We start from the raw sequence: 57,671 nt of genomic DNA, 5'->3' as shown, positions 1-57,671 counted from the left end.
AAAAAAGGCCTTCCATTTTCACCGAAACTCCCGAGAGTAAAGGCTCCAAACAGAGAGATGAAAAAGATGCCTAATACATAATCCCAATAAAACAATTCGAATCTCCATTCTTTGCGCACGAGCTTCTGGGTATTAGCCCAGGATCCCCAGCAAAGCATCGTTACTACACAGAATACGACTGCTAAAAGGTAATTTTCTACAATGAACATAAGCTATAGCTTTAGGAATAAATTGGTCTTATCTAATCGAGGATATTCAGGAGAACTTCATTTCGAGACGGAATAGAAGATTGCGCACCCAGCTTCGTTACAGAAATGGCAGATGCCTGACAAGCAAACTTTACTGCTTCTATTAAGCTCTTCCCTTCTGCCAGGGCCACCGCAAGCGCTCCGTTAAAAACATCCCCGGCGGCAGTCGTATCAATCACTTTGACCTCAGGAGCCGGAATATGATAAAACTCACCAGCCTCCAACAGTACCGCTCCCATTTTTCCGAGGGTAATAATCACATTCGCTACGCCTTGCCGGTTTATCTCTTCCGCAGCAATCTTTGCATCAGCTATCGAATCGATCTTCAGATTGGTCAGCATTTCCGCTTCCGTCACATTAGGAGTAAGAATATCGATCATACCGAACATGGATGAAATTCTGGGATTTACAGGCGCAGGGTTTACAATCACCCGCATGGAATTTTCCTTTGCTTTTTTCGCAGCCAGCTCAACCGTCTCCATTGGTGTTTCCAACTGCATCAGCAAAATTTTGCTATCCTTATAATTGTCTAGTTGCGAACTGACATCCGCAGGAGTTAAATTGGAGTTTGCACCGGAGGCAACTACTATACTGTTTTCTCCTGATGCATCCACGGTAATTAAAGCTATTCCTGAGGGATTGTCATCATCCTCAATCAGACCTGAAGTATCAATACCTTCATCATCAAAAAGCTGAGCCGCTTGTTTACCGAATACGTCGCTGCCTATCTTACCAACGAATACAACATCTCCTCCTAATCTTGAAACGGCAACTGCCTGATTTGCACCTTTTCCTCCCGGATTCATGAAGAAGTTGCCACCGAGGACCGTCTCGCCCGGCCTTGGAATATGGTCTGTCCTGACGACCATGTCCATGTTCATACTGCCCACAACAATAATTCTGTTACTCATACGGTTTATAATTAATTGGTTAGTACTCAAATATAATTGAGAATAAAACCGTTAATAAGCCACTTATCAGACAAAAAAATAATTACAATAGACTATTATCTCACGTTATTTTTCTATATTCCACTTTCCATCAACCAATTAGCCAATTATATTCCCTAATGAAGTTTGAAGAATTACACAAACTTGTGCATTCGCTTTCCTCTGTTGAGAAAAAGATGTTTAGTTCATACACAAACGCTTATTCTGACGAGAAGGACTATCTCTGCCTCTATGACCTCATCTTAAATGGAAAAGAAAAAAACAGGGAAACCATTCAGCAACTCTTCAACAGTAGCTGTCCCAGAAGGTCTTTTCAAAACAACATATCTTATTTATTTAAGATCCTGTTAAAAGTCTTGGTCATGCTCCGCATAGAGCAGGATGATTGGTACAACCAATTGTACCGGCTAATGACAGCTAGGCTCTGCGTGGAAAGGTCCATTCCTGAATATGGCCTTAAGGAACTATCACATGCAAAACAATCAGCCAACAAACAGCAAAATCATATTGTTGCCTATCATGCTGAAAGAATGGAATCATCCCTCCTGGCAGACCTTGATTTTCCTGATATGGATGAAGATGCACTGATTATGACGCAGATGAGCCTTAAAACGAATCTGGCTAAAATCAAACAAATCCAGGAGCAGTTCTCGCTCTATGAACTATTGAAGTTACGCACCATTAATCAGGTTTTAATCTCAAAACCATCAAACAACAAAAACATTCAGGATCTTATATTCAGTGAATTAAGCCTAATATCCGGAAAGAATAAAAAAATATTTTCCGCACAAAAATTACATTTACTATTTCAGTCCTTCTTCTTCATACACATATCCGATTATAAATCGGCCTTGCGGGTGTTCAAAAGTCTAAATGAGGAGTTCGAGGCAAACGAGGAGATATGGGACTTTCCTCCTTATGACTACCTTTCTGCCTTAGATGGCATTCTGGATAGTCTAAGAACGATAGGAAGATATGACGAGATGTCGTTTTACAACGAAAAACTTGAGAATCTTCTCAGCAAAACCTATCCGGAACACTTCAAAAATGAAATCAAGAAAACCATTCAATTATATTCATTACATCGCCTCGTCGGACTTAAAAAATTTGAAGAAGCGGGAACCTTTCTACCACCAAACAATCTCACGCCCTTTCAGGCAATCAGCGATACCAAAGATCTGGAAATCATCCTGCTAAACTGCTCTCTTCATGCCCAAGTCAGAAAATGGACTATTGTCAGACGACTGGCATCGACTTTTCTGCATCATAAATCTAAAGACTCCTTACATAGAGCCGGAAAGCTTTTATACATTATATCTTGTTACGAAACAATTGATTCGAGCACCTTAAGCTACGAAATGAGATCTTATAAGAGAGCACTAAACAAAGGGGAAAAACTTTTAACCATTGAAAAGATAATTTTTTCGCTAATAGCTGCCGACATTAAAAGGAGAGGTAAACAATTCAAGACGAACACCTGGAAAAAAATACAACGAAAAATCCAATTGATTTACAGTGACAAGAGTGAGCTCTCTCTTCTGAAGCACTATAATTTTCTCGACTGGGCATCTCATATATCGTCAGCAGATCTGCAGAGCCAGGCTGTATCCTTTAGGCATCCTTTTGTTTACTCCGGGACAGCGAAAACCAGTCGAGTGGCGCAGGAATCACCGGTGCAAAATTTACCTTAATGGTGTCAGGGAACCTTTAAAAGCTATTTACAATAGCGATCCCATAAAAAGAATTACTGACATTAAACATTTTCTTCACCTCAATGTCGTAATACCCCCTAAGTTGTCGCTTATACAACACAATAAATTTCAAAGCCAACACCATATTTAATAAACAACAACGGCAAAACTGGTAAAAATCTACCTTCGATGCCGAAACAGAAAATGATCCCAAATTCCAGAAGGAAGGCTGCCAAGCCATATTGAACAATTTCGTAGAATATGTCGAATTAAAAATACGGAAACCCAGAGCTCATAACTGCGCTTTGAAATTAGTTGGCGAGCAGACCCGGTCGATTTGTCTTCGAAAGACCAACAATAGATCGCACCACCGCGTCTACCTCCCCGCCAACTGCCTCTCATTAGCGGCCAGAATAAATGCGCCCATCCCCTTCGGATCATCCTGGATAACCGGCTCACTGATATAATAATTAAAAGTTCCGTCCCTGTACGGAGTGCCACCTAAACCGGAAACCATAACCGTCCCATTAAGGTGGTAATGCCCGTCGTCGCCTTTTACAATGAACTTCTTAATCAATCCGTCATAGCCCTTTAGGCCAATAGCCTTATACTCAGCAGGAATATATCCTAATCTTGACCCTTTCAACATGGTGTATACAAACATAGAAGAAGCAGACGCTTCTGGATAGTTTCCTTCTCTGCCGGCCTGATCTAAAACCTGATACCATAAATTATTCTTCGGATGCTGCACCTTAGCAGCAGCTTCCACATATCGGTTAAGTATTGCAATCAATTCCGCTCTATTGGGATGATCCTTCGGAAAATAATCCAGAACATCAACCAGCGCTACACCATACCAACCCATTGCACGTCCCCAGAAATTCGGCGATTTACCGGTAACTTTGTCTGCCCATTTTTGCTCCTTCTTCTCATCCCAGGCATGATGAAGTAAACCCGTTTTGTTGTCCCTTCCATTTTTTTCCATCAGGATGAATTGCCTGGCGACATCATCAAAATTCCCTGGCTCATTAAACTGACTCGAATAATGCGCATAAAATGGCTGTCCCATATACAACCCATCTAACCACATCTGATGCGGATATACTTTTTTATGCCAGAAACCACCTTCGCTTGTTCGCGGATGCTTGTATAACTGTTGTCTCAGATACGTCGCTGCATCAGCATACTTCTGTTGACCTGTCTTTTCATACAGGTACAACATCATTTTACCGTTTCTTACATAATCGATATTGTAGGATTCCTGGCTATAATATCTGATTTTCCCGTCAGGCAACAGAAATCTATCCATTTGCCTCTGGATATAATCGAAATATTTCTGATCGCCGGTTCTCGCATAAACATTCGAGATCGCATCCAGATACAGACCGATATCGTAAGACCATCCTGCGGACTTGCCGTCCAGACGCGTCAACGAATCTGGCCATTTGTGCATAATGGTGTTGCTGATCTCCGTGGCATAATCCACATGCTGTACGCTTTTATTTTGGAATTTTTGCGACGCACATCCAGCTGATGCCAAAACACCTACGCAGATCACTAGAACTCTTGAATACTTCATTGGTTATTATTACAGGTCTATACAAAAACTTTGTTAGTCGAAACCGAAATTAGGTATTCTAATTTGAAATCAATGCTCTATAATAACAATGTTAGACAGCCTGCTTGCCTTCGGAAAGATCCACATTCGTTATCATCCTGTTCATCAATGAATTCGCTGCCCGCACCTCCATTTCGTAACCTATAATGACAAAATTTTAGTTCACGCCGATTTTCAAACTACGAGACTTTAGCCCTTTTGATCTAACCTTTAAAGATACACTCCCATTTTCATAACCCGATCTGAGTATAACGATCGCCCGGCCATTAAATAATTTCGGTTGTAAAGAATTGAAACTTTCCATGTCATTTGGTGCGGCGTTACCCGAAGCAACAATCTTACCCGCCTTTCCTGATAATGAGATATCAATCATTCTACCCGACTCCAAAACCACTCGACCATGCTGATCTACAAGTTCAATAAGCACGTGAGAAAGTGACTGCCCGTTCGCAGGCAATTTATTGAGGTCGGCCGATAATCTCAACATCCTTTTCTCTCCCGGAGTAGTCAGTGCAATAGAGTCACCTGCTACACCGTCGATATATTCCACTGCTTTAAGCGTTCCCGGATGATACGGGGTCTTGAAAGTGGCTTTATAAACGCTGTCTGTTTTTTGTTCGGCCAGAAACTTACCATTAAGAAACAGCTTGACTATCGGTGCCCTCGAATATACATTTACCGAAACCTCTTTACCGATTTGTTCCGGAAAATTCCATTCCAGACTTTCCTGTGGCCAACCCCAAAAGCTAACTTTTCTGATCTTTCCTGGCTGTGCGGGCAATTCTACTGCCATCGTAATGTTCCGCTGTTTCCAAACGATATCCCGATAGTACGACTGAGGCTTCTTAATACCCAACAAATCAATGTCTCCACACCAGGCATTATACCACGGCCAATCCTGAAAAAAGTGTGTATTTTCCGTCGGATCGACTTCAATGGAGCTGCCCAGTCCCGATTCACCCAGGTAGTCCATTGCAGTCCAGATAAAATCTCCTATTACGTAAGGTAACCTTTCCACCTTATCCCAGTTAGCTGCAGCTTCGGTGGCTACACTTTCAGTACCCAACATGATTCGGTCGGGGAATCTGACATGATCACGCTCATACACAGACCACATGTAATTGTATCCCGCCACATCCAGGGAACGAAACGCATTGTCAATCGGAACCCTGTTTTTACGCTCTTTATCCCACTGGTTGTTTACTCCGGCAGTAATGGCCCTGGTAGTATCGTATTTCAACACTTCCTTTCTCAGGTAGGCTGCTATTTCCATCCCTCTCTCAGTAAGCCTTTCATATATCTCGTTACCGATGCTCCACATGATAACTGACGGCTTATTGCGATCCCTTAATACCAGCGATCTGATATCTTTTGCACTCCATTCCTTGAAATACTGATGATAGTCATCCGGATTTTTCTTTCTCTCCCACTGATCAAAAGCCTCATTTATGACTAACATTCCCAGACGATCACAGGCTTGCATAAAACTTTCCGACATCGGATTGTGAGATCGGATAGCGATGAATCCATTCGCTTTCAACAACTCAATCTTCCTTTCCTCAGCCCGATCGTATGCAGCTGCACCAAGCAAACCATTGTCGTGATGAATACATCCCCCTTTAAGATTAAGCGTCTCTCCATTAATTTGGAACCCCTTGTCAACAGAAAAAGCGATAGTGCGAATGCCAAAAGGCAAGGTAACGATATCCTGAACGCCCTTTTTATTGCTCAATGTCAACTTCAAGCTGTAAAGAGAGGGAGTAGTCACATTCCATAGTTTTGGATTAGATACCATGAAATCAAAAGCCAATGCTGCAGTATCATTTGCCGCAGAAGGAACAGATCTTTGTTCCTTGCCAACAACTTTCCCCTCCGGGCTTGTCAGCACTGCATCAATCATCAGATCTTTATCGCCCTTAGATTGAATTACCGTTGTAGCTATGCTCAGCCTTGCTTCGTCTTTGAGTATGGAAGTAGTCTGAACAGAACTAAGCCAATCATCAATATGCGATTGACCTGTCTTGATAAGATAAACGTGCCTGTAAATACCCGATCCTGCGTACCATCTGGAATTTTTCCCTTTATTAACTACTTTTATTGCAATTACATTTTTTTCTCCGGGCGCATTACAATATGCCGTGATGTCAAAGCGGAAGGTACTGTAACCATACATGTTCTCCCCTGCCTTTTTCCCGTTTATCCATATTTCCGATTGATTGTATATACCCTCGAAATACAATTCATGTCTTTTCCCGGCGTCAGCTGAACCTATCGTGAATGTTTTGCGATACCAACCTTCCCCACCCAGCGTCTGGCCAGTGGCGGCGCCACCCGGACTTTCCTTGCTGAATGGACCTATCGTTTTACCAGGAACTTGATTTTTTATTGGCTCAATACTCCAATCGTGAGGAAGATCCACCGAGCGCCACTGATGGTCATCAAATTCAAACGATTTCGCCTCTTCTGCTGCACCGAGATAAAACTTCCAACCCCTATTAAAAAGTTGTTTCCTGTCATCCGCATAGGTAAATGCAGAGAGTGACAGCATCATGAGGGTTAAAAAGAACTTGAAATTAAGTGATGAATGAACAGTATGTTCGGAAAGCAGAGATTTAAACATGAACCTTTCTTTGTACTTTAAAACCCAAAAGTACGACTTAGCCGTTAAAATTTCCGTATCAGAGCCGTTACTATAGAAAGTACGCGTCTACGCATCCATCTACACCCCAAACGAACGACTCAGAATTATTGATACTTACCATGCTGGACGAGCTTTTTCTGTATTAACTTGTAATAATTATTCCCTTTCTTGAATTAAAAGCACTACCATGTCAAAGCAAGCACAGTATCTGAATAACAAAGTGACAGAATTTCTGGACACACTGGACCACCCACTAAGAAATGAAATTGAAGAATTGCGGAAATGTATTCTAACCGCGAATGCCGGCCTGACCGAAAATATCAAATGGAACGGACCGAATTTCTGCTTTAATGACGAGGACAGAATCACAATGAGGATTCAGCCGCCAAAGCAGATTCAATTAATTTTTCATAGGGGAGCAAAGAAGCTGGAACAACCTCCGAACAGATTGATCGATACAAAAAGTAAGTTATTAACTTGGAAAGAGAATGACAGGGCGATAGCAACGTTCAAGAACATTCGGGAAATAGAAGACGCACAATTAGACTTGGCTAAGATTGTTGATGAATGGATTTCCGAGGCTAAGTAAAGAAAAGTTTTTCATTCTTATAATTAATCGCAATATTGCAATATGGGACTAACAAAAACGGAAATGTTTACAGCTGAACAAAATCAGCTTGCACAGTTATTGAAGGCAATGGCTCATCCTGCCCGTATTGCTATTTTGCAAAGAATACTCATTTCCAATACTTGCATATGTGGCGATCTGGTAGCAAAAGCATCCGAACTGAGCAACAAGTCCAACAGCAGTTCAGAACTGTAAGGGATATGATCCGGAGTTACTCAGAGAAATTCATCAAAGAAAATATTTAGACTATGTCTGCAAATAACTGCGCGCCTGCTGCCGAAAGAAAAAAATTAGGCTTTTTGGATCGTTTCCTTACCCTCTGGATATTTCTTGCTATGGGTATCGGTGTTGCTACCGGCTACTTCCTACCTTCTTCCTCGGGATTTATCAACTCATTTTCGAGCGGAACCACGAATATCCCACTAGCGATTGGATTGATACTGATGATGTATCCACCACTGGCAAAAGTGAAGTATGAGAAAATGGGTGAAGTATTTAAAGACACCAGGGTTTTAAGTGTTTCGCTAGTCCTGAACTGGGTTATCGGGCCGATATTAATGTTCTTTTTGGCCATTACCTTTTTGAGAGATTACCCAGAATATATGGTGGGGTTAATCCTTATTGGTCTGGCCAGATGTATTGCCATGGTTGTGGTGTGGAATGAGCTTGCTGAGGGCAACAGGGAATATGCCGCCGGACTGATTGCGTTAAACAGTATATTTCAGGTGCTTCTATACAGTGTGTTTGCTTATGTTTTCATTACAGTATTACCCCCTTACTTCGGGCTGGACAGCCTTGAAGTGAACATCACTATCGCGGAGATTGCTAAAAGTGTTGGAATCTACCTGGGGATTCCGTTCGCAATGGGTGTTATCAGCAGATATAGCCTTATTAGACTTAAAGGCGAGGATTGGTTTCAAAACAAGTTTATTCCCCTTATTTCTCCGATTACTCTTATTGCACTGCTTTTCACTATCGTAATCATGTTTAGCCTCAAAGGGGAGTTGATCGTTCAGATACCAATGGATGTGGTCAGGATTGCTATACCTTTAGTTATCTATTTCTCCATCATGTTCGTAATCAGCTTTTTCGCTGGTAAATATTTTGGTGCTGATTATTCAAGAAGTACCTCTATTGCGTTTACAGCTACAGGAAATAACTTTGAACTTGCCATTGCAGTTGCCATCGGTGTTTTTGGGATCAACTCAGGCCAGGCATTTGCAGGTGTTATTGGGCCATTGGTTGAGGTTCCTGCATTAATTGCATTAGTCAATCTGGCCTTCTATTTCCGCAAAAAGTACTATCCCACAAAAGCCTTAGACATCATACAAAAATGAGAATTGCACTTTTTTCAGATATCCATGCGAATCTTGCTGCATTTTAAGCGATGCTAAAGGATATGGACGGTCAGAATCCGGATATCATTTATTGCCTTGGCGATCTGGTTGGATATCACATCTATCCGAATGAGATCATAGAAGAGATTCGAAGAAGAAAGATAGGGACATTAAAAGGAAACCATGATGAGAAGGTTGAGAAGATAAAGACGACCGCAGAAAGCCTTCAAGAGCCAGGCAAGAATTATGCTTACCATTTAATCAAGGAGGAAAACAGAACATACTTGAAGGCTCTTCCTGCACATATTAAATTAGAATACAAATTACGGGCAGGCTTGTTGAATCTTGTTTTTGCTCACGGCAGTACCCGGCGCATAGATGAATATATACTTGAAGACACAGACGAAAATTACGTATTGGAACTAATGGATGAAGCGGGTGCGCACTTGCTTTTTGTGGGGCATTCACATCAACCATATCATCGGATCTTAAAGACCAACGCTAGTTCGGTCAGGCAGGTTGTGAATATCGGCTCGGCAGGGAAGCCAAAAGACGGCGATCCGCGAGGTTGCTATGTGATGTTGACCCTTGAACCAGACGCTGAGATTCTGGAGAATTGTTTTCAAGTGGAATTTAGAAGGTTCAAATATGACGTTGAAACTTCAGCGCAAGACATCGAAAAAAGCTTGCTCCCGAATGAATTGCGGAGAATATACGAAACGCGTTTTGATTGTCCGAATAGTTAATCGATCATGATTGTCAGAGGGTCAAAAGCAGATATCCATTAAATCAAATATTATGAAAACTGAAGAACAACTGAAAGAACTGGCAAGGCAGAAGTACATTGAAATTATTACCGTTTATGCAGAGAAGCCGTCCGAGGCTTGCTGCCCTCCAGGATGCTGCAGCTAATATTCGATCTCGCAACCGTCTATCGATCTGGTATGATATCACTGGTGCTGTTATCGCTCTAATTGGAGCTTGTATTATTATCTATATGTCCTCGCAATAACTGAACTTAAATTCTCTCACAAAACGAACATTTTTCGTCGGTTCACCTTGATGTCTCTCTGATAGAAAAAAACGGTCTCATAATGCCCTCTCTCGGAGAATATAATAGTTACAATTTATCTTATGTTAATAGATTCATTCCTGCTAAAAACTGCTCTTATTCTGGCATAAAAACTAGCAATCTTGGCCCTAGCTTGTAGGAAGTTCTGAGCATCGTTAATGATTAAGGAAATATTTAAGTATCTAAGAGGAGAAGGAAAATTTAGTATATTGTATGCAAAGACGAATTCGCGAAATTGGCTATACGGCATCAGCAGTAAGGACAGGAGTCCAAAGGCATAAGCTACTATGGGATATGAAGTCGTGAAATCTGTTTTTGATAAAAAACAAGCCGTTGGTAATAATTAAACATTGAAGATTACAATACTTTTTTGAAGGCAAGTGTGTATTTGGACGAGTATTGACAATGGCCTGTCCTGACATTTTGAGTTCAACAGCTTATAGTAATATTAATAGCATTTTATGGGTAACTCACCAGATAGAATTAAGCCTTGTTTTAATCAACTTTCTTTTATTCTACAGGGCGTATTATTTCTTTTATTGATAAACAAACCGGTCTCTAGTACCGCGCAAGCTAGTATTGAAATTACAGACAGCTCGTCAAACAGGCGATTTACTAATTGGGCAAGGACTAATGCATTCCCAATACAAAACACTGATCGTGCAAAAGGCAGTGCCGATCTAGAACCGCTAAAGAAAATCATTCGTAACGCGCGGATTGTCGCTTTAGGTGAACCTGCACATGGGATCCATACACTGCTTGCCCTCCGAAATAGAATGTTTCGCTTTCTAGTTGAGAATTTGGGGTTTACGACAATCGTATTGGAAGCCGGTTTTGCCGAATCGTATGTAGCTGCTGATTTCATCGCAGGTGGTCCTGGTACAGCACAAGAAGCTGCGGCTAAACTAACCATCGGAAGTCCTTCGTTAGAAAACGTTGCACTTTTACAGTGGATGCGACATTACAACGCTAACCCAGCTCACAAGCATAGGTTAAAATTTTACGGAATGGATATGCAGCTGAGAGGTTTCCCCGGAGATACGACACCTTCACATGCTGCGATTGATGAAGCACTAAGGTATCTTAGACAGGTGTCCCCAGAGGATGCTGTAAAACTGGAATCTGCTATAGTAACCTACCTTCCACGTTTATCGGTTGCAAAATATCCATTACTTTCGTCAGAAGAACATAACAGCCTTAGTGCTACATTGGATGATCTAATCGCCTTGTTTGAACGTGAGCGAATTAATTTTATAAATAGTAGTTCAAAGAATAAATATGAGTGGGCGTATCGAAATGCAATACTTGCCAGACAAACGGACCGAATAGTGAGAGTCACATCTCGAGAGCAACCCGGAAAAATTTCACCAGATGCTTGGAAGGCTATGAATGCGCGTGATGCTGCTATGACCGATAATTTAATTTGGATCTTAAATTCTGAAACCGAAAGAGGCAAAGTGCTGGTTGTCGCTCATAATGCACATGTTAAAAATGAAGTCACCACTGGGGGAGTTTGGGATTCTTTTGCAAAGCCACCGAACAGCATGGGACAATATCTTAAGTCAATCTTTCCTAAGAATGACGTGTTTATAATTGGAAGTAGTTGCACACCTTCTCTAGTCGAAGCTCACTCTACTAGTTTGGATAGAGCCCTTCTTCAAGTTGGTAAACCTCGTTTTATACTAGATCTTAAGCCGGCCTCACGGAATCCCTACGTTTCAGCCTGGCTCAAGATGAGACGTCCTATGGAAGCAAATAAGGTAAGCTATTTAATGCTGTGCGCCAGCGATGCTTTTGACGGACTTCTATTTATTAACGAAATCCGGTGATGACTAATAGCATAAAGGTAGAGCGAGCTAAAAATAACTACACTCAGGCTGATTTAGCAGAAAAAGTAAGGGTTTCCCAGCAAACCATAAATTCCATCGAATTGGGGAAGTACGTGCCCTCGACTTTGCTAGCGTTGAAAATCGCGAAAGTTTTCGGGACGACTGTAAATGAAATCTTCAGCTTGGAAGACATCGATTTAGAATGAATTGTTAAATAAAATGCTATCCACAATGAATTAAGGAAAATCGATTGTCTTAAACTAGAATCTGCATTCGGAATTGAGCGTGACTGGAAAGAAGTAATTTGTATTGTAAGGTGGGGGCGAAACTGAAAAACGTTTCCCATTATTCCCTCCATTTCTGATCAAGGGTTTATTAAGACAATCTGCACGGATTTCACTTCAACATATCTTTTAGCAAATCTCCAGCTATATTTTCAATAGGTATCTATGATAGGGGTACTGAATGGCATTCAAATCGCCTGAGTTGAAAAACCACAGGAAACTGCAACCTGATAGTATGAAAAATCGTCTTATCGAAAAAAACTTTATGAAAAAGGGCGTGATGTTTTTATTTCTACTGGTTTGGGTTAGCTATAGCTACGGCCAAAAAACGGCGTTTCCTACGGATCCTCAGAATGCAAAATTTATATTGTCGGATATTCCCAACTTCTGGCGGGCATTTGATGCTATCGGAAAGACTAAGGAAAATCCATTTCACGAATACGTTAATCAAGGCTCGATAGGATTAAAAGGGTTTATTCCATATCGAATTATGGGGGCAGATTCTCTGTTGAAAATGGTTGAAAGGCGGAAGGCGGACTATCAGAAGGTGCGTAATATAGATAGCTTGATAAAGGCAAAGGAGAAATTAATTAAACCCTACTTCTACGCTCTAGAGTACTGGTATCCGGATGCGGTATACCCGCCAACGTATTTCGTTATGGGCAGATTTAATAGTGGGGGAACAGTTTCGAAAGACGGCTTGTTGATCGGTGCGGAGATGCTAATAAGCCTGGATCATTTGCCTGAGCTGATCATGCATGAGTCAATTCATTTCCAACAAACCTATCCAAAGGGCGAAACGACTCTTTTACAACAGTCAATAATTGAGGGTGCGGCCGACTTTGTTGCCGAACTCGTCACAGGCATAAAGGGGAATATGGAAGCCAATACCTATGGAGCTACAAATAGAATAGCATTGAGCAAAGAGTTCGTTGAGCGTATGCACAAGACGGATTCGCAGGATTGGTTGTATGGAACCAGCGGTAAGGACGAGCGACCCAACGATCTTGGCTATTGGATGGGTTATGAAATTGTAAAAGCCTATTTCGAGAGACAGGATGACAAAAGAAAAGCTGTAAGTGATATTTTGAATATTGAAGATTACGATGCTTTTCTGAATGCAACTGGGTACTTAGACGAGTATTTGCCAAAATAGGTTGTAACGTAATTCTCATTTTCAGATACTTAAATTACTTGAGTACTAGTCTGCATGAGATTTAACCATAGGGTTAGATTACCTCATGACTGCCGTTTTCATAATAAACATTGTCGGTCCGATACGGAGACCTGCATTTTTAATTTGTCTCAACGATCATTCTTTGAAACCAGGCCAATAAAATTTGTATATTGTTGAACTACGCCAATTTGATTTATACTCACTAAGGGAAAACCTGGAAAAACTTTAAGCCTTGCTATGAATTGCGCTATTGAAGCCTCGGGTGTACAGTTTGGTTATAATAAAAAAATAATTTTAACTGACGTTTGTATCCATGTTCCAGCCGGATCCATTTTTGGATTTCTGGGTCTAAACGGTGCGGGAAAAAGTACTTTTATTAAAGTTTTATTAGGCTTATTAACGACTCAAAGAGGGGATATCAAAATCTTCGGGATCGATATAAGGAAAGAGAAGTTAAAGGCTCTTGCCAAGATAGGCGCGTTTGTAGAAGGGCCGGCGCTATATCCAGACATAACAGTATATGATTATTTGAGGGTGAAGCAAGTTTTGTTAGGCCTGAAATCTTTAGAGATCGATAAGGTGTTAGATGACCTGGACTTAAAGGAGTTCAAAGATGTCCGATCAAAGAATTTGTCTTTTGGGATGAAACAAAGGCTTGGTATAGCTTTTTCGTTGTTGGGTGATCCTGACTTATTAATTTTAGACGAGCCCGCGAATGGTTTAGACCCTGATGGTATTCGAGACATGAGAAACCTCATACTCAGATTAAATCGAGACTTAAACAAGACAATCTTTATGTCTAGCCACATCTTGGACGAGGTGGAGAAAACCTGTACGGATATTGCTATCATTAGTAAAGGTAGAATTATCATCAGTGATCAACTTGACAAAATCATTTCTCGAAATCGGAATGTATTGCAATTAAAAGTTGATAACCATCTGGCAGCTGCTGAGGTTTTGCAGAAGAGTGGATATGAGTGTATTGGAAGTTCGAAAGATTTTTTACAAGTATATTTTCAGGACATCGATGATATACCCATGATCAACCGGATATTGGTCAACTCGGGTATTAATATCTTTATGTTAAGTGCGGTAAGTAAGTTGGAAGACACCTTTTTTAATTTTACAGATGCTAAGGAGTTTCGCAAAGCTTAGGAGAGCGATCAATGCTGAATTGATTAAGACAAGAACTACTGTTGCCTTCAAATTGGCAGTTATCTATCCTCTGATACCGGTATTGATCTACGGAGCGGTGATGTTTTATTATCAAGAGAGAATCGAAGCCAAGAAAATTGATTCCTGGATATTTTTCTCTAATGTCGTCTGGAACTTTTGGAGCAGTTTTGCACTCCTTCCGTTGGTGGCTTTGCAAACCATCATAAGCAATAATCTTGAAAGTAGTAATGGCGGATGGCGAAACATATTTAGTCTTTCCGTCTCAAGAACATCGATTTACATAGCCAAGATGCTAGTCGTTGCGCTTTTAATATTCATCAGTTTGTGCATGTTGTCAACGTATGTATACCTGTATGGGATGATAGCAACTACGTTCTTTAAGAGCTTGAATTTTCAAGACTACTATCCACCACTACTACTCTTGTATTTGCCATGTATTGTAATGGGAAGTTCATTAGGAATTATTTCCATCCATTATTTTTTTAGTGTCTTTCTAAAAAATGTCTATACCAGTTTTGGCTTCGGCATTTTTGTAACGATAATTGGCTTATTTCTTATTCAAAAGCAAAACCTCGCTATTTTCTTTCCTTGGGGTTGGCCGGCCTTGTCATCTACTTACTCGAATAACGGAGAGATTAACAGCGTCTGGTATATTGCTTTAATTAGCTCAATATTGACATGTATGGTTGTTACAACGCTTGGACTTCTGTCAGAAAGGAAACTTCATGTTGTTGATAGGTGATTTGAGAATGCTTGCCCACTTAATGGCGCTTCTTCATAGATATAAAGAGTCTAGTACGGTCATTTTCAGAAAACAACCGTTTCTTGATAATCAGCTTAATAACAAAGATAAGTTCATCACTTTTGCTTGTTCAATTTCGTACATAAATGCTCGTTAATGAACAGCCAAGTGTTTATTAATATTGAATATGTGGCTTTCTTGTAGACGTAAGGCTCATTTTCATGCTGGCACAACAAATGACCTTTTTTTTTTAATTTACATCTATGAAGAATTGTATACTTGTCGGTTTCCTTGCTTTTACATTTTTATTTTCGTGTTCATTGCCAAAAGAGCCAATTCATTCTAAGCCATTGTCGTTAATAGATAGCTTGAATATGGTATCCGATAGTGTTAAAGTTGAGGACATTATTGTACATAATTTATTTAAAAGCCAGATTTTAGCTCATCGTGAGGTTGGAAAATATGATAGCTTAATGATTATAAACGAGGTTTACATGGCACATAAGCAGTTATGGGATAACTGTTATGGGATGATCTTTGGATCAGATAACGCTTCCAAGTTTAACACTTCTACTGGAATGATTGCATGGAATAAAACTCTGTATCCAGAAAAAAAAGCTCTTTTTGACAATAAGGCCAGAGAACTGTTGGCCATGAATTTAGACTCTATCTTAACCGTAAATTTAAGGAAGTTCAATAAGATGGTTAGCTATAAACCTAAAGCCGTTATTAGTATATTGTTTACACCAATTCAGGGTATTGGTTTTGGTGGGTGTAATGCAGAGCAATTTGCACTTGAATTGAATTACGAAAATAATGATCTCGATTATACGATCAATAAGGGCATACCACATGAACTCAATCATTTGGCTTATGAACCAAATAGAATGAAAGACCCCAAGCACGAAACTGCATTGGCACAAACTATTGATGAGGGCTTTGCTTGTTATTTTACATGGGTGTTTTTTGATGGAACTATTTCAAAACATGAAGCGGTTGAGAATATGTCTGAAGCAGACTGGAAGTGGTATATTGCCCATGAAAAGGAAATATTTCAAAAGGTCAAGAGGTATTTTGACGAAACAGGTGAAAATCCATTATTGAGAAATAATAAATTCAAATTATTCCCGGATGCTCCTAAAACTCTCTTTTATTGGTTAGGATTTAGAATTATAGAAGCTTATGTGAAAAATCACGGGCCAAATTCTTGGAAAGACATATATAATTTATCAAGCGAAGAAATCTTTAAACGTAGCGGATACGGAAATCAATTCGGCCAGTAACAACTTTCAACGGTTTTTAGTGTAAACTTTATTAAACGATTATCCTAATTATCATTTTTCCCTCGTTTTCTGATCTAGGGGGAGAACTGGCTTAGAGCACTGTCCTCTCTAACCGGATCAATCAGGAGACGTCCTTTAATTATCAAGAACTCATTCCACTAATCAAACGATACTTCCTAGTTTTTGATAATGAGTAAATGATAATACTCTTTCATGGTTGTAGGCTCATAAAACGAACGTTTTACAAACACCCTAAACAAATCAATAGATGGACCTCAAAAAACCATTATCCAGTCTCAAAATCCCGTATCAAATATTTGTCTCTTCAATTTAAACATTCGTTGACTTTATGAGACAAATATCCCTTAGGGCGCTCGCGTTGTCACGCTGTACACGAACTATCAGCGGCGTGAATCTGCTGGTTTCATACTTTTGAGGACTCAAGACGAATCACCCCACAACCTCCCCATAACTCATCACCCTGATCCTACTCACCCCGCCCGGCTGCTTGCTCACCTGAATCTGCGTCCCAATCCGCTCTTTCAGCGCCTCCACATGCGAGATAATCCCGATTGTCTTACCGTTCGCCTGCAAGTTCTCCAATGCCGAGATCGCAACATCCAGCGTATCCGAATCCAGGGTACCAAAGCCTTCATCAATGAACAAAGAATTAATCTGCGTCTTCCGGCTGGCCAGGTCCGATAGACCCAGGGCCAGCGCCAAACTTACCAGAAAGCTCTCCCCTCCCGACAAGGTCGTCATGGGCCTGACCACATCAGCCTGATATCCGTCGATGATCTGGATCTCCAGGTCCTTCGAAGGGCTCTTTAGAATCCGGTAACGGTCCGTCAGCTTCTGCAAATGCAGATTGGCTAACTCCGTCAAACGAGCCAAGGTAAGTCCTTGAGCGAAGTTGCTGAACTTTTTGCCATTATCTGAACCAATGAGCGACGATATTTTCTGCCACCTCTGCAGCTCTCCCTGCTGAACGACGATCTGATCGGCAATTTCTTTGAAACGAAGCTTAGTCTCAAAATCAGACTGCAGCCGGTTTCGAATTCCTCCGATCTCCTGATTCAGGTCCCGCCAGGAGGCGTCCAGAGAACTTAGCTGCTCCTGAAGTTCCTCAGAACTCAGTTCCGTAAGAGCCTTCGATCGCTCAAGCTGCAAGTCGGCACGCAACCTCGTTAACAGATGCTCTGCATTGGCGATAGCCGTCTTGATCTCAGCCTCCATCGTCGAGATCTCAGCAGCGATACCCTCATCAAGTCTATAGGAACGGAGCTCCGCTATATCGGCAATACCCTGTTCCTGAAGTTTTCTTGTCAATTCCGCTGAAAGACGGGACAAATCCTTGCCCGCTTTATCCAGGTCCTGCCTGTCCTTCTGTAATGAAGCTTCCAGCGCTAGCAACTGATTTTGCAGCTGATTCCGCAGTTCCTGCTGCCTCTCCAAAGCTTCACGAAGCTGCTTCAGCTGGTTCCTAAGCTGCTCGCGCTCAAACACAGGATCTTTCTCACCAAACAGCTCCCGACGTTCGCCCAGCTCTTCCTGCAAACGCAGATCAGCCTGCTTGCGCTCTTTCTCCCGTTGCTGAAGAAGTTCCTGCTTTGCTCTCAGAACCTTTTCCAGACTTATACTCTCTGCGCCTAGCTCCTGCTTTCGCAATGTGGCCGAAGCTAACTTCTCATTCGACTGCCGGCATACCAGCAAACGTGCGTTCAACGCGCGGATGATATCTTCCGGAATGTCGGTAATCTGCAAAGATCTTAACACGTCCTGAATCTTATTCTGTAGGTCACCAATTTCAAGATCCAACTTGCCAATTTCCAGCCGGACCTTTTCCAGATTTCCGGCCCCGCTGCTGAGTTGTGTCAGCAGCGATTCTTTCCTGGTCTTCGCCTGTTCGATCGTACTTTTCAAATCGATCAACATCAGCTCCACCATGCTGATGTCTTTCTGCAGAACACGCAGTGCCTGGATCTGAGCCTGCAAGGCTGACAATTCACTTTGTTTCTTAAGAACGATCGCATTGATAATGGCGGGCTTCTCCAGCGCCAGTGGTGCAGGCAACCTCCCATTATTTAAAGCGAAGGAACTCTCCATATTAGAAAGCTTCTCTTCACGCTCTGCCGACTGCTTAAGCTGGCCTGCGAGTTTCTCTTTCGAGGCACTCAGCTTGATTGCCGAATCCTGAATCTCCCTGGAAAGTTTCTGCACATAGACTTCATGGGCGTTCCGCTTCTGTTCTGCTTCCGTAAGTGCCGAATGATAGTGTTTCTCGACATAGGGGTGCTCTTTTGATCCGCAAAGGGGACATTCCTGATCCTCCTGCAGCTGACCTCTATCCGCATCGTATTTTTGTATGCGAATCTGTATATCAACCACTTTCCTGTGATCTTCTAATATGCGTTCGGCTTCCTGCTTTTCCTCCGTTTGGAGGGCCAGCACTGCCTCAAGCGAAACCACCGATTCCTGGTTCCGGCTTTGCTCCTGCTTTAGAGCATCCAGCTGAGCGCGGGTTTGGAAGTACTCTTTAGCTAACCTCGATTGATCCTGACATAGGCTGATCAAGCCAGGAAGCTTGTCTGCCGACTCTTCCAGGACGTCAAGCGACTTGCCCTCAAACTCCGTCCGCAGCTTGTCTCGAAGTCGAACCAGTTCCTGCTGCTTGAGCAACAAGCCGGCATTTGATTTAGCTATTTCCTCTTCAATGGCAAGAAGCGACTTTTCCTGATCCTTTTGCAGATCGACGACACTTCTTTCTTCGGCTTTTTTATCCCGAAGTGAAAGCCGCGCACGGCCTAATTCCTGCTGATATTGATCGATGCGAACAATTGCCGTCTCCAGTTCATTTTCTTTGGGCTGACCGACAATCAACTGGTTCAAAGCGCTGATCTCCACCTCAAGCGCAGCAATATTTTGAGCTAAAGTATCCCGGTCACTGATGGTCTGATCCACATCTTTTAGTGCCGTCTTAGCCCAGCTCTCTGCCCTCTCGAGCTCCTTTCTGAAGCCGTCCAGCTGCAGATCTTTCTGAATCACCTTCTCAAACAGCGGCTCCTGCTCTTGCAAGCTCCCGTCCTTCTGATCGAGCAGCTTTTTACCTTCCTCAAATGCCTGATCTGCCTGCCGGCTCTTCTCCTGAACCGAGGGAAGCACCTCTTCCTGTTCCCGAATCCTTAATGCAAGTTCCTCGATTCTCCCTTCATGATTCTGAATATCCTGCAGGTCTGAACGGTAGGCCATGGCCTTCTGATGCAGCGCCAGCTTCTGGAAGTCCTCCTGATGGAGAATCAACTTCTCCTGCTGTTCACGCAGCAAATCCCGTTGCCGCGCTTCATCAACTTTCAGTTTACCTAAAACTCCTAACCAGTTGATTTTATCTCGTGTATCCAAAGAGTTATCCCGAACGGCCTTTTCCCGAATACTCAGATCCTGCAAAGAAATGTTCAGCTGTGAAACTTCTTCATCGGAAAGGATATCTGCATTATCCAGTTGCTCTCTCAGCCTTTCCAGCTTCTCTCTCTCCTGCCTTGCCCGGTCAAACACATACCTGGAGATCTCCGAATACACTGCCGTATCGGTGATTTTTTCCAGTAGTTCCGAACGCTCATTCTCTTTCGACTTGAGAAACTGCGTAAAGTCTCCTTGAGACAACATTACCGAGCGCAGAAATTGATGATAATCAAGTCCACATAGGGCGACGATCTGCTGTTGCACTTCAGAAAGAGGGTGATTAACCATAATTTCCAAAGTGCTAAGATCAACAAGCTCCATCCGTTGAGTCTGCAGTGCACCGTCCACCTTGCCATAACCGCGGCGCTGCGACCATTTCGCCCGATAGCCCTTTCCCTTGATCTCAAACTCCACCTCTGAGAAAGACTCCGCTGTATGCCTGGTCATACTCTCAGAAACATCTCTGTCATGCCGATGAACGCGGCCATAGAGCGCAATGGTAATAGCATCCAGGATGGTCGTCTTCCCAGCTCCCGTAGGGCCTGTAATAGCGAATAATCCACTTTCGGTGAAGGGGCTTTGATCAAAGCGGATCTGATGTTCTCCCTTCAGGGAATTCAGGTTTAAAAAACGTACGCTTAATATTTTCATGAGTTAGTCCCTCTGAGCCATTTTTTCCAGGATTTCGTCGAACAATCGCAGCAGTTCACCATGGTCCTCATTTGGAAATTCCGATTCACATCGCTTTAGAAATACCGAACGGGGTTCCAGCTCATGCAACGCAGATTCCAAAATGGTCTGCTCGTTTAAGCTAAGGGCAGCACTTGTCTTGATCTGACGCGGAAAGAAGCGTTCAATAAATGGCTTGCCGGCTTTTAACTTGTCCAACTGCTCATCCAAATCATGAATAAAACGGTCGGTCTTTATTTGAAGCTCTACCCAGGCAGGCATCATCATACCCCGGTCTTCCATAACGTCCAGCTTCATTCTTACTTCTTCCAGTGTTCCTTTTATCCTGATCAGCTTTCTGCAGCAAGGCACTTTCAATGCTGTGATCTGTTGCAGCCCTCCTTCTCGGAAGTCCAGAATCAGCACCTGCTTTTCGTCATCTGTTTCTGAAAAGCTTAAAGGAATAGGTGAACCAGAGTAACGTACATGACTCATTTTGTTCACGATCTGCGGACGGTGTATATGACCTAAGGCTACGTAATTGAATTCTTCAGGGAACTGGTCTCCGCAGATCTGCCCCAGATTGCCAACGTGGATCTCCTTTTCACTTTCAGAAGTACTGGAGCCAGCAGCAAATAGATGCCCGGTCGCAATGACCGGTATTCCCTCTTCTTTATAGGCGGCAATCTCGGCTTTGAACCTATTGTAATGCGCACAAATCCCTTCCTTAATTCGCGACTCCCGGTCCTGCGCGGTTTCGCCTGCAACAGAGAGCCGAACGTCTCTGTCCCTCAAAAAAGGAATCGCACATATCACAAGCTCTACTTTCCCATCTGCATTCAAAACCGGAATGATCTGCTGACGAATATCTTCCGGAACTCCACCAACAACATGAATATTGAAAAACTTCAGCAGCTCTTTGGGTGCGTTGAGCGTACTGATCGAATCGTGATTGCCGCCAATGATGATCACTTCCCGGCAGCAGGTTCCCTTAACCTGCCACAGGAACTTATAGTATTGCTCAAGAGCTATATTCGAAGGATTACCCGTGTCGAAAACATCTCCGGCAATGATTAAAACTTCAATACAATGGTGACTGAGCTCCCCAATGAGCCAGTCCAGAAAGAACTGATGCTCCTCTGTACGTTCACATTGCTCTAACTTTTTTCCCAAATGCCAGTCGGCTGTATGCAGAACCCTCATGTACTACAAACTTCGTGATAAAAACGAAATGTTCTGCCAGAATAAACGTCAGGATTATCTGACAATTACAAGTAAATCTAATTCTTCACACGCTCACATTCTTTTTCGCAACCATCATACTGTTCATCTTCTCCAGTAGACTGATGTATTTATCTTTCCAAAAACCGTCGTCTGTAGATTTGTCCGGGACAATTTCATAACTGGGATCTCCGGAATATCTCCGGCTATCTTTAAAATCGTCGCGCTCAAAGAACTCAGGAAATTCTTGTGAAAAATCGTGTTCGAGTGCTTTTCCCAATCTGAAAATTATCTCGGGCTTAACTTTGGGAAGAACAAACCAATTATACATAGATCTGCGGTTTACTCCCATCAATTTCGAAAGTTCACTCAGTGACATATTCGCACGCCTAACTACCCGTTCGATAATTTTTCCATGATGTTTTTCCATATTACCCGTTATGTGATGTATGATAAATTTTGTGCAAAGAAAGGCTTTGCGGGGTAGAAAAAAGTACCACTTTATGAACGATATGTACTTCCCAAAAAAATGAAAACAGCGTTTAAAGCGTAAAAACGCAGATTTTATGAAATTTTAAGAGTTCCTCACTTTTGTGATATACTGTGAGGGTGTCAAACCGGTATGAAGTTTAAAGTTCCTGTAGAAGGATACTTTAGAATTGAAGCCACATTCATATCCCAGTTGCTCCATGGAGATATCTCTTGGCTGTTCCAATTCTTTGCAGGCGTATTGAATGCGCAGTTGATTAATGTAGTCGGCAAAACTTTTGCCCATCTGTAAACTGAATATTTGCGACAAATAATGCTTCGGAATCTTAGTCGATTCCGAAAGGCGGTCGATGCTAAGCGAAGGGTCTAAGAACAGTCTTTCATTTTCCACCATCGCTGTCAGACGCTCTTCATATATAACCAGAGCTTGTTCGGGTAATCCTGATTTGGCATAGGCCCTGGGTTCTACTGCCATAACCTCGTCCGTGTTGCCAGCATTCAACGTACCTTCCGGATAAATCAACAAGCGCAGCTTATGATCCAGGACGATAAAAACAACTATGGTCATGATCCCATACATCATCAAACGCGGAACGTAAAATGAGGCGTGACTTCTTGGTGAGGAAGAATCAACCGTAATTAACAGGAAACCGGTAAAAACAAGCATTATCCCGGCGGTTGACAAAAGATCTAAGACTCTTTTAAACTTCATAGTTCCATTCCTGTAGAGGTAGAAGCTATATGCTCCGTAACCGAGCAATGATAGGATGATAGCATTGAATAAGGAGTACCTGATCATCACATACAAAATATCCTTATCTGCAGAAGTGCTGATCCAGACGATATACAACAGGTAATACAAAATAAAAGGTGTAGCGTGCAGCAGATAATCCTTCTTATTGAAACGATGATTACCCTGTACTGTCCTCATCGCGAAATAGAGGGTCGGCCCATAAGCCAGTCCGTATGGCGCTGCCCAATCAAGATAAGCCTTATCAGCAAAAAAAGATGCGACCACTAGCGCATGAAAGCTATGCACTACAACCAGGCCAACACCAAAGGTCAGTATTTTTTCATGCAGGGGGCCTGATCTGATCTTAAAACTCATATAAGCCACAATGATGCCTGCAGTAACATTTGCAGCCAGGCACCATGAAATGATTTGCCGTAGAATATCCTCCATAAGGTCTGGTAGCTATGCATCAGAAGATTCGCTGAACTTCCTTCGATATTCAGAAGGGGTGCATCCGCTTATGTCTCTAAAGTAACGATTAAATGATGCTTTTGAATTAAAACCACATGATTCTGCTATACTCTCTATGGTGAGCTCGCTTAATACATCCTGTTTCAATAGACGGCTGGCATGTTCAATTCTGTATTCGGCTATAAGCTGGTAAAAACTTTTGCCATGCTCTATCTGAATAAGTTTAGTACACTTATGTTTGGGAAGTCCGACTTCAGAAGCAAACTTTTCAAGTGAAAGCAGCGGATCGAGGTACAACTGACGCTCGATGAGCACTTTGCTGAGATTTTGACTATCAACAAGGGAACCGACCATGTGTATACTATCCCCTTTCTTTTCAATAAGATCCGCTGACGGTTGCTTAGGGTTGAAAAATACATATGCTCCCAGCATCAATACACAAAAGGCCAATATATAATAAGTAAGCTGCCCTACTCCAAAACCCCAGTCCCATGTAATATGACGTTGAGATGCGAACATGAAGAGCGGAACGGATATAGCTAAAGATATAATAGTCAACAGCTTCAAAATCTGCACATCCGAGAGGCTGGCTTCCCTGGGAATCTTGCTTCGTGAAAAACCTATATACAAACCATACGCCACTATGCTTAACGGCATTGCGGGAAGATGAATGGCATGATATAAGTCAATATCAATCTGACTTAGCACCGTCATCGCGTAAAACGGCACCTGGTGCAAATGATATTCAATACGACTTGTTACGGGTTCCATCGTTAGACTGCGATACAATCTATACAATACCGGACCATATAGCAATGCTACCGGCACAGAAGAATCTAAAAAAATTGTAATCAGATGGAATATACAGTAAGCACAAAGAACCTTAAGGTCAGTTCGAAAAGAGCAATTCAATTCCTTTTGCCTCAGTAGCCGAAGCCAAATTTGATTTGTGATCAATTTAGTTTTAACGAATTTTTAATCAATTTAACTAATATACCTTTCTGTCTTGACCGATCAAAGGATGATATCCGAGGTTTAGGTAATGCCCTTATAAAAAGGATGAAAATAACTCTTGTTCCTATAACTCCCATCCTTTGGTACAAAGATAAATAATGTTACCGTATTGGTAATATGAAACGGTCAGCTTAGCTTCTACACCAAGGCTCCAAACCAAATCCGGTGGACGACTGATAGAGCCATAGAAAAACGGGCTGTAAAAAACTGGAAATCTGGAATATCAGAAGAAATACAAACTGCAAAATAACGTCAACCTGAATGAACATTAAAAGGGTTTTCTCCACATCATGATCTATATGATACCCATAATGGGCGGGTATGCAGCCCATATGAGTCCGAGTTTCAAGCCTGTTAGTCGGACTCATATGGGCTGCAAGTCGCTTTTTATACGCCCACATATAGGATAAGGCCTTATCCGAATATTTACCGATTGACTCCATGAATACCTTAACTACAAACCATTTTTAGCTATTTTTGTAATAAATCTCGTAGAGAAACACAGAAAGCCGATTAGCATGAAACCAGGGGATAAAGTTATTTGCATCAATGCGCTTATAGACGCAGATAAAAAAGAGGAGATCAGTCGTGATTTCGAAATTTGGGTTACTAAAGATAAAGAGTACACTATAAGGGAGATACTTGACAATAATGGTATTGTTACCGGAGTCCTTTTGGAGGAGATTTATAATCTGCCCAAGTTTTTTAAACTCATCAACAAATACCAGGAACCGGCCTTCGCCATCTGGCGATTCCGAAAACTTAATTATGCCACCGCAGCAGCGGCTGAACAACATGAGGAAGAACTTGTTGAAGTAGGTATGGAGCCTAAAAAAGAAAAGGAGCCACTGAAGCAATCCTAATCTTTGGGCGACGGTAACCCAACACTATTTTGATATTGCGTGAGCTGCGTGGCCATACCTTTGAATATAAACAAATGGAATGGCCACATAGCATACCAGTACAAACGTCCCCATAGTCCGCGCGGACGAAAAGTTGCGGTCTGGATCAATGTTTTCCCCGACCTGTCCGACTGATCGATGCAGAACTCCAGCCAAGCCTCGCCCGGTAGCCTCATCTCCGCATAAAGTAACAACCGTTTCTTTTCTTTGTCGGCGAGTAATACCCTCCAAAAATCCAGTGCATCACCCGCGATCAGGCTGTCCTGGTTTCTTCTGCCCCTCCTCATTCCTACACCGCCAACAACTTTATCGGCAAAGCCTCTAAGCTTCCATAAGAAATTCAGGTAATACCAACCCCTGTTACCTCCGATTCCCCATATATTTTCGAGCACTTCGTCCGAGCTTCTGTCGAAGATAATCTTCACCTGCGAACTAAGGGTCCCATTTTGAGGAACCTTGATCTGATCCATAAAAGTTGTTTCAAGGTACCCCCTGTTAAGAGCGTCTTTCCAGCTGCTGACGATCGAATGCTGTTCGATCTTAACGAAGGCGAGTTTTAGCGATTCGCGATAGCTGAAGCATTCTCCGGGAACAATGTTCTTGATGTTATCGTTTTGGCAAACTACCTCATTTTTCATACTTTCCACTAAAGAACTGGCCAGTGAAAAAGGAACAGATGTAACGAAATTAAGCCAATAGGATGACAGCTTGGGCGTCAGGAAGGGTACATTTATGATGTAACGGTTGAGATTTCGGGAAGCGGCATATTCCAAAAGCATCTGCTGGTAGGTCAGGATATCCGGACCGCCTATATCGAATGTCTTATCATAAGCTTCTTCTTTTACGAGTACGCCGCTCAGATAACGAAGCACGTCGCGGATACCGATAGGCTGGCAGCGGGTTCTCACCCATTTAGGAGCAACCATGACGGGGAGCTTTTCTACCAGGTCGCGGATTATTTCGAATGAGGCACTGCCAGATCCAATGATAATCGCTGCTCTTAGGATAGTGCATGGAATATTGCTTTGTTTCAAAACATCTTCTACAGCCAGTCGTGATGAAAGATGCTTCGATAATTTAGCATCATTGACGATGCCTGTCAGATAGATGATCTGTTTACAATTATCGCATCGGGAAAGGGCGCTCACAAAGTTTCCGGCAGTTTGTTTCTCCGCATCAGAGAAGTCACCTTTGGGTGAGGACATGGAATGCACGAGATAATAAGCGGCATCGATATCCACAGGGATCTGATCCAACCCCTTTCCCGTCACCAGGTCGGCTTCGATGATCATTACCTTCTCGGGATATTCGATTTTTTTTATAAAACGTCGCTTGTCGCGAACCATGCAAACCACATCATGACCCTCCGCCAACAGTACGGGAAGCAGACGTGTGCCGATATAACCATTTGCACCTGTGAGTAGAATTTTCATTGTTTTGTTTGATCCAGACAGTGACAACAATCCTGTTCCTGTATTGTTAGTATAGTAACAAAGAGGGTTATAATAAAAATATGTACCGTCTGAAACGGATATTTAATACATTTGGAAACTCAAACAAAGCAAACTCATGAAATCTCTTTTAAAAAAAGCACTGTACACGTTCTTGTTAATCGCCTCTTCAGCATATGGTTCATTCGCAGTCAATGTGGTGGACAGTGATTTAAGCAATACTGCAGGTTCCAACCGAGGACATGAAAATTTAACTATATATGTATTTATTATCATATTCCTGATTCTGGCTGCCACAGCGCCTTTTTATGATAAAAAAGGGAACAAATAAGGTCAGAAAAAATATTTAAAAAATTTTTCACTTTTTTGAAACTATTAGCCGGTTTCATCGTTAAAGTAGGTGATAAGGTTTAGGTGCCCTTGCTATACTCATTATAGCAGGGGCTTTTTTTATCCTAAAAAATCACTTGCGGATAGTAATGCGCCTGCCACCAATGCGGCGAAAAGCGTGTTTAAAAAGTTTACCACATCATTATCTATAACATGTTTCCGCTCTAGGGTGGCGCCAAGTACAGAATCAAAGAGGTTTCCGGCCATACCTGCTATCATCACAATTGCGACCAAAGGGGTAAATCCGGCAAAGCAGCCGAATAGAAAAGCTATTAAAGCACTTCCCGCTAATCCAGCCATCGACCCCTCTAAACTGATGACTCCGTTCTCTCCCCTGACATCTTTCTGCCAGTGGAGAACATGATAGAAACGACGGCCATAGACGTTCCCCAGCTCTGAGGAGAGCGTGTCTGAGGTTGCAGAGGCAAAAGCCGAAGCAATGAGCACCGTGCAAAACTCGCGTTGTGACGGAAGGCTGAACGCGATGAGTGCAGCTATGGCGGGAACGCCTGCGTTAGCCAGCACTTGTGACGCAACCCGTCGTCCCTTATCGGTTTCTGCAAGTCCCATGCGAACTTTTAGTTGATGTCTCCATTGGCTCGCACCTGTTCCGAGAACGAAGAAACCCGCCATCATGAGCACCCCTGCATATCCTGAACCGAGATAAAGCATATAAGCAAGAATGCCCCCGCATACCGATCCCCATAAGGTTAACTTCCTTTGATATACACTGAAAAACATACCCGCACAAAGGCATGCAATCAACAAAAGGTGGGCTGCATTCATAAGCTAAATATAATGGTACAGCAGGAGCACGTACGCGAATCGAGTAAAAAAGTTACAATATAGGAATAAACTATTTCTTATCTTAAGGCGTTAACCTATAACCATGTAAACCTTAAGAAAGCTCAAATATGGAGGATAATCTGATCGTTAACCTAAGACCCCTATTAATCCACAGCCTGAACGAGACCGGATTTTATGACCAGGCGATTGATCTGGTGCGGGTACCTGCGTTGAAGTCGGCGTTTGCGAAATATCTTTGGATGCGGGGAGAACATATTGTAGGTATACGCTCCTTCCTTGTTCGGGCCAACTGCAAGCTGAGTGAGTTTAACTTCGCAAACTGTCCTGACCCGGCAGCCTGGGAAGCTTTCCGCCAGACGATTAACAAGCACGACAGTGACGCTTTATTACGTTGGGGGCTTCAGAAAGGCAACGTCACCCTGCGAAAGTATGAATCGACACTATCCCACACAAGCGAAAACAAGCATCTTCGCTGTATGTTAGACCATCACATGAAAGATATCCGCAACTCCCTGGACAACCTTTCCGCTTTGAAGCTAAGCTTTCGCTAAATTTCCCGATTCACTGCCCACCATTAGGGTTTCTTGCTGAAGTTTTTTTTCTTTGTAAAACAAGTGCGTTAAATTTACATTGTGTTGTTATACTTGTACAATAACGTAGATTGCAAAAGAAATACTTAAATCTTAATAACTATGCAGGAATTAGAGCCTTCTGTTCTAAACAAAATTAATGAATGGCTTGAGGGAAGCTATGATGCTGATACCCGCCAACAAATCCAACAACTACTTGACGAAAAAGCGTTTACTGAATTGACCGACTCGTTTTACAAAGATCTGCAGTTTGGTACAGGTGGACTTCGTGGAACAATGGGTCCGGGCTCCAACCGCATTAACAAGTACACCATAGGTAAAACCACACAGGGATTGGCAAACTATCTGAAGAAAACCTATCCTTCTGAAAAGATTAAGGTGGCTATCGCACACGATAGCCGTAATAACTCCGATTATTTTGCACGGGTGACTGCAGAGGTGTTCTCCGCAAATGGGATTTATGTTTATTTCTTCAAAGAACTTCGTCCTACACCTGAATTATCCTTCGCCATACGTGAGCTCGGATGTAAGAGTGGAGTGATGATTACCGCATCACACAACCCGAAAGAGTACAATGGATACAAGGCTTATGGTGCAGACGGGGGACAGTTTGTGAGTCCGGAAGATGCCAGGGTTTTGGAAGAAGTATTTGCTATCCAGAGCATCGATGAGGTGAAGTTTGACCGTGTGGAAGAGAACATCGAGGCGATTGGGGAAGAGATTGACCAGCTTTATCTGGACAAGATAGCTAAGCTGAGTGTCTCTCCTGACGCTATAGCCCGTCAGAAAGACCTGAAGATTGTGTTCTCTCCTATTCACGGAACGGGAATTACCCTGGTTCCGAAAGCGCTTGAGAAGTTTGGCTTCACCAACGTGAACCTGGTGGAAAAGCAGATTCAGCCCGATGGCAACTTTCCTACGGTGATCTATCCGAACCCTGAAGAAAAGGAAGCACTCACGCTTGCCCTTGAAAAAGGTGTGGAAGTGGACGCGGACCTGATCATGGCTACCGACCCTGATGCTGACCGTATCGGAATCGCGGTAAAGAACAACGAGGGTGAATTTATCTTGTTGAACGGTAACCAGACCGGAAGCTTGCTGATCAATTACCTGCTTACTGCATGGGAGCAGAAAGGCTTGTTCACCGGCAAAGAATACATTGTTAAAACGATCGTTACATCTTACCTGATTGACGAGATTGCGAAGGCGAAGAATGTAGAGTGCTACAATACGCTGACCGGCTTCAAATATATCGGTGAGCTGATGACCCGCTTCAAGGATGAGAAAGTGTTCATCGGCGGCGGTGAAGAGAGCTATGGTTACTTGATCGGTGATCTGGTACGTGATAAAGATGCTGTTGTATCGGCTGCATTTATAGCAGAAATGACGGCTTATTACAAAGATCAGGGAAGCAGCCTGTATGATACTTTGCTGAATATGTACCTGCAATATGGTTTGTATAAAGAAAAATTGGTATCGGTTACGAAAAAAGGCAAGTCGGGAGCTGAAGAGATTAAAGCAATGATGGAGCGTTTCCGTAATAATCCTCCTGCGACTTTGGGTGGTTCAAAGGTGACGACGTTGAAGGATTATGAGCTTCGGGTATCGACTGATATTGCCAGCGGCACGAAATCTGATATTGAACTCCCTGAATCTGATGTGCTTCAGTTCTTTACTGAAGATGGCAGCATTATTTCTGCGAGACCATCTGGAACAGAGCCTAAAATCAAGTTCTATTGTAGTGTTAAAACAACTCTTGCTGATAAGGCAGCTTATGATGCAGCAAGCAAGGAGCTGGACGCGAAAGTAGATGCGATTATGGCGGATCTGGGAGTGTAGATCAAACTTTTGTTAAATAATTAAAAAGCGGACATTTTTTAATGTGCCGCTTTTTTTATCTTCCATCAGGTTCGTCACTAACTGAATGTGAATATGTTAACAAATAATAAACATTCCTTTCACATGCTTTTATTTATATTTACGCTAACACCAAGCAATCGAAAACTTCACTGCATGTAAACTTACTCTTATGACCTGGAAAAAATTTAGTGGCGAGATGATTTCAAACTCGATACATGAAGCAGTAGAGAGCGCTATTCTGCGCGAATACCACCAGGGAAATAAGCTAAAGGTTTGCATTGGAACCGATTCCCAGGTGAAAGGATCAGTGACGGACTACGCTACCGTCATCGTATTCATCAGGGAAAAGAAGGGTGCCTTTATGTTCATCCATCAGGAGCGAAGTTCCATTAAGATGAGCATCAAGGAAAGAATGCTGACCGAAGTCCAGAAATCCATCGAGGTGGCCTACTCATTATGTGACCTTCTTGATCTGTATCATGTGGATCTGGAGGTGCATGCGGATATCAACACGAACCCTATGTTCAAGTCTAATCAGGCCCTGCACGATGCGATGGGTTATATACTCAGTATGGGATTCGTATTCAAGGCGAAACCTGAAGCTTTTGCCAGTTCTGCATGTGCTAATAAAATGGTACACTGAGGAATATCCCTTGCAGATGTGAAGATAATTGACTTTCTGTTAAAAGCGCAGCTTTTCGTACTTTTGCTCTATGCTTTCTTATACAGAAGAGAATTATTTAAAAGCACTCTTTCACCTGACGTACGAAATTGAACATTCCAATGAGGCTGGAACTAACCAGCTGGCTTCCTATATGGGGGTCAAGCCTGCTACGGCGACCGACATGTTACGAAAACTGAAGGAAAAGGGCCTTATCGACTACGAGAAGTACGGCAAGATTACTTTATCTGACGACGGGAGAGGCCATGCGCTTGAAGTTTTACGCAAACACCGCCTATGGGAAACTTTTCTGTTTCAGAAGCTGGACTTTACCTGGGATGAGGTGCATGAGGTAGCGGAGCAGCTGGAGCATATCCATTCTCCGAAACTGATTGATAAGCTGGATAAGTTTCTTGGCTTCCCCGAATATGACCCGCATGGTGACGCCATACCCGATGCCCAAGGAAATTTGAAACCTTCTTTCAGGAAATCACTGGCAGAGGTTGAGCCTGGCGGGCAGTGTAAGATGGTTGCCGTACGCGACAATACTGTCGCTTTTCTTCAGTACGTAAGTCAGCTGAACCTAAAAATAGATACACCCATAAAGGTCTTGTCCCGTCAGAGCTATGATGGAACGATTGAAATTCTGATTGACAATCAGTTAAATACGGTTTCTCAGAAATTTGCTGAAAACATAATGATTGTTTAGACCTTTGTTAAACAACAGACAAAAAAAATGAGCGTCAACATACGTAATAAAAAAGCATACTTTGAGTACCATATCCTCGATAAATATGTGGCGGGTATTCAGTTCCTGGGCACGGAGATCAAGTCAGTAAGAGAAGGCAAAGCCAATCTGAATGATGCGTTTTGTGCTTTTCTGGGAGATCAGTTGTTTGTCAGGAACATGCATATTTCAGAGTACTCTCACGGCTCATTTTACAACCATGAGTCGAAACGTGATCGTGCGTTGTTACTCACTAAGAAGGAGCTGAAGAAGCTGCGTGACAAGAGTGAAGAGAAAGGCTTTACTATTGTTCCGCTTGCGCTATTTATCAGCGAGCGTGGTTTCGCCAAGCTGGAGATCGGTCTGGCGCAGGGTAAGAAAACCTTCGACAAACGTGACACGATAAAAGACAGGGAGAGTAAGATCGAGCTCGACAGAGCAATGAAACGCTAAGGTTCTCTTAAGCCTACCAGGCCTGATCACCTACCAGGGGAACAAACCGGAACGTGTCCAGCTCTATGCGTTCGTAGTCGCTCTCATTAAGACGGATCACGGTGATCATCTTCTGGCTTTTCTCATCGCCAACGGGAATAACCATCGTCCCTCCGATTTTCAGCTGCTTCAACATAATTTCAGGAACAAAAGGTGCGCCTGCCGTTACCAGGATTTTGTCGTATGGGGCATGCTCTGAAAGTCCTTTTGACCCGTCGCCAAGAAAGAAGTGGGGAAAATACCCCATTTTGTTGAGGAACAGTTTGGAGCGATGGAATAACTTCTCCTGGCGCTCGATGGTATAAACTTCCGCCCCCAGCTCCAAAAGAATGCAGGTTTGATAGCCAGATCCCGTACCTATTTCGAGCACTTTATCATTGTTTCGAATATGCAGCAATTGAGTTTGGTAAGCTACGGTATACGGTTGGGAGATGGTTTGCCCTTCCCCTATCGGGAAAGCGATATCGCGATAGGCCTGGTTCCAGAAGGTCTCGTCAAAGAAATAATGTCTCGGTACTTTTCCTATCGCGTCCAGAACGTTAATATCTTCAATCTGTCGTTCATCCTTAAGGAGTTTCACTAATTTTTTCCTCGCCCCTTTTTCCCTGTAATTATCTACGAACTTGTAAGCCATCCTACGCCAAAAATAAGCTTAATTCGAGAATTTAATGCTACAATTACGTGTAAGGCGGATACTTCATTAGCAATCAACGCCATAATTTGCTTAGATCTGACTAAAAGGGGTCTACGTCTACCTGTATAAATGTTCCTTTGTTTTGCTTATCGGCTTCAAACCCCAGAAGCGCCTGTGCCAGGTACTCTTTCACTTTGGATACCGGGATTCCCTTACGTTCGATTTTGATATAGATGGTTTTGATATATAGGTTTCGGATTCTGGAAATCATGGGTTCCTCGGGACCCAAAACACGCTCTCCCAGCGTTGTGCGGATCGCTGCAGCAAAACGCTGCGCAGCCTGATTGAGTACTTGCTGATCCTTATGCTTGATATCCAGCCGGATCATTCTGTATAAAGGCGGATATTTAAAATTAAGTCTCTCCTGAATTTCGGTATTGAAAAGACTCTCGTAATCGTGACGGATCACCTGATCAATCACACGATGTTTGGTATCGTAAGTCTGAATAATAACCCTACCAGCCTTATCGCGTCTGCCGGCTCTGCCTCCTACCTGGGAAAGCAATTGAAATCCCTTTTCGAAAGCCCGGAAATCCGGAAAGCTCAGCAGGCTGTCTGCATTAATAATACCGATGAGGGTTACGTGACTGAAGTCAAGCCCCTTGGCCACAATCTGCGTTCCAACCAGGATATCAATGTTCTGCTCTTCAAACTCGCTAAGGATATGCTGGAAGCTGTGCTTGGCTCTGGTCGTGTCGAGGTCCATGCGTGCTATCCTTGCTTCAGGGAAGATGTACTTGAGGTCGTCTTCGATTTTTTCCGTGCCGAAACCTTTCGGTTCAATGTGAACAGAGCCGCAGGCCGGACATGAGGAAAGCACGTCTTGCTTGTACCCGCAATAATGACAATGGAGCTGACCGGTGCTCTTATGGTAGTTCATACTCACATCGCAGTGGATACATTTGGATATATATCCGCAGGTGCGGCAAATCGACAACGGGGTATAGCCTCTGCGGTTCTGGAACAGGATAACTTGTTCTTTTTTTTCCAGGTTCTCTCTGATAGCGTCGATGAGGACGCTCGTGAAGTTTGCCTGGATAGTCTTCTTACTGGTTTCTTCACTGATGCTGACTACCTTTATTTCGGGCAGCCCGGCTTCTCCAAATCGCTCGGTCAGCTGCACGAAACCGTACTTGGAAGATTTTGCGTTAAAGAAGCTCTCCAGTGATGGGGTGGCCGATCCCAGGAGGACCTTTGCCTGATGGATATGCGCGAGGTATATAGCCGTATCACGGGCATGGTACCGCGGAGCTGGATCCTGCTGCTTGTAAGACGTTTCATGCTCTTCATCAACGACTATCAGTCCGAGGTCAGTGAAGGGTAAAAACACGGCAGATCGTGCTCCCAGAATGATGCTATACTCATTCTTGAGTACTCTCGACCATACCTCGGCTCGTTCGTTATCGCCCATCCTCGAATGGTAAATACCTATGGCATTTCCGAAGTATTTCTTTAGTCGCTCGATGATCTGGGTAGTGAGGGCGATCTCCGGTAGTAGATATAACACCTGTTTTTCCTTCTGCAGGTTCTCTTCTATTAATCTCACATATAATTGCGTTTTGCCGGATGAGGTGACACCATACAGGAGGACGACATCTTTCTGCAGGAAGTGGCTCTTGATCTCTTCCTCAGCTTTTAGCTGACTGGAACTCAGCATGAACTCATCGGCCAACTCCAGCTCTCCATGAGCAAGCCGGCTAACGACCTTGCTTTCGAGAACAAAAATTTCTTTATCAATAAGGGTCTTGATCACAGAGGCGCTGCACCCGCATTCTTCCATGATGTCCTTTCGGAGCACCTCGGTGTTGTTCCTGCTCAGCTTAAGCCAGGCGAGAAAGGCTTCGAGTTGTTTGGGACTCCGCTCCAGCACCTCAAAGAGCGCCTTCTTGCTTCCGTCTTCCTGGTATATGGGATTCAGTTGGACGAAAGCTTTTGTCTTGGGTTTATATTTTTCAATAATCTCTTCGGAAATATGGATAATCCCCTTATCAAACAGTGACTTTAAGAGTTTAAAAACGGACTTCTGGCCGAGAAGCTTAACAATATCGTTCACCTTCAGTTCCGGCTGAATCTCCAGGGCGTCGATGATCAGAAACTCCTTATCGTTGAGGTCTGCTTTATCATACTCCGCATCAGCAATCAGAACAACGCGCGTTTCACTGGCGAGCTTGAGTGCCGAAGGCAAAGCCGCCTGCATGACTTCGCCTATGGTGCACATATAATAGGTTGAAATCCATTCCCACAGCTTCAGCTGTTGTGCATTAACGATTGGCTTATCGTCCAGGATATCAATCACATATTTAGCTTCATATAAAGAAGGAGCTTTCTCAGATACAGCATATATCACCGAGGTATAAATGCGACTCTTGCCGAACTGCACGACGGCGCGCTTTCCGATACCTATCTGATCGTTGAGTGCACGGGGAACACGGTAAGTGTAGGTCTTTGATATAGAAAGAGGTAGTATTACCTCTACAAAGTAGGTCTTAAACTCCCCTTCTGCTTCATTGAATTCGAGCATTATTTATTCTTGATTGCTGCCAGTAAAAGGAACACCCATCCGAGGATGAACATGAGTCCTCCTATGGGGGTGATCGGACCAAGGATTCCGGATTCCAGTCCGGTTACCGCTCTTGTAGACAAGAGATAAAGAGAACCGGAAAATAGTAGAATTCCTATCGTGAATGCATAATAGGCAAATTCGATGAACCGGTCGCGGTAGCGGACCATGGTAGAAAGGAACAGCAAGGCCAGAGTATGATAAAAGTGATAGCTGACTGCTGTTTTCCAGTTTTCGAGGTCAGATGTGGAAATCAGACTCTTTAGTCCATGAGCTCCGAAGGCTCCCAGGATAACAGCTAAAATTCCGAACAGTGCCGCAGTGACGATAATCTTTTTGTTCATACTCAAATCTTAAGGGTGCTAAATTAAGGTTAAAGGTAAAATTTATCTAAGTTTGTAAACAGACGATGAAGAAATTAATCATTTTCAGTTCTGTTCTATTAGTCGCGATCATATTCATCGCGGTCAAGTACTTTGCAGAACTTACCGGTAACTCCAACAGCAATACAAAAGTATTAAAATATATACCCTCAGACGCTACCCTGGTTGTCAATTTCAGTAATGACGAATCATTTTATGATATCGTGGAAGACTATGAGCTTTTTGGCGAGGTTATTGGTGAGCGACGCAGTGCTGAAATATCTCAGCTCAAGTCGGTTTTATTGAACGATCCCCTTGTTGCGGAGATAAGCAGCGGTGAAAAGGTTTTCATATCATTTCACCAGCTGAAAGCCGATTCGATCGACTACCTGTTCGCTATCGGAACAGGCTCATCGGTTAAAAAGGACGATGCAGAGCTGACCCTTAAAAATATTGAAGGAGTTAAATGCACGCCGATTGGCGAGAACTCAGTCTTCAAACTTGAATTGAGCACGTTAAAGCGTCCGTTCTTTATTCATATTGACAAGGGCGTGGTTATTGGCAGCTTCTCATTAGACCTCCTCACAATAGCTTTGAATGAGAAAAGCGACAAAATTCCTGATGATTTCATTGAGCTGATCAATAAGGAAGCGGATAAGAACCTGAATTCGCCCGTGAATCTCTTTGTAAACGCTGGAAATTTATCTCGCTTTGTGATGTCTTTTATGAACGGGCGTGCCAACGGTAATATGCAGCTTCTAAACGGACTGAAAGGATACGCTGCACTTGGCATGAACTTCAAGAGCGATGCGCTTATGTTTAACGGAAACAGTACGCCCGACACAAGCAGCAGTAACTACTTGAATACATTCCTTAAGCAACGTCCGGTTCAAAACCAGCTTAAAGGTATCCTCCCACAGAACACGGCTAACTTCCTGACCTTCGGCATTTCAAATTTTAAGATCTTTCATGCAGATTTAAGAAACTACTTTACCAAAAAGAAGGAGCTGCCCAGACTTCAGGCGCAGGTGAAAGCGATAATGACAGAAAGGTCGCTCAACATCGACCATGATCTGATCCCTAAGTTAGGCAATGAATTCCTTGTATTTGAAACGGCGGAAGGTGAAAAGCTGGCCCTGCTTAAACTGAACAATGGCCCGGCTCTGGAAGCTTCCCTTCAGCAGGTTTCCGGTAAAGCTTCCGAATTTATCAGCCGGATTGATTATTCTAACGTTTTCTATTACTGTTACGGGGATCCGATGAAACCTTTTGTGAGGCCATACTTTCAGATCTTCGACAACATGATGGTTCTGGCGAATTCACAGGGTGCGATTACGCGCTATATGGACAGCTATAAAGCTAGCAGGTTCTTGAATAAGTTAAAAGACTTCAAGGAGCACGACCAGCTGGTGGCAACGAGCAGCAATATTTCCTTTTTCGCTGAAAACAAAAATTCTTCCAGACAGATCCGCTCCACTTTGAAAAGCCGATATGCCGCCCTGTTTAAAGATGAAGAATCGGGATTGTCGAACTTTTACGGACTCTCTGTTCAATGGAGTTCTGCGAGTAAGCATTTCCAAACCAATGTATTTGCCAATTATAATACACTCGCGAAGCGCGACTTCAAGAAAGAATGGTCTTATAAGATGAACGCACGGATCGCCTCCGCCCCTCAGGTATTCAGGAGTGGTGATCAGCACATTATTATGGTGCAGGATAATGTTTATAACCTCTATGCGATCTCTGACGAAGGGAAGCGGATCTGGGCCACTCAGCTTCCCGGAACCATACGGGGTAAGCTCCACCAGTTGAAGGATGAAACTATTCTATTCAACACAGAAGACAGAATTTACAGGATTCATCCTGACGGATCTGCAGTTAGTGGATTTCCGGTATCGATTCCGCAGAAGACCGTACATGGCCTGACGTTGACAGGAAATGATCCGGCACAGGCAAAGATCTATATCGCCGCACAAAATAAGATTTTGGGGTATACAACCGAAGGAAAAGCGTTGGAAGCCTGGGATAAGAATCTGCCTTCCAGAATCTTTACGGAGCTGGTTTATACTGAAGCCGGAGAAACACCGTACATTATCGCGGGTACAAGAACAGGCGAGTTCTTCTTCTTTGATGAGCGGGACGGATCACTCCTGCACCAGGCTTCAGAGAAGAATGTAGTTACAGATTTCCGTAGTGGACTCTTTCCCGTTATTAAAGAACGGGCGGAAGATTCCTGGATGGTAACAACAGACACGGCGGGCGTGCTTCACGAGATTTCTTTTACTGATTCCGTCTCGCGGACCAGCATCGGTGTCTGGGATGAAAACCATGTATTTGGTTACAAAAATATTACCGGAGATAGTTATCCTGAGTATATTTACCTTGATAATAAGGGATTATCCGTATTCAACCGTGACAATACATCTGTTTTCAGCTATGAATTTGAGGATTCGGTTAAGAGAAATCTACAATTTTTCAGCACTGATAAGAGCTCCTGGAGCATTGCTGTTTCGTCTTACCAGAATAATGAAATATATCTATTTGACAATGAAGGGAATGTATCCAGAGGTTTTCCGATTAAGGCTGTTGGAGAGTTCTATATGGGCGTTATTCGAAACGATGGTTTGCGCTACCTTATCTGCGGCAGTCCGGATGGCAACCTACATGCGTACAAGCTATAGATCGAGGGCTGCCTGGTGCGGCCTTCTGTTTTTTTTCCTCTCATCTAAAGTCCCCGCACAACAGTTTTCGCTTTACGGAACAGGATCTTTGTGGGATTCTTTTGAGAACCCTGCGCAATCTCCTTTCGAGCTGAATGAAAGCAGGCAGTTTGCTTCGAATTTCTTTGTGCCAAACAGTGGTGTGAACTTGAAGTTTAACGGACCGGCACAGGTTGCGCTCAAAAACATTCTCCTCTATTCGAATGGTCTCTCGATCAGTGATCTGGATGTCGATGCCCGGCGGTTTAACAGGCTTAATGCGAGTGAGAATTCATATCTCCTGATGCTGCGGCTATTTAAGACAGTTGATCATAGGCGTGAACTTGGCTTTTCATGGCAAACCAGGGCAGAGAGTCATGGAAAGCTTCATAACCAGGCTTTAATTGTATTTAAAACGGCTAACGAACAGGGGATTAATGGCATTGATGAGTATTTGAACAGAACAGGTCCTAATCAGCTCCGCGCCACCGACCTCCAGGCTCAAGCCTACCACCAGATTGGATTTACATTCAGGGAGCAGTACAATCAAAAATTTAGCTACGGAATTAAGCTGAGCTATCTCAGCGGTATCGCTCATAATTCTGTCAAGGTGCGATCGGGCGAACTTAATATTGACCCTGCCTCTCCGGATTACCGGACTTTTACTGTCGGCGGAGTTCTGCGCAGCAGCTACTATGACAATATAGCCTGGGATGATCTACGTCCTAACTTCCGTAATCCGGGTATGTCTTTAACGCTTAGCAGCAATATGAAGCTCAGGGACGGTTGGAATGTACTGACCAATCTGAAGGATATAGGCTTTATCCGTTGGAGTAATGATTCTTATAGGAACGGCTCTGATTTGAATATAAACACGCTGGATGATGCAGAAGATCAATTAAACAACATACAGGATGTGCTGGTGAGAGAACGCTACACATCGGTGATCAACGGAAAGGCGGAAGCTCTTATATCAAAGAATTTCGGTGCGTTTAAGCTATCTGCATTGTTGTCTAAAAGTCTTTTCAACAATAGCGGAGATATCGTTCTTATGAATTCCTTTCGATATAAAATTTTACATATCGGAGCTTCAGGGGCGTATAATCTCAACGATTACTTCCAGTTTGGAGGACAGCTTATGCTTAAGTCGCCCAATGTGGAGTTCTTCATGGGAACCGACAATCTCTTCCAGTCTTACAAGGCCGGGGTGTTACTTACCGACGATCAGAATCGGCGTAAAGAACGATTGAACGAAGGAATCAAAGGAGCATCAGCCTATCTCGGCTTCTCACTGAAGTTTGGCAGAATTGTAAGTGACCCCCAAAATGAGAATTACATCCCAGGCATCAACCACCGGATTCCCGGGACAGGGTTCCTGAACAAGATATTTGGAAAACGTGACTAGATGACTTTGGGTGTAGTTGCGACGAAATCTTTGAGGTAATAAGGCTCGAAATAGGCGATATCTTCAAAAAGCTGCTGATTAAAGCGTTTGAAAGCTTCCTCACTCATATCTGATGCGGAATTTTCAAACGTGGTTATGAAGGAGGCGTTTGCCTTCCTTCCAAGGATCTCCATACATTTCCCGGCACCATCACCAAAAAAAAGCATCTTCCTGCTATCGAGTAAGTCAGCGAAGGAATTTTCGTCAATTATCTTTGCCGAAACAGGAATGATTTCGTTTAAGACATTGTCATAAACAGCAGTGTAGACTTCCATTCTCCGTGCATCGATCATCGGACACAGTAAAGACGCTGCGTTGCCCGAATTCACCTCCCTGTTGGAAGCCATAGCTTTTAGGGTGTCGATAGCGATCAAAGGAACGTCAAGAGCATAACATAATCCTTTGGCAGTGGAAACACCAATTCTCAAACCCGTATAGGAACCTGGACCTTTACTGACCGCGACAGCGTCCAGATCGCTCAGTCCCTTCCCTGCTGATTTCATTACCTCTTCGATGAATAATGTAATACTGGAGGCGTGGATGTTTCTTTCCGAAGCTTCTTTACAAGCTATGGTAGCTCCGTTCTCAGCAAGAGCTACAGAACATGATATGGTAGATGTTTCGATTTGAAGTATTAATGCCATGAATTAGATGATGATTTAATTCCAGATTTAATTAAGGGACAGGATCATGTCCATGACCGCCCCAGGGGTTGCACCTGCCGATACGTTTGATGGTAAGCCAGCCGCCTTTAAACGGCCCGTGCTTTCTGATCGCTTCTGCACCATACTGCGAGCAAGTGGGTGTAAACCGGCATGATGCACCAGTTAAGGGAGAAATAAAATACTGATAAAACCGGATTACTATTAGAAAAAGACGTCCGATGAGCCATGAAAGTCCGCTAATTATCCTCTCTATCATATGCTTTATGCAAGTGTTTAAGAACAGTTAACAGCTTCTTTTCTATGATCTTGTAATCGGCTATCTCATTGCCTATATAGCTCAATGAGAGGATGATGCGGGTGTCGTTCCTGGTCAATACAGGATATAGGTGAGTATCTTTATGCAGCCTGTAAGCTTCCCGTATTCTTCTCTTTAGCAGATTCCTGTCTACTGCCTTTTTGAACTTCCGTTTGGGAACGGCAACTACAACCTGAACCGGGTAATGGTCAGAAGTAGCTTCAGGCATATGAACAACCCGAAACGGGTATACTAAAAAAGAAGAACCGCTAGTAAAAAGCTTCTTTAAAAGCCTTTTGTTACATAACCGTTCTTCTTTCTTAAATGTATGCATGTACTGATTGCTTTACGCCTGAATGCAGATAATCTGCAGCTCCGTAAGGACAACGGCTGCAATCAATAATTATGCTTTATGACGACGCTCGTCAGATACTGATAGTCTTTTTCTACCTTTGGCTCTTCTTGAAGCTAAAACCCTTCTACCATTGGCAGTGCTCATACGCTCTCTGAATCCGTGCTTATTTCTTCTTTTCCTCTGGGAAGGCTGGAATGTTCTTTTCATGACTTATATAAAATATGACTCTTTCTTACAAAGAGCGCAAATATAGAGAGATTTTTTTTATTGTCAAATTTTGTATTAATAATATGTGTTTTTAAAGGATTGCTTACATTTGATTTTATGGAGGAAGTGTCTCAATTAACAGAATTTGGAAAAGTATTTATAATTCTTCTGGTGGGTATAATGGTTGTGTCGGGCACCATGCTTTTGTCAAGACTTCTATCCCCCTCCAGGCCAAATGCGTTAAAACTAAGCTCTTATGAATGTGGTGAGGAACCAAGCGGAAATGCATGGGTACAAATTAACTCCAGATTCTACGTTATTGCGTTGGTGTTTCTTCTTTTTGAAGTTGAGATGATATTTATTTTTCCGTGGTCGACTATTTTTGCACAAAAAGAACTGATTGGTGCAGATTCTAGCTGGGGATGGCTGGCGCTGATTGAAATGTTCATCTTCGTTGGCATCTTATTACTGGGGCTCGTCTACGTTTGGAGACGAAAAGACCTAAACTGGATAAAGCCGAAGCCTACACTGTCAGTTGTGGAAACGGCCGTACCTCTGAGTGCATATGACAGGATCAATGCTGAAACCTACGTCACACGAGCTTTTTCTGCAGAACCGTTAAAGACAGCACCAGAGCAATTAGCTCCGGTATCATCACCCAAGCCGGCATTTAAGCCTGCTTTTAAAAGAGTACAAAAATGAGTTTAGATAAAATGTCGCAGGATGGTGGAGTAATGGTTACTAAACTCGACGACCTGCTTAACTGGGCCCGGCTTTCTTCGCTGTGGCCTGTCAGCTTTGGAATAGCATGCTGCGCGATAGAAATGATGGGTGCTTATTCCGCTAATTTTGACCTTGACCGGATTGGGGTATTTCCCCGGCCTACGCCAAGACAATCTGATGTTATTATAATTGCGGGAACGGTAACGTTTAAAATGGCTGAACGGATCAGAAGGCTCTATGAGCAGATGCCGGAACCCCGCTACGTTATTTCTATGGGATCTTGCTCAAACTGTGGTGGTCCTTACTGGCAACATGGTTATCATGTTGTAAAAGGTGTCGACCGTATCATACCCGTGGATATATATGTACAAGGCTGTCCGCCACGCCCCGAGTCCCTGATCGGTGGTTTCCTTGAATTGCAGAAAAAAATAACCGAAGAGAGTCTTCTGACATCCAGCTGATTAACCAGCAATTTCGTGTTAGATTATGTAGTCTCCAGGGGGATATATATTAGCTTTTTTCGGAGATTTAGAGTAAACTTGCACGAATGAAAGCATTTTATGGTGATTTGCGCGTAGGAATTCTTGGAGGAGGCCAGTTAGGCCGTATGCTTATCCAGGAAGCAATAAACTACAACGTTAATATCCGAGTTCTCGACCCTGACCCGGAGGCGTCTTGCAGATATCTGTGTAATAAGTTCGTAGTTGGTTCTCTAACAGACTATGAAACGGTCTATGAATTCGGTAAAAATCTTGACCTTCTTACTATCGAAATAGAGAAGGTTAACGTCGATGCCCTTCAGAAGCTGGAGGAAGAGGGCGTGCTCGTCTATCCTGAGCCACGTGTCATCCGGTTGATTCAGGACAAAGGGCTTCAAAAAGAATTTTTCAAGCAACATGGCATCCCATCTGCGCCGTTTCAGCTGATAACGTCGAGGGCTTCGTTAAAAAACGCTTCTATTCCTTTCCCTTTCATACAAAAGCTGAGGAGAGACGGCTATGACGGTAAAGGCGTATATAAAATAAAAAACGAAGGTGATTTTGATACTGCATTTAATGAGCCGAGCATAATTGAGGAGTGGGTTGATTTTGATAAAGAGATTGCGGTAATTGTCGCCCGGAATAATGATGGGGAAACAAAAGCTTTCCCTTGCGTGGAAATGGAGTTCAATCCAGACGCTAATCTTGTTGAATTTCTCATCTCACCCAGCACCTTACCTCTTGAGGTACAGCAAAGGGCAGAGTTTCTAGCTCTTGAAATTGCTAATTCATTAAAAATAACCGGACTTCTGGCTGTCGAAATGTTTCTAACCAAAACAGGCACCATTCTCGTGAATGAACTGGCTCCAAGACCGCATAATAGCGGTCATCATACGATTGAAGGAAACTACGTCTCTCAGTTTGAGCAACATCTCAGGGCAATCTTTAACCTTCCCTTAGGCGATATCAGACCGGTAAGCAATGCTGTCATGATCAATTTACTCGGAGAGCCGGGATTCGAAGGACCAGCTGTATACGAGGGCCTGAATGATATCCTGAAAATGGACGGAGTATACGTTCACCTTTATGGAAAGAAGTTCACTAAACCGTTCAGAAAGATGGGTCACGTAACCATAATTGATGATATACGTGAGAAAGCTGTAGAAAAAGCCCGTTTAGTTCAAAGCATAGTTAAAGTAATAGCTTAGTATATACATGAAAGTTGGAATTATTATGGGCAGCAAATCGGATCTACCGGTTATGCAAGATGCCGCGGATGTTTTAAAGGCTTTGGGTGCCGAATTCGAAATAACGGTAGTATCTGCGCATCGCACACCGGAAAGAATGTTCCAATATGCTAAAACCGCTGCTGAACGAGGAATCAAAGTGATCATTGCGGGTGCAGGTGGCGCAGCTCACCTTCCGGGTATGGTTGCATCAATTACGCATCTTCCGGTTATTGGCGTTCCTGTTAAGTCTTCGAACTCAATAGATGGCTGGGATTCCATTCTGTCTATCCTTCAAATGCCAAACGGAATTCCGGTTGCCACTGTTGCCTTAAACGCAGCAAAGAATGCCGGCATCCTGGCAGCGCAGATCTTAGCAACTGCAGATCCTCGAATCACGGAAAATCTTAAGGCTTATAAGGAGGACCTCAAGCTGAAGGTTGAAGAAACCGCACGGGAGATGGAATCTGCGTTTAGTTCCAAAGCGGATTCTCCGGAAAATTAACGATATGAGCAAACCTGGGACCCAGGTTTGCTACAATCTCCTTCCATAAACCCTCTTCATTATTTGCATTCATCACGAAAGCTGCTTTATAGTTATCGGTAACCAACCAGGAGTTTTGCTCAAGCTCGCGATCTAGCTGCCCGGGTTCCCATCCTGAATACCCAACAAAGAATTTTATTTCATCCTGCCCTATTTGCTGCGTGTTGATTAACAGCAGCAACGCTTCGAAGTTACCACCCCAGAATATCCCTTTGCTGATTTCCTGCCCGCCACTGATTCTCTCGTCACAACAATGGATAAAATGCAGTGTGTCTGCTCCCACCGGTCCACCCACATAAATCGGAAAGTTCGCGTCCGGACAATCCGGCAAAACGTCCTTCAGCAAGAGATTGCTTCTCTGGTTCAATACATATCCGATTGTCCCCTCTTCATTATGTTCTGCCAGCAATACGACTGACCTTTTGAAGTTGGGATCAAGCATGAACGGTTCGGAGATCAGCAAACTTCCTTTTGTTGGTTGGGTTTTATTCAGCATATATCAATAACAATGTCATGCGATTATATGTTTTTATAAGATTCCTAACTAATCTCGGTGTTTATAATAGTTAGATTCATGCAATTACTAACTTTGTATAGTTATGACCTTAGATAAAGAGACCATCCAAAACCTGCGACAGGACTATAAAAGTGCTACCCTATCTGAAAAAGACGTTGAAGCCAATCCGGTTAGCCAATTTTCAAAATGGTTCGCCGAAGCCATGGCTTCGCAGATATATGAGCCGAATGTTATGACACTGGCTACAGCAACCGCTGACGGCAAACCCTCAGCGCGGGTAATGTTGTTAAAGGGATTCGACGAGCGAGGGTTTGTTTTTTATACCAATTACCTGAGCCGAAAAGGTCAGGAGATTACCAAGAATGCGCAGGCTGCAATGGTTTTTTTCTGGCAGGAATTGGAACGACAGGTTCGAATCGAAGGAACCCTCGAAAAATTAAACGAGAAAGACTCGGAAGCTTATTTCCATTCACGCCCAAGGAAAAGTCAGATCGGAGCTGTTGCATCACCTCAGAGCCGTGAAATAGACAATAAAGAGTTTCTTTTAAACAATCTCACACTTCTTGAGGAGAAATACAAAGATGGTGCAGAGGTTGCGAAGCCACCACATTGGGGAGGTTATGTCGTAAAGCCTACCTTTATTGAGTTCTGGCAGGGCGGATCAGGGAGACTTCACGACCGGATTGCCTACAAACTGGTAGACAATAATTGGAAAATTGTACGATTAGCTCCTTAAAATGACGTTCGAAGAAATAAAAATCCTGCTGACTGATAAATTTGGTCAGGATGTGATCGTAGGCGAAGAAACCACCGGGCGCCAGCCTGCACTGGTCATTAAGCCAGAAGCAATAGCAGATGTCTGTCTGGAATTAAGAGACAACGACAAGACATGGTTTGATTTTCTGGCTTCACTTAGCGGCGTTGACTATGGTGTTGAGGAAAATATATTTGGCGTCGTTTATCACCTCGCATCCATACCTTATAAAAGTTCCCTGACATTAAAAGTACGCAAGTACCATGACCGTAGTCGCGAGGAACTGCCCTCCTTCCCAACCGTATCTGAAGTTTGGAAAACCGCCGACTGGCACGAACGTGAGGCCTATGACCTTGTCGGAATAAGATTTGAAAACCATCCTGATCTTAGAAGGATTCTGCTTCCGGACGACTGGGAAGGTCACCCCCTAAGGAAGGATTACAAGGCGCAGGAATATTATAACGGAATTAAAGTGGACTAATGGAATCAACACGGTATCATAAGCTTATATCAGAAGTGGAACCTACTGAAATGGTTCTGAACATGGGTCCCCAACACCCCTCCACCCATGGAGTTCTGAGGCTTGAACTGATCACTGACGGGGAGATTGTGAAAGAAGTAATCCCACACGTAGGCTATCTTCACAGATGCTTTGAAAAGCATGCGGAGAATCTGACGTATCAGCAGACTATTCCCTTCGTTGACCGCCTCGACTATCTGGCTTCCATGAACAGCAGTCATGCCTGGGTGATGGGGGTTGAAAGAATGCTGGGTATAGATGGAGACATCCCGAAGCGGATTGAATACATACGCGTACTTGTCTCTGAATTGAACAGGATAGGTTCTCATCTTATCGCTTTAGGGACGTATGGAATAGACATCGGTGCCTTTACGCCTTTTCTGTGGTGTTTCAGGGATAGGGAACACATCATGAATATGCTTGAATGGGCTTCAGGATCGAGGATGTTATACAACTATATCTGGGTTGGCGGGTTGTATTATGACCTTCCGGTTGGTTTTGAAGAAAGGTGCAAAGAATTTATCGACTATTTTAAACCAAAGATGGGCGAGTTAAATGAACTGCTAACCGGAAATGAAATCTTCATATCCAGAACTGCCAATGTAGGTGTATTGCCACTCTCCACGGCGATCAATTACGGATGCTCAGGACCTATGCTGCGTGGATCGGGGCTGAAATGGGACCTAAGACGAGTTGACGAATATTCAGCATACCCAGAGCTGGAATTTGAGATTCCGGTGGGTAAGGGCGAAATGGGCACTGTGGGAGACTGTTGGGACCGGTTCAAGGTTCGTATAGATGAGATTGAGCAGTCGGTGGGTATTATCAGTCAGTGTTTGGCACGACTACAGAGCGATCTCAAGCGTACAAAGGAATTTGACCCGAGAGCGAGGCTGCCTAAAAAAATCATTCCTAAGGCTCAGGATTTCTACATGAGGGCAGAAAACCCCAAGGGGGAACTTGGCTTCTACTTTATCACAGATGGAAAGTCTGAAATACCCAGGCGTGTAAAAGCGCGGGGACCAAGCTTTTGCAACTTATCAGTCATTTCTGAGATCTCCAGAGGAATTCTTATCGCAGACCTGATAGCGATAATAGGCTCCGTCGATATTGTACTTGGCGAGCTGGACAGATAATAAGACAAACCCTTATAACACAAAGAAGCCGTTTGGAAATCCAAACGGCTTCTTTGTTCACTCAAACTAACTCTTATCAATAAACCTTAACCATGTAAATGTAATTGCCTATCTTTTTGATCTGCTCACTTCTATTTAACGACGCTAACGTGTTCTTAGTATTGACTGAAACTTTTCGTCCTAAGGAATCTTTCGGAATAGCATCAATAGCTTCAAGGAGGTAAGCAGACTTAATTGCGAAAGATGCACCATCAGTACGATCTTGTTTTGCATTTACTACTCCAACTACATTTCCTTTACTATCGAGCAGCGGACCTCCACTATTTCCTCCATTCACGGAAATATCAACTTGGTAAGCAAGCGTATCCCCTGCATACCCACTCTTGGAACTTAAGTATCCGCGGGTGTAGGTTATGTCGTCTTTAGGATAGCCCAACGTATAAACATCCAGTCCCAAGTCCGCACCTGATTTCTTAAACGAATAAGGAAGGGATTTTGGTAATTTGAAAGAAGCGTCAGTCACTTTCAGTACAGCAATATCGTAAGACGGGTGAACATAAACTGTTGTTGTTTTAAATGAGTTTCCATCATTATCCTCGATATAAACAGAGTCGGCCCCTTTGACTACATGATAATTAGTCACTACATATCCTTCTGTGTTCAACGCAAAGCCTGTACCTCCAAATAGAGATGGAGCCGAAGGCTCTTTGGTGGTGGCATTAATATTTTGCAATATCTCGTTCTGAGAGCGCTTAACCTTTGTATTAATATCTCTGCTCCATTCTCTCCGAAGTGCGTTATAATCCGAACGTATGGAAGTAGCCTTGTTGAAATAGCCCGTGGAAAATAACGTAGTAAAGACTGCCATAAGCGCAACAGATGCAGCTATAGCACCATTAACCCGGTATTTTCTCCACATCGTTCTGACTTTCAGTCCGAACGGGATCACCTCTTCTCTGATCGACTCGATATCAAGACCTGCATGAATGGCATTCATGTCAGAAATCAGCTTACGATGCTCTCCGTAATCCTTCATCTGTTTGATAAACTGCTCATGCAATACCACCTTCTGGTCCAGATCGGGATCAGAAGCTCTTAATCGTTCGAAAGCAGCAGCCTCATCAGCCGACATTTCGTTCCGTAAATATGCTTCAATTTGTTCTGTAATATCCATAATCTAAACTCCTTTATACTTGAAAGAATAGTTTCTTTAAGCGTTGCAGGCATTTGTATTTCTGATTCTTTGCATTATCAGCATTTGTGTAACCAAATTTCTCACAGATCTCCTGCATAGATCTGTTGTTTATATAGTAATCCTCAATAATCGTCTTACAAGGCTCTCCGAGTCGTCCTAAAGCTGCTTCCATCATGGTAAACTGTCGGTCTTTCTCTTCATGCCTTTCGATGTCATCTTCCACAGTAAGCACATCCTCGAAGTCTGTAATATTACCCGTATTACGACTTTTCTGCGAAAGCCTTTTTAACCATAGCCTCCTGCATACTGAGTAGATAAAGGTTTTGAGCTTACTATTCAGCACAAAATCACCCTTCTTGACTTTATCATAAAGAACGATAACAGATTCCTGGAAAACATCCTTCGCATCATCGTCATTCCCGTTATTCATTACCACAAGCTGCAAAATCATCGGAAAATACGCTTTATATATTTCTTCCAGTATGCCCTTAGAACCATTCAGAATTCCGAGGATCACCTCATTATCCGCTGGCTCTGACCTTTTTATCATTCTACTCACTATTTATACCTTTTTAAGAAATTTGTAACCCAATGATAAGTAAAATTAGAAAGAAAAAAATATTGAGTTATTTGGGTTACTTTTCGGGAGACCTGGTATTAACAGTAAATTGTTTGTAAAAAATCATAAAGACATTAAAATGAAAAATCTAGTAAAATTCGGTTTCTTAGCATTGGCTATCACTTTAACAGCATCTGCTTGCAACTCTACTAAAACTGAAAGTGGTGCTGACTCTACTTTGGTAGATTCTGCTACAACTGACACTACTATGCTATCTGACACTACTGCTGTTCTTGATTCAACTGTAGTTGTTGATTCAACTGTAGCTCAATAATCTTTGAGAAAAAGCGAGAAATATTTTTGATTTTTTTCGCAAGTCAAGGTTACCTATTAGAAATACCGGTATTAACAATAAACTATTAAAAAATAAAATGAAAAATCTATTTAAATTCGGCTTTTTAGCTTTAGCTATTACTCTTTCTGCATCAGCTTGTAACTCTTCTCAAACTGAAAACAACACTGCAGATTCAATCGATTCAACTGCAGATGCTAGCATCGATTCAATCGACGCTTCTGCTGACGCTAAAACTGACACTATCGATTCAGCTTCTTCTGCTGCTGTTGATTCAATTCAGAACTAATATTCAAAACACACTTTCTGTTCCTTACAGAAGGACATGTTTTAAAACCTGTAGCTTATCAAGTTACAGGTTTTTTTTTGTCTTGCCTTACAATCTACAATACTTTTTCCCTGTCTTCCATAAAACATTAACTTTGGCAAAATTTACAAAATGATACTATCTTCACTAAATGCCATATCTCCTGTTGATGGGCGATATGCAAATTCCACCCGCGAACTATCAGCATATTTTTCAGAGGCCGCGCTCATCAAGTTCAGGGTCTATGTGGAAATAGAGTACTTCATCGCACTGGCATCTATTCCTCTTCCCCAGCTTGAAAACTTTCCAGCCGGGCATTTTGACGCGCTAAGGTCTATCTATATTAATTTCAGGGATGAGGATGCTTTACGTGTTAAGGAGATAGAACGTGTTACCAACCATGACGTTAAGGCGGTTGAATATTTCATAAAGGAAGTTTTTGACAGTCTGAATTTACAAGAATATAAGGAATTTATACATTTCGGACTTACATCTCAAGACATCAACAATACGGCAATACCCTATTCGCTAAAGCTTGCTGTCGAAGAATCTTACCTGCCTGCTATTACCGAGCTGATCGATAAGTTAAAGGGACTGGCTTCAGACTGGGCAGAAATCCCGATGCTGGCGCACACACATGGACAGCCTGCTTCACCCACCCGCCTGGGTAAAGAGATCTACGTCTTTGTGGAACGTCTGGAGGCTCAACTCGAGCAGTTAAAAGTAATCCCATTTTCCGCGAAGTTCGGTGGCGCGACGGGTAATTTCAATGCACATCACATCGCTTACCCTTCAATCGACTGGAAGCAATTCGCGAATAACTTTGTTAACAACCAACTCCACTTAAATCGCTCACAGTACACTACACAAATAGAACATTACGATAACTTCGCTGCACATTGCGACGTATTTAAGCGGATCAATAACATTATTTTGGATCTCGACCGCGACATGTGGATGTATATCATGATGAACTATTTCGGCCAGAAAATCAAAGCCGGAGAAGTTGGTTCATCAGCCATGCCACATAAGGTAAATCCGATTGACTTTGAAAATTCTGAAGGAAACCTGGGAATAGCGAACGCACTTTTTGAACACCTTGCTGCCAAACTGCCGGTATCCCGCCTACAAAGAGACCTGACCGATTCTACAGTGTTAAGAAACGTAGGTGTACCGATAGCACACTCGCTGATAGCCGTGAAGTCGACCTTAAAGGGGCTTGGAAAGTTACTCCTCAACAGAACCGTAATTGAAGGACATCTGAATGAGAACTGGGCGGTGGCCGCAGAAGCCATACAAACCATTTTAAGGAGAGAGGGCTATCCCAATCCGTACGAGGCATTAAAGGAGCTCACGCGGACCAATGAGAAGGTGAGCGCTTCAACCATATCCGCTTTCGTGTCTACCCTCAACGTTTCAGAAGACGTGAAGGATGAAATCAGAAAAATCAGTCCACTCACCTACGTTGGCGTATAATCCAGGGCACACCTGTCGCCTGTGGGTCATCTACACGTAAAAAGCTCAGCTAACACAGGGGCAGGCTGATATTTTTGATAATTTTGTATAAAACATACATCTAATGGCAATTAATATAAACGTATATACAGAGTCCACACCCAATCCAGCTACCATGAAGTTTCTGGTGAACAAGCTTCTGCTTAACGGAAGTGTGGATTACCCGACGAAAGAGAGTGCTGAGGCCTCTCCCTTTGCAAAAGAACTTTACAAGTTTAATTTCGTAAATGGTGTTTTCTTTGCAAGTAATTTCGTCACTGTTACCAAAACGGAAGATGCTGAATGGGCCGACATAGAGCCGATACTTAAGGAATTTGTTAAAGGTGCCACCGAGGCAGAGCTGCGCGTTAAAGATGTAGTGGTAGATGAAAACACGGCGTTTGAAGGAACAGAAACTGAAATTAAGATCCAGCAAATTCTTCACGATTACGTAAGACCTGCCGTAGAGCAAGATGGCGGTGCTATCAGTTACCGATCTTTTGAAAATGGTATAGTGACTGTTGAGCTAAGAGGATCTTGCAGTGGATGCCCGTCTTCCACCTACACGTTGAAAGCCGGTATTGAGAGTCTTTTAAAAAGGATGGTTCCCGAAGTAACAGAAGTTGTTTCCGAAGCTCTTTAATGTTTACGCAGGTCATATCTGCCATCAGTTCATATAGATTTCCTTTTATAAACAGAAGCCCCTTAGTAAGAAACTAAAGGGCTTCTGTTTATCAGCCAACGGCAGTCGAGTCTCACGTCTAACAACAAACCGGGAGTATTGGCGGCTTAATCGCTAAAATGCTTACTAATGACTTGGTGAAGCTCTGAAGCGATAAAGGGATTACCTGCGATCAGCTCCCTTGCCTCAAACACTTCTTCCGTGCCGGAAAAGTTTGTTACCAATCCTCCGGCCTCACGAACAAGGATGACACCAGCTGCAATATCGTATGCGTTAAGATTATATTCAAAAAATCCGTCAAACCTACCGCAGGCTACATAGGCGAGATCTACCGCCGCTGAACCTATGCGCCTTAAGCCGTGGCTTACCTGAGTAAGTTCCCTGAATACGTTAATGTATCTTTCTAGTTTTTCGAAGTTATAATAAGGAAACCCCGTCGCGAGTAAGGAAGCAGAAAATGTTTCATTGCCCGTTACCGTAATTTTCTTACCATTCATAAAAGATCCGCCGTCCTTCCAGGCATAGAAACACTCATCCCGATTAACTTCATAGATAACCCCGATAAGCAGTTCATCGTTCTTTTGGAGAGCGATACTCACGGAGAAAGCAGGTATGCCATGAATAAAGTTGGTGGTTCCATCAAGAGGATCTACGATCCAGTTATACACTTCGCCAACTTTGTTAATCGTCTGCTCTTCCGTAACGAAGCCTGCTGCTGGTAAGTATTTGGATAAGCCGGCAACGATCATTTCTTCAGCACCCTTGTCAACGTAAGATACCATATCGTTAAGCCCCTTATACTCAATCTTCGCAGCATCAAATCTGGAGGATTCTTCGCGGATGAACGAACCCGCCGACTTTGCCAGTTCTATTACCTGATTGGTTAAATGCTCTAAATTCATACTGACTGGACTTTCTGGCTTTTGTAATTATTCAGCGACCAAATGATCCCTGCTACTCCTAGCAAAACCATTATGGTGGAAATAAGTTCGGCCTGAGTAAAACTAAGCCCCCCTACATGATATTTAGAATTAACCCGGATAAGCTCAATAAGAAAGCGCTCAACACCTGCTAAAATAAGGTATAGAGAAAACATCATTCCCGCAGGCTTTATCTTTGTTCTCAGAGACCACAGCACCGCAAATAGTAAAAGTCCGCCCAGGAACTCATACAATGAGGTGGGGTACACTGCTACAGGAAGCTCATTACAATACCGGCCGACACATCCCGGAATAGGTACACCTTCATTAATAACATTATGGGGAAATTTAAATGACCATACCCAATCAGGAGCCCAGCTAAGCCATCCCGGCTTCGGGCTGTAATTTTCAATACCCCAGTCACCATCTCCCGACATGTGGCATCCCATCCGACCGACAGCATAGGCAAGCATCATACCTGGTCCGCCTACATCCAGCATATGAACCGGCTTAATTCCCCTCTTATGAGCCAGATATAAAACTGCGGCACCACCACAAATTAAACCACCATAAAAGGTGAGTCCGCTAAACGCAATAAGGCCACCTATCGGGTCGCGCATAAACTCATCGAAATACTCCAAATTGTGGAAGATCTTTGCACCGAGAAAGCCCCATACAGCTGCCCAAACGATCAGCGTGCTCATATACTGGTAAGGATGAACGACTTCTTCGACAACCCGCGGTTTTGGGAGTTGAACTTTCTTTTTATCGTTAAAAGCCATGAAAGCAAAAGCTAAACCGACAATTAGGCCACCGAAAAAGTTGCCTCTCCCCGATAAAATAAAGCTTTGCGGATCATTGACGAATTCGCTATAACTAAAAATGGCGGCAACAATTTTATATCCTAACAAGAAACCAAACAAGCCATTCATCAGCATTTCCGAAGTAGAAGCAGGCTCGCCAATGGTAACCTTTCTTTTGAAAGGATGAACCAGTCCTTGTTTCTCCTTTCTCTTTAATTCTTCGCTAAACGCCCAATAGCCCGCCACGAAGGCAAGTGCTACAAAGAAGCCAAACGTTTGGATGGGAAGCGGAATATTCAGTCCGGTGAGATACTCTATCAGATGCGAGAGGTTAGGAAACATGGTTGATTATGAAATGAATAATAAAAATTAATGAATCAATACTTCAGCTGCTGCTTCCACTACTTCGACATCGCCATCGTCTGCTACTGAAGTTAAAAGAACAAGCCTCGTTTCGTTCACCAGTAAGGGGTCAAACTTCACTTTAACCCTTACATAATTGGACGTGAAACCATGCATGTAACCATCTTTCTGGTCAGCCTCAAACAGCACGAGTTGATTACTGCCCAATTGACTTGTATAAAATGCCCTTCTTTTTTTGTCAGACAGGATGTGAAGCATTTTGCTCCGATCCGCTCTTTGTGATCCGGGTACCGGATCGGGCATTTCAGCAGCAGGAGTATTTTCACGCTCTGAATAGGTAAACACATGGAGGTAGGATATATCCAAGCCATTTATAAAATTATAGGTGTCGAGAAAATCTTCTCTCGTCTCTCCCGGAAAACCCACTATCACATCAACACCGATGCAGCAGTCGGGCATTATCGCCTTTATCGCTGCAACTTTCTCCTGATAGAGGTCCCGCTTATAACGCCTGCGCATTAAACCCAGTATTTTATTACTGCCAGATTGCAAAGGAATATGAAAATGCGGCACAAAACGCTTGGAATTCGCTACAAATCTAATAATTTCTTCGGTAAGCAAATTAGGCTCAATAGACGATATGCGAATCCTATCGATACCCTCCACTTCATCAAGTGCTTGAACCAGATCAAAAAATCTATCTTCCCTTGCGCCTTCTCGAATACCGAAGTCTCCAATATTTACACCTGTTAAAACAATCTCTTTCACGCCGGAAGCAGCGATGGCCTGCGCCTGGGCAACAACGTTTTCGATTGTATCACTTCTGCTGGAGCCTCTTGCCAGAGGAATCGTGCAAAATGTGCATGAGTAATCACATCCGTCCTGAACCTTTAAAAAGGTACGGGTGCGGTCGCCATATGAAAAGGATGGCACGAATTGATTTGCTTCGACAATCGGCTGGTTATGGACTATCGTTTTCGGCTGCTTGGTTAAATCGGTCAGATACTCAATGATCCGAAACTTTTCTGCTGCCCCAAGAACCAGATCCACGCCCGGAATTTCAGCTATTTCTGCGGGTTTGAGTTGAGCATAGCACCCTACGATTACAATATATGCGTTAGGCGACTGCTTAAGAGCCTCCTTTACTACTTTTCGGCACTTCTTATCCGCGTTGTCGGTAACGGAACAAGTATTTATAAGGAATACATCCGGAGTGTCTGTAAAACTAACCGTCTGGAATCCCGCTTCACTGAATAACCTTCCTATTGTTGAAGTTTCAGAATAATTAAGTTTACAACCTAGCGTGTAAAATGCAACTTTTCTGCTCATAATCAAGGGGCAAAGATAGTTATTTTTACTATTTACTCGCCCCATCGAAACGAAGAAACTTCGAGGTCGGCAAGATCAAGTACCCGGTCAACAACCGTAGCAGCAAGCTCTTCAAATGACTTCGGCAGGCTGTAAAAAGAAGGAGTTGCCGGACATACAATCGCGCCTGCCTGTGTAACCAATTTCATATTCTGTATATGTATCAAGCTCAGAGGCGTGTCGCGGGTAACAAGAATAAGCTTTCGGCGTTCCTTCAATATCACATCGGCGGCTCTGGTAGTAAGATCATTTGATACCCCTGAAGCAACGCGGGCGAGTGTACCCATAGAGCATGGACAGATGATCATGGTATCATATTTTGCCGATCCGGAAGCAAACGGCGCATTAAAGTCTGTTTTGGAGTATATTTTGAAGGGATAATTTCGATAATTCTGATTTTGCAATTCAAACTGCCATACCTGTAAGGCGTTATCGGACATAATCAATCCTACTTCCAGGTCCTGACCTGGCCGTTCCACTAGCTTGTCAAGTAACACTTTCGCATAAATTGCACCACTGGCACCAGTTACGGCTATTACAACTTTTCTTTTTATCATGATTACTCAACAAATAAGTATAATTGTGGTTGAAAATAAAAAAGGGTCGAATACAAGTATTCGACCCTACATCTACCTATGAAAAACATGCCCTTTGAGAGGGCATACAAATATAGTTATAAGCTCAACATTCACAAAATATTTAACAGGTTTTACACATAAAGTTCACTTTAAAGACAACTGACTGATAGACAGTTAATTTAAAATTAAAAAAAAAATAAAACTTTGACTATATAACCGTGTTTATCAAGGTTGGAACCTAAATTCGTCAAACTTTTCCCTTTAAAAGGGTATAGCTTTTAAAATAAGCTGTATTGAGCATCTTCGACTGCGGCTAGCGGACTGGTCGCAGCGGGCTCTCCTGGCTCCTTCCCTATCCGGAATATCTGCGACTCATTATAGCGGGAAGCAACAATCACCTGAGTTTTTCCAGCATGCTCATTAAACAAATTTTGAACGAGATCAGGACAGTTGTTATCTTTCGACAAATGCGATAACAGTAGGTGACTCAAAGACGGAGCCCGGTGATTTAAGAACAACTCAAGTGCTTCCCTGTTAGACAAATGCCCTTTTCCGCTTCTGATCCGATTCTTTAAGTAATACGGATATTTTCCCTTGCTGAGCATCTCATCATCGTAATTAGCCTCCAAAAAAACGGCGTCGCACATGTTAAAATATTTAATAACCTGCTCACATGCGCGGCCGATATCGGTCATCACTCCAATGGTAATAGTACCAGCCCTGACAATAAAACTATGCGGATCGCAAGCGTCGTGAAGTTTGGGGAATGACGTAATCTCCAGTGCTCCAATCCTCACTGGCTGGTTAGCATCATATTTTCTTATCAAATCTTTTTGAACGTTTACACATCCGTTATAAATCATCGTCTGGTTCAAATAAACAGGAATCTGATATTTTCTGGAAATAACAGCTATGCCTTTTATATGATCTGTGTGTTCATGTGAGACGAAAATTGCTTTAATGGAACGGATGGATATACCCAGGCGTAACATCCGGGCCTCGGTTTCCTTGCATGATATACCAGCGTCTATAAAGATCCCACCGGTCTGATCACCGATGTAGTAACAATTGCCATTGCTGCCCGAATTAAGAGATGCTATTGATACCGACATAATTATTTTGCCGTAAAAATACTAAATGTTTTAGCTCTGTAAATAAAAAAGAGGATGCATATTCAATTTAATGCAGACAAGTGTGTTAAAGATCTGCATTTCTGTACACTTGCTTGCCACCACCCTGCCAGCAGCTGGTGGTCAGC

55 protein-coding genes and 2 pseudogenes (1 of these 57 running past the window's edge) are annotated in these 57,671 nt (G+C 43.0%); 31 read left to right on the top strand and 26 right to left on the bottom strand.

Annotation, left to right across the window (positions count from 1 at the left end; all coding sequences use genetic code 11):
• Both ACKI5J_RS00885 and rbsK read right to left on the bottom strand, forming a co-directional pair.
• Positions 1–209 carry the 5' portion of a GRP family sugar transporter gene (locus tag ACKI5J_RS00885; RefSeq protein ID WP_407425550.1) on the bottom strand. It extends 796 nt beyond the left edge of the window, so 209 of the gene's 1,005 nt are visible here — the first part of the coding sequence; it begins with the start codon at positions 207–209; its stop codon lies off the left edge, out of view.
• A gap of 32 nt (positions 210–241) precedes the next feature.
• On the bottom strand, positions 242–1,159 hold the full coding sequence (rbsK, locus tag ACKI5J_RS00880) for a ribokinase (protein WP_407425548.1): 918 nt from the start codon (positions 1,157–1,159) through the stop codon (positions 242–244).
• Positions 1,160–1,317: 158 nt separating this feature from the next.
• On the opposite strand from rbsK, the gene ACKI5J_RS00875 reads away from it, so the two are divergent.
• Positions 1,318–2,889 (top strand): hypothetical protein, encoded by a 1,572-nt coding sequence (locus ACKI5J_RS00875; RefSeq protein WP_407425546.1) that lies wholly within the window; start codon positions 1,318–1,320, stop codon positions 2,887–2,889.
• A 376-nt stretch (positions 2,890–3,265) separates the two neighbouring features.
• On the opposite strand, the gene ACKI5J_RS00870 is transcribed toward ACKI5J_RS00875, so the two are convergent.
• Entirely contained in the window at positions 3,266–4,468 is a 1,203-nt protein-coding gene (locus ACKI5J_RS00870) for a glycoside hydrolase family 105 protein (protein WP_407425544.1), read from the bottom strand.
• A 196-nt stretch (positions 4,469–4,664) separates the two neighbouring features.
• On the bottom strand, positions 4,665–7,127 hold the full coding sequence (locus ACKI5J_RS00865; RefSeq protein ID WP_407425542.1) for a glycoside hydrolase family 2 protein: 2,463 nt from the start codon (positions 7,125–7,127) through the stop codon (positions 4,665–4,667).
• A gap of 208 nt (positions 7,128–7,335) precedes the next feature.
• On the opposite strand from ACKI5J_RS00865, the gene ACKI5J_RS00860 reads away from it, so the two are divergent.
• From ACKI5J_RS00860 to ACKI5J_RS00815, 10 genes and pseudogenes are all read left to right on the top strand, one after another.
• Positions 7,336–7,737: a DUF1801 domain-containing protein gene (locus ACKI5J_RS00860; RefSeq protein WP_407425540.1), complete on the top strand. Its 402-nt coding sequence runs from the start codon at positions 7,336–7,338 to the stop codon at positions 7,735–7,737.
• 42 nt (positions 7,738–7,779) lie between these two features.
• Positions 7,780–7,920: pseudogene (locus tag ACKI5J_RS00855) on the top strand (transcriptional regulator); the annotation flags it as partial.
• 104 nt (positions 7,921–8,024) lie between these two features.
• A complete protein-coding gene (gene arsB, locus ACKI5J_RS00850; protein WP_407425538.1) occupies positions 8,025–9,113 on the top strand; it encodes an ACR3 family arsenite efflux transporter in 1,089 nt (362 codons plus the stop codon).
• 50 nt (positions 9,114–9,163) lie between these two features.
• Positions 9,164–9,859 carry a metallophosphoesterase family protein gene (locus ACKI5J_RS00845; protein WP_407425536.1) on the top strand — a complete coding sequence of 232 codons (696 nt, stop codon included), beginning with the start codon at positions 9,164–9,166 and terminating at the stop codon, positions 9,857–9,859.
• A 787-nt stretch (positions 9,860–10,646) separates the two neighbouring features.
• On the top strand, positions 10,647–12,014 hold the full coding sequence (locus tag ACKI5J_RS00840; RefSeq protein ID WP_407425534.1) for an erythromycin esterase family protein: 1,368 nt from the start codon (positions 10,647–10,649) through the stop codon (positions 12,012–12,014).
• Positions 12,014–12,220: a helix-turn-helix transcriptional regulator gene (locus tag ACKI5J_RS00835; protein ID WP_407425532.1), complete on the top strand. Its 207-nt coding sequence runs from the start codon at positions 12,014–12,016 to the stop codon at positions 12,218–12,220. Before ACKI5J_RS00840 ends, ACKI5J_RS00835 begins: the two co-directional genes overlap by 1 nt.
• 313 nt (positions 12,221–12,533) lie before the next feature.
• Positions 12,534–13,454, top strand: coding sequence for a DUF2268 domain-containing putative Zn-dependent protease (locus tag ACKI5J_RS00830; protein WP_407425530.1), 921 nt, complete (start codon positions 12,534–12,536; stop codon positions 13,452–13,454).
• 258 nt (positions 13,455–13,712) lie between these two features.
• On the top strand, positions 13,713–14,630 hold the full coding sequence (locus ACKI5J_RS00825; protein ID WP_407425528.1) for an ABC transporter ATP-binding protein: 918 nt from the start codon (positions 13,713–13,715) through the stop codon (positions 14,628–14,630).
• A complete protein-coding gene (locus tag ACKI5J_RS00820; RefSeq protein WP_407425526.1) occupies positions 14,605–15,393 on the top strand; it encodes an ABC transporter permease in 789 nt (262 codons plus the stop codon). Before ACKI5J_RS00825 ends, ACKI5J_RS00820 begins: the two co-directional genes overlap by 26 nt.
• A gap of 263 nt (positions 15,394–15,656) precedes the next feature.
• Positions 15,657–16,676, top strand: a complete 1,020-nt coding sequence (locus ACKI5J_RS00815) for a DUF2268 domain-containing putative Zn-dependent protease (protein WP_407425524.1) — start codon at positions 15,657–15,659, stop codon at positions 16,674–16,676.
• Positions 16,677–17,126: 450 nt separating this feature from the next.
• Here the strand turns inward: ACKI5J_RS00815 and ACKI5J_RS00810 are convergent, their stop codons facing one another.
• The 5 genes from ACKI5J_RS00810 to ACKI5J_RS00790 form a co-directional block, all read right to left on the bottom strand.
• Positions 17,127–20,786 (bottom strand): AAA family ATPase, encoded by a 3,660-nt coding sequence (locus tag ACKI5J_RS00810; RefSeq protein ID WP_407425522.1) that lies wholly within the window; start codon positions 20,784–20,786, stop codon positions 17,127–17,129.
• 3 nt (positions 20,787–20,789) lie between these two features.
• Complete coding sequence (locus ACKI5J_RS00805; protein ID WP_407425520.1) at positions 20,790–22,007, bottom strand: exonuclease SbcCD subunit D C-terminal domain-containing protein; 1,218 nt, start codon at positions 22,005–22,007, stop codon at positions 20,790–20,792.
• Positions 22,008–22,092: 85 nt separating this feature from the next.
• Entirely contained in the window at positions 22,093–22,455 is a 363-nt protein-coding gene (locus ACKI5J_RS00800) for a helix-turn-helix domain-containing protein (protein WP_407425518.1), read from the bottom strand.
• A 144-nt stretch (positions 22,456–22,599) separates the two neighbouring features.
• On the bottom strand, positions 22,600–23,697 hold the full coding sequence (locus ACKI5J_RS00795) for a helix-turn-helix domain-containing protein (protein ID WP_407425516.1): 1,098 nt from the start codon (positions 23,695–23,697) through the stop codon (positions 22,600–22,602).
• A 12-nt stretch (positions 23,698–23,709) separates the two neighbouring features.
• Positions 23,710–24,489 carry a helix-turn-helix domain-containing protein gene (locus ACKI5J_RS00790; RefSeq protein ID WP_407425514.1) on the bottom strand — a complete coding sequence of 260 codons (780 nt, stop codon included), beginning with the start codon at positions 24,487–24,489 and terminating at the stop codon, positions 23,710–23,712.
• Between the two features lie 761 nt (positions 24,490–25,250).
• Here ACKI5J_RS00790 and ACKI5J_RS00785 point away from each other — a divergent pair.
• Complete coding sequence (locus ACKI5J_RS00785) at positions 25,251–25,595, top strand: hypothetical protein (RefSeq protein ID WP_407425512.1); 345 nt, start codon at positions 25,251–25,253, stop codon at positions 25,593–25,595.
• Here the strand turns inward: ACKI5J_RS00785 and ACKI5J_RS00780 are convergent.
• The gene (locus ACKI5J_RS00780) at positions 25,592–27,067 is read right to left on the bottom strand and encodes an SDR family oxidoreductase (protein ID WP_407425510.1); all 1,476 of its coding nucleotides are present in this window, start codon (positions 27,065–27,067) and stop codon (positions 25,592–25,594) included. The two genes, ACKI5J_RS00785 and ACKI5J_RS00780, sit on opposite strands and share 4 nt — an antisense overlap.
• A gap of 136 nt (positions 27,068–27,203) precedes the next feature.
• Here ACKI5J_RS00780 and ACKI5J_RS00775 point away from each other — a divergent pair, with 136 nt between their 5' ends.
• Positions 27,204–27,416, top strand: coding sequence for a hypothetical protein (locus ACKI5J_RS00775; RefSeq protein ID WP_407425508.1), 213 nt, complete (start codon positions 27,204–27,206; stop codon positions 27,414–27,416).
• 119 nt (positions 27,417–27,535) lie between these two features.
• Here the strand turns inward: ACKI5J_RS00775 and ACKI5J_RS00770 are convergent, their stop codons facing one another.
• Positions 27,536–28,261 carry a DUF92 domain-containing protein gene (locus tag ACKI5J_RS00770; protein WP_407425507.1) on the bottom strand — a complete coding sequence of 242 codons (726 nt, stop codon included), beginning with the start codon at positions 28,259–28,261 and terminating at the stop codon, positions 27,536–27,538.
• Between the two features lie 128 nt (positions 28,262–28,389).
• Between ACKI5J_RS00770 and ACKI5J_RS00765 the strand changes: the two genes are divergently transcribed.
• The 5 genes and pseudogenes from ACKI5J_RS00765 to smpB all read left to right on the top strand — a co-directional run.
• Positions 28,390–28,833 (top strand): hypothetical protein, encoded by a 444-nt coding sequence (locus ACKI5J_RS00765; protein WP_407425505.1) that lies wholly within the window; start codon positions 28,390–28,392, stop codon positions 28,831–28,833.
• Positions 28,834–28,974: 141 nt separating this feature from the next.
• A complete protein-coding gene (locus tag ACKI5J_RS00760) occupies positions 28,975–30,711 on the top strand; it encodes a phospho-sugar mutase (protein ID WP_407425503.1) in 1,737 nt (578 codons plus the stop codon).
• A 190-nt stretch (positions 30,712–30,901) separates the two neighbouring features.
• Positions 30,902–31,375 (top strand): ribonuclease H-like YkuK family protein, encoded by a 474-nt coding sequence (locus tag ACKI5J_RS00755; protein ID WP_106292809.1) that lies wholly within the window; start codon positions 30,902–30,904, stop codon positions 31,373–31,375.
• Between the two features lie 70 nt (positions 31,376–31,445).
• Positions 31,446–32,102 (top strand): metal-dependent transcriptional regulator, encoded by a 657-nt coding sequence (locus ACKI5J_RS00750; protein WP_407425501.1) that lies wholly within the window; start codon positions 31,446–31,448, stop codon positions 32,100–32,102.
• Between the two features lie 21 nt (positions 32,103–32,123).
• A pseudogene (gene smpB / locus ACKI5J_RS00745) lies at positions 32,124–32,573 on the top strand (SsrA-binding protein SmpB); the annotation flags it as partial.
• A gap of 13 nt (positions 32,574–32,586) precedes the next feature.
• Here the strand turns inward: smpB and ACKI5J_RS00740 are convergent.
• The 3 genes from ACKI5J_RS00740 to ACKI5J_RS00730 form a co-directional block, all read right to left on the bottom strand.
• Positions 32,587–33,246, bottom strand: coding sequence for a protein-L-isoaspartate(D-aspartate) O-methyltransferase (locus ACKI5J_RS00740; protein ID WP_407425499.1), 660 nt, complete (start codon positions 33,244–33,246; stop codon positions 32,587–32,589).
• A 100-nt stretch (positions 33,247–33,346) separates the two neighbouring features.
• Complete coding sequence (gene priA / locus ACKI5J_RS00735) at positions 33,347–35,827, bottom strand: primosomal protein N' (RefSeq protein ID WP_407425497.1); 2,481 nt, start codon at positions 35,825–35,827, stop codon at positions 33,347–33,349.
• Complete coding sequence (locus ACKI5J_RS00730) at positions 35,827–36,210, bottom strand: DUF423 domain-containing protein (protein ID WP_407425495.1); 384 nt, start codon at positions 36,208–36,210, stop codon at positions 35,827–35,829. Before ACKI5J_RS00730 ends, priA begins: the two co-directional genes overlap by 1 nt.
• Before the next feature lie 65 nt (positions 36,211–36,275).
• On the opposite strand from ACKI5J_RS00730, the gene ACKI5J_RS00725 reads away from it, so the two are divergent.
• Positions 36,276–38,909 carry a hypothetical protein gene (locus ACKI5J_RS00725; RefSeq protein WP_407425493.1) on the top strand — a complete coding sequence of 878 codons (2,634 nt, stop codon included), beginning with the start codon at positions 36,276–36,278 and terminating at the stop codon, positions 38,907–38,909.
• On the top strand, positions 38,893–40,332 hold the full coding sequence (locus tag ACKI5J_RS00720) for a DUF5723 family protein (protein ID WP_407425491.1): 1,440 nt from the start codon (positions 38,893–38,895) through the stop codon (positions 40,330–40,332). Before ACKI5J_RS00725 ends, ACKI5J_RS00720 begins: the two co-directional genes overlap by 17 nt.
• On the opposite strand, the gene tsaB is transcribed toward ACKI5J_RS00720, so the two are convergent.
• The 4 genes from tsaB to rpmH all read right to left on the bottom strand — a co-directional run bounded on the left by tsaB (position 40,329) and on the right by rpmH (position 41,893).
• Positions 40,329–41,015, bottom strand: coding sequence for a tRNA (adenosine(37)-N6)-threonylcarbamoyltransferase complex dimerization subunit type 1 TsaB (gene tsaB / locus ACKI5J_RS00715; RefSeq protein ID WP_407425489.1), 687 nt, complete (start codon positions 41,013–41,015; stop codon positions 40,329–40,331). The two genes, ACKI5J_RS00720 and tsaB, sit on opposite strands and share 4 nt — an antisense overlap.
• 31 nt (positions 41,016–41,046) lie before the next feature.
• Positions 41,047–41,292 (bottom strand): membrane protein insertion efficiency factor YidD, encoded by a 246-nt coding sequence (gene yidD / locus ACKI5J_RS00710; protein WP_407425487.1) that lies wholly within the window; start codon positions 41,290–41,292, stop codon positions 41,047–41,049.
• Complete coding sequence (locus tag ACKI5J_RS00705; RefSeq protein WP_407425485.1) at positions 41,273–41,665, bottom strand: ribonuclease P protein component; 393 nt, start codon at positions 41,663–41,665, stop codon at positions 41,273–41,275. Before ACKI5J_RS00705 ends, yidD begins: the two co-directional genes overlap by 20 nt.
• A gap of 69 nt (positions 41,666–41,734) precedes the next feature.
• Positions 41,735–41,893, bottom strand: coding sequence for a 50S ribosomal protein L34 (gene rpmH / locus ACKI5J_RS00700; protein WP_092390256.1), 159 nt, complete (start codon positions 41,891–41,893; stop codon positions 41,735–41,737).
• A gap of 117 nt (positions 41,894–42,010) precedes the next feature.
• Here rpmH and ACKI5J_RS00695 point away from each other — a divergent pair, with 117 nt between their 5' ends.
• The 4 genes from ACKI5J_RS00695 (at position 42,011) to purE (ending at position 44,826) form a co-directional block, all read left to right on the top strand.
• Positions 42,011–42,595, top strand: a complete 585-nt coding sequence (locus ACKI5J_RS00695; RefSeq protein WP_407425483.1) for an NADH-quinone oxidoreductase subunit A — start codon at positions 42,011–42,013, stop codon at positions 42,593–42,595.
• Positions 42,592–43,077, top strand: a complete 486-nt coding sequence (locus tag ACKI5J_RS00690; RefSeq protein WP_407425481.1) for an NADH-quinone oxidoreductase subunit B — start codon at positions 42,592–42,594, stop codon at positions 43,075–43,077. The genes ACKI5J_RS00695 and ACKI5J_RS00690 overlap by 4 nt, the downstream gene beginning before the upstream one ends.
• 86 nt (positions 43,078–43,163) lie before the next feature.
• The gene (locus tag ACKI5J_RS00685; protein ID WP_407425479.1) at positions 43,164–44,303 is read left to right on the top strand and encodes a 5-(carboxyamino)imidazole ribonucleotide synthase; all 1,140 of its coding nucleotides are present in this window, start codon (positions 43,164–43,166) and stop codon (positions 44,301–44,303) included.
• Positions 44,304–44,310: 7 nt separating this feature from the next.
• Entirely contained in the window at positions 44,311–44,826 is a 516-nt protein-coding gene (gene purE, locus ACKI5J_RS00680) for a 5-(carboxyamino)imidazole ribonucleotide mutase (protein WP_407425477.1), read from the top strand.
• Here the strand turns inward: purE and ACKI5J_RS00675 are convergent.
• Positions 44,795–45,361 carry a YqgE/AlgH family protein gene (locus ACKI5J_RS00675; protein ID WP_407425475.1) on the bottom strand — a complete coding sequence of 189 codons (567 nt, stop codon included), beginning with the start codon at positions 45,359–45,361 and terminating at the stop codon, positions 44,795–44,797. The two genes, purE and ACKI5J_RS00675, sit on opposite strands and share 32 nt — an antisense overlap.
• A gap of 103 nt (positions 45,362–45,464) precedes the next feature.
• Here ACKI5J_RS00675 and pdxH point away from each other — a divergent pair, with 103 nt between their 5' ends.
• From pdxH to ACKI5J_RS00660, 3 genes are read left to right on the top strand one after another with little or no spacing between them, the layout of a single operon-like run.
• Complete coding sequence (gene pdxH / locus ACKI5J_RS00670; protein ID WP_407425473.1) at positions 45,465–46,118, top strand: pyridoxamine 5'-phosphate oxidase; 654 nt, start codon at positions 45,465–45,467, stop codon at positions 46,116–46,118.
• Between the two features lies 1 nt (position 46,119).
• Positions 46,120–46,617, top strand: coding sequence for an NADH-quinone oxidoreductase subunit C (locus ACKI5J_RS00665; RefSeq protein ID WP_407425471.1), 498 nt, complete (start codon positions 46,120–46,122; stop codon positions 46,615–46,617).
• Positions 46,617–47,792 (top strand): NADH-quinone oxidoreductase subunit D, encoded by a 1,176-nt coding sequence (locus ACKI5J_RS00660; protein WP_407425469.1) that lies wholly within the window; start codon positions 46,617–46,619, stop codon positions 47,790–47,792. Before ACKI5J_RS00665 ends, ACKI5J_RS00660 begins: the two co-directional genes overlap by 1 nt.
• Before the next feature lie 76 nt (positions 47,793–47,868).
• Here the strand turns inward: ACKI5J_RS00660 and ACKI5J_RS00655 are convergent, their stop codons facing one another.
• Both ACKI5J_RS00655 and ACKI5J_RS00650 read right to left on the bottom strand, forming a co-directional pair.
• A complete protein-coding gene (locus ACKI5J_RS00655; protein WP_407425467.1) occupies positions 47,869–48,966 on the bottom strand; it encodes a trypsin-like peptidase domain-containing protein in 1,098 nt (365 codons plus the stop codon).
• Positions 48,967–48,979: 13 nt separating this feature from the next.
• Positions 48,980–49,537 (bottom strand): RNA polymerase sigma factor, encoded by a 558-nt coding sequence (locus ACKI5J_RS00650; protein WP_407425465.1) that lies wholly within the window; start codon positions 49,535–49,537, stop codon positions 48,980–48,982.
• A gap of 148 nt (positions 49,538–49,685) precedes the next feature.
• Here ACKI5J_RS00650 and ACKI5J_RS00645 point away from each other — a divergent pair, with 148 nt between their 5' ends.
• The 4 genes from ACKI5J_RS00645 (at position 49,686) to ACKI5J_RS00630 (ending at position 52,342) form a co-directional block, all read left to right on the top strand.
• Complete coding sequence (locus tag ACKI5J_RS00645; RefSeq protein WP_106292830.1) at positions 49,686–49,880, top strand: hypothetical protein; 195 nt, start codon at positions 49,686–49,688, stop codon at positions 49,878–49,880.
• Positions 49,881–49,977: 97 nt separating this feature from the next.
• Positions 49,978–50,187: a hypothetical protein gene (locus ACKI5J_RS00640; protein WP_407425463.1), complete on the top strand. Its 210-nt coding sequence runs from the start codon at positions 49,978–49,980 to the stop codon at positions 50,185–50,187.
• A 150-nt stretch (positions 50,188–50,337) separates the two neighbouring features.
• On the top strand, positions 50,338–51,681 hold the full coding sequence (gene purB, locus ACKI5J_RS00635; RefSeq protein WP_407425461.1) for an adenylosuccinate lyase: 1,344 nt from the start codon (positions 50,338–50,340) through the stop codon (positions 51,679–51,681).
• Positions 51,682–51,790: 109 nt separating this feature from the next.
• Positions 51,791–52,342 carry a NifU family protein gene (locus ACKI5J_RS00630; RefSeq protein ID WP_407425583.1) on the top strand — a complete coding sequence of 184 codons (552 nt, stop codon included), beginning with the start codon at positions 51,791–51,793 and terminating at the stop codon, positions 52,340–52,342.
• Between the two features lie 146 nt (positions 52,343–52,488).
• Here the strand turns inward: ACKI5J_RS00630 and ACKI5J_RS00625 are convergent, their stop codons facing one another.
• The 5 genes from ACKI5J_RS00625 to ACKI5J_RS00605 form a co-directional block, all read right to left on the bottom strand.
• Positions 52,489–53,283: an inositol monophosphatase family protein gene (locus ACKI5J_RS00625; RefSeq protein ID WP_407425459.1), complete on the bottom strand. Its 795-nt coding sequence runs from the start codon at positions 53,281–53,283 to the stop codon at positions 52,489–52,491.
• On the bottom strand, positions 53,280–54,446 hold the full coding sequence (locus tag ACKI5J_RS00620) for a prolipoprotein diacylglyceryl transferase (protein ID WP_407425457.1): 1,167 nt from the start codon (positions 54,444–54,446) through the stop codon (positions 53,280–53,282). The genes ACKI5J_RS00625 and ACKI5J_RS00620 overlap by 4 nt, the downstream gene beginning before the upstream one ends.
• Before the next feature lie 27 nt (positions 54,447–54,473).
• Positions 54,474–55,796 (bottom strand): tRNA (N(6)-L-threonylcarbamoyladenosine(37)-C(2))-methylthiotransferase MtaB, encoded by a 1,323-nt coding sequence (gene mtaB / locus ACKI5J_RS00615; RefSeq protein ID WP_407425456.1) that lies wholly within the window; start codon positions 55,794–55,796, stop codon positions 54,474–54,476.
• 32 nt (positions 55,797–55,828) lie between these two features.
• On the bottom strand, positions 55,829–56,392 hold the full coding sequence (locus tag ACKI5J_RS00610; RefSeq protein ID WP_407425454.1) for a UbiX family flavin prenyltransferase: 564 nt from the start codon (positions 56,390–56,392) through the stop codon (positions 55,829–55,831).
• 299 nt (positions 56,393–56,691) lie between these two features.
• Entirely contained in the window at positions 56,692–57,525 is an 834-nt protein-coding gene (locus tag ACKI5J_RS00605; RefSeq protein ID WP_407425452.1) for an MBL fold metallo-hydrolase, read from the bottom strand.
• Between the last annotated feature and the right edge of the window lie 146 nt (positions 57,526–57,671).

It is taken from the genome of Arcticibacter sp. (assembly GCF_045629565.1).
In the GTDB taxonomy this organism is placed as follows: domain Bacteria; phylum Bacteroidota; class Bacteroidia; order Sphingobacteriales; family Sphingobacteriaceae; genus Arcticibacter.
The sequence above is the reverse complement of the archived record's forward strand: the minus strand, read 5'-3'. Positions and strand labels throughout refer to the sequence as shown.

Coding starts and splice junctions, on each gene's coding strand:
- ACKI5J_RS00775 (WP_407425508.1), top strand. CDS start 27,204: ATGAAATCTCTTTTAAAAAAAGCACTGTACACGTTCTTGTTAATCGCC.
- ACKI5J_RS00645 (WP_106292830.1), top strand. CDS start 49,686: ATGAAAAATCTAGTAAAATTCGGTTTCTTAGCATTGGCTATCACTTTA.
- ACKI5J_RS00840 (WP_407425534.1), top strand. CDS start 10,647: ATGGGTAACTCACCAGATAGAATTAAGCCTTGTTTTAATCAACTTTCT.
- ACKI5J_RS00770 (WP_407425507.1), bottom strand. CDS start 28,261: ATGAATGCAGCCCACCTTTTGTTGATTGCATGCCTTTGTGCGGGTATG.
- ACKI5J_RS00740 (WP_407425499.1), bottom strand. CDS start 33,246: ATGGCTTACAAGTTCGTAGATAATTACAGGGAAAAAGGGGCGAGGAAA.
- ACKI5J_RS00800 (WP_407425518.1), bottom strand. CDS start 22,455: ATGGAAAAACATCATGGAAAAATTATCGAACGGGTAGTTAGGCGTGCG.
- ACKI5J_RS00625 (WP_407425459.1), bottom strand. CDS start 53,283: ATGAATTTAGAGCATTTAACCAATCAGGTAATAGAACTGGCAAAGTCG.
- ACKI5J_RS00675 (WP_407425475.1), bottom strand. CDS start 45,361: ATGCTGAATAAAACCCAACCAACAAAAGGAAGTTTGCTGATCTCCGAA.
- ACKI5J_RS00655 (WP_407425467.1), bottom strand. CDS start 48,966: ATGGATATTACAGAACAAATTGAAGCATATTTACGGAACGAAATGTCG.
- mtaB (WP_407425456.1), bottom strand. CDS start 55,796: ATGAGCAGAAAAGTTGCATTTTACACGCTAGGTTGTAAACTTAATTAT.
- tsaB (WP_407425489.1), bottom strand. CDS start 41,015: ATGGCATTAATACTTCAAATCGAAACATCTACCATATCATGTTCTGTA.
- ACKI5J_RS00640 (WP_407425463.1), top strand. CDS start 49,978: ATGAAAAATCTATTTAAATTCGGCTTTTTAGCTTTAGCTATTACTCTT.
- purB (WP_407425461.1), top strand. CDS start 50,338: ATGATACTATCTTCACTAAATGCCATATCTCCTGTTGATGGGCGATAT.
- ACKI5J_RS00650 (WP_407425465.1), bottom strand. CDS start 49,537: ATGATAAAAAGGTCAGAGCCAGCGGATAATGAGGTGATCCTCGGAATT.
- ACKI5J_RS00755 (WP_106292809.1), top strand. CDS start 30,902: ATGACCTGGAAAAAATTTAGTGGCGAGATGATTTCAAACTCGATACAT.
- ACKI5J_RS00705 (WP_407425485.1), bottom strand. CDS start 41,665: ATGCATACATTTAAGAAAGAAGAACGGTTATGTAACAAAAGGCTTTTA.
- ACKI5J_RS00605 (WP_407425452.1), bottom strand. CDS start 57,525: ATGTCGGTATCAATAGCATCTCTTAATTCGGGCAGCAATGGCAATTGT.
- ACKI5J_RS00660 (WP_407425469.1), top strand. CDS start 46,617: ATGGAATCAACACGGTATCATAAGCTTATATCAGAAGTGGAACCTACT.
- ACKI5J_RS00685 (WP_407425479.1), top strand. CDS start 43,164: ATGAAAGCATTTTATGGTGATTTGCGCGTAGGAATTCTTGGAGGAGGC.
- ACKI5J_RS00760 (WP_407425503.1), top strand. CDS start 28,975: ATGCAGGAATTAGAGCCTTCTGTTCTAAACAAAATTAATGAATGGCTT.
- ACKI5J_RS00765 (WP_407425505.1), top strand. CDS start 28,390: ATGGAGGATAATCTGATCGTTAACCTAAGACCCCTATTAATCCACAGC.
- pdxH (WP_407425473.1), top strand. CDS start 45,465: ATGACCTTAGATAAAGAGACCATCCAAAACCTGCGACAGGACTATAAA.
- ACKI5J_RS00690 (WP_407425481.1), top strand. CDS start 42,592: ATGAGTTTAGATAAAATGTCGCAGGATGGTGGAGTAATGGTTACTAAA.
- purE (WP_407425477.1), top strand. CDS start 44,311: ATGAAAGTTGGAATTATTATGGGCAGCAAATCGGATCTACCGGTTATG.
- ACKI5J_RS00780 (WP_407425510.1), bottom strand. CDS start 27,067: ATGAAAATTCTACTCACAGGTGCAAATGGTTATATCGGCACACGTCTG.
- ACKI5J_RS00835 (WP_407425532.1), top strand. CDS start 12,014: ATGACTAATAGCATAAAGGTAGAGCGAGCTAAAAATAACTACACTCAG.
- ACKI5J_RS00815 (WP_407425524.1), top strand. CDS start 15,657: ATGAAGAATTGTATACTTGTCGGTTTCCTTGCTTTTACATTTTTATTT.
- ACKI5J_RS00725 (WP_407425493.1), top strand. CDS start 36,276: ATGAAGAAATTAATCATTTTCAGTTCTGTTCTATTAGTCGCGATCATA.
- ACKI5J_RS00795 (WP_407425516.1), bottom strand. CDS start 23,697: ATGGAGGATATTCTACGGCAAATCATTTCATGGTGCCTGGCTGCAAAT.
- arsB (WP_407425538.1), top strand. CDS start 8,025: ATGTCTGCAAATAACTGCGCGCCTGCTGCCGAAAGAAAAAAATTAGGC.
- ACKI5J_RS00875 (WP_407425546.1), top strand. CDS start 1,318: ATGAAGTTTGAAGAATTACACAAACTTGTGCATTCGCTTTCCTCTGTT.
- ACKI5J_RS00695 (WP_407425483.1), top strand. CDS start 42,011: ATGGAGGAAGTGTCTCAATTAACAGAATTTGGAAAAGTATTTATAATT.
- ACKI5J_RS00750 (WP_407425501.1), top strand. CDS start 31,446: ATGCTTTCTTATACAGAAGAGAATTATTTAAAAGCACTCTTTCACCTG.
- ACKI5J_RS00870 (WP_407425544.1), bottom strand. CDS start 4,468: ATGAAGTATTCAAGAGTTCTAGTGATCTGCGTAGGTGTTTTGGCATCA.
- ACKI5J_RS00820 (WP_407425526.1), top strand. CDS start 14,605: ATGCTAAGGAGTTTCGCAAAGCTTAGGAGAGCGATCAATGCTGAATTG.
- ACKI5J_RS00825 (WP_407425528.1), top strand. CDS start 13,713: ATGAATTGCGCTATTGAAGCCTCGGGTGTACAGTTTGGTTATAATAAA.
- ACKI5J_RS00845 (WP_407425536.1), top strand. CDS start 9,164: ATGCTAAAGGATATGGACGGTCAGAATCCGGATATCATTTATTGCCTT.
- ACKI5J_RS00860 (WP_407425540.1), top strand. CDS start 7,336: ATGTCAAAGCAAGCACAGTATCTGAATAACAAAGTGACAGAATTTCTG.
- rpmH (WP_092390256.1), bottom strand. CDS start 41,893: ATGAAAAGAACATTCCAGCCTTCCCAGAGGAAAAGAAGAAATAAGCAC.
- rbsK (WP_407425548.1), bottom strand. CDS start 1,159: ATGAGTAACAGAATTATTGTTGTGGGCAGTATGAACATGGACATGGTC.
- ACKI5J_RS00730 (WP_407425495.1), bottom strand. CDS start 36,210: ATGAACAAAAAGATTATCGTCACTGCGGCACTGTTCGGAATTTTAGCT.
- ACKI5J_RS00610 (WP_407425454.1), bottom strand. CDS start 56,392: ATGATAAAAAGAAAAGTTGTAATAGCCGTAACTGGTGCCAGTGGTGCA.
- ACKI5J_RS00865 (WP_407425542.1), bottom strand. CDS start 7,127: ATGTTTAAATCTCTGCTTTCCGAACATACTGTTCATTCATCACTTAAT.
- ACKI5J_RS00810 (WP_407425522.1), bottom strand. CDS start 20,786: ATGAAAATATTAAGCGTACGTTTTTTAAACCTGAATTCCCTGAAGGGA.
- priA (WP_407425497.1), bottom strand. CDS start 35,827: ATGCTCGAATTCAATGAAGCAGAAGGGGAGTTTAAGACCTACTTTGTA.
- ACKI5J_RS00830 (WP_407425530.1), top strand. CDS start 12,534: ATGAAAAATCGTCTTATCGAAAAAAACTTTATGAAAAAGGGCGTGATG.
- ACKI5J_RS00720 (WP_407425491.1), top strand. CDS start 38,893: ATGCGTACAAGCTATAGATCGAGGGCTGCCTGGTGCGGCCTTCTGTTT.
- ACKI5J_RS00665 (WP_407425471.1), top strand. CDS start 46,120: ATGACGTTCGAAGAAATAAAAATCCTGCTGACTGATAAATTTGGTCAG.
- yidD (WP_407425487.1), bottom strand. CDS start 41,292: ATGATAGAGAGGATAATTAGCGGACTTTCATGGCTCATCGGACGTCTT.
- ACKI5J_RS00785 (WP_407425512.1), top strand. CDS start 25,251: ATGAAACCAGGGGATAAAGTTATTTGCATCAATGCGCTTATAGACGCA.
- ACKI5J_RS00620 (WP_407425457.1), bottom strand. CDS start 54,446: ATGTTTCCTAACCTCTCGCATCTGATAGAGTATCTCACCGGACTGAAT.
- ACKI5J_RS00790 (WP_407425514.1), bottom strand. CDS start 24,489: ATGGAACCCGTAACAAGTCGTATTGAATATCATTTGCACCAGGTGCCG.
- ACKI5J_RS00805 (WP_407425520.1), bottom strand. CDS start 22,007: ATGAGGGTTCTGCATACAGCCGACTGGCATTTGGGAAAAAAGTTAGAG.